The organism is Paenibacillus woosongensis, from assembly GCF_009725165.1.
Taxonomy (GTDB): Bacteria; Bacillota; Bacilli; order Paenibacillales; family Paenibacillaceae; genus Fontibacillus; species Fontibacillus woosongensis.
In genome coordinates, this window is record NZ_WNZW01000013.1 from 57,672 (window position 1) to 115,342 (window position 57,671).

Sequence of the window (57,671 nt, forward strand, 5' to 3'; positions counted from 1 at the left end):
ATCGGTTCAAGACGTCCTGTTCCAGCCGGGACTGATCTACTGCAAGCCACAAAGCGCTAAGACACGCCATACAACCAATGAGGAGCCATAGGAAGCTTTTCAGCGTATTATTCATGTCATTATTAAGGGGATGCGAGCACAGTCGTCTGCGTAAAAATAATTCCTCTCACAACATTCGAATTATCTTTAACTACTTTCGCTTTGAACTTGCCGCTCGGATTTACATATTCATCCAGTATTTCATTCCAAGAATTGTTGATGTTACCGACCTTATCGCTAATGACAGCTCCGAAATCTTCAATCGGAACATGGTTGCCCACACGAAGCATATTGCCGTACCACTGGCCATTCTGATTTTTTCCGGTCTTCACCTGGATTCCGAATTGCTCCCGGTCCTTGAATTTTCTGAGTGCATTCGTTACCTGTGATCCGCTGACGGTCGTATCATCGTAAACCGTAAACGAGGCCTGCGACAGTTCGGTCTGGATATCCGAGAAATTGTTCTGCGCCGTTTTGGTGGCCTCTTGCGCGGATACGAACAAAATAACCACAATTGTAATAAGCGCAATCGTCAGGAAAATGCCGGCAGCAACCTTTAATGCGGATGAAGCGTTATTCATTTCTTTATCCCTCCAAATCGTTATAATTTCTGAATATGTTCGAAATACAAATCCATCTGTTTGAAGCTCATCCATATGAGCGGGATGACCAAATAAGCGAATACGAGGCTATACATAGGCGTAAAGCCAATCATTCGGCCGAGTTCTGCCCGGGTATCCAGCGATTTCTCGTAATCGAAGCGCCTGCGCTCGAATTGAAACGACATCTCATGCTCCAGATCATCAAATGCCTTAGCAATGGTAATTTTCTCTGCGGCAAGCAGCAGCTTGTCCACAAATCGTCTGAACTCTGCGAGAGCAACTTCTGCTTTCATTTCTTGTAGAGCCGTTTCTCCGCCCTGACTGTAGTTGAGCAGGCATTTTTCTAACGGAGCTTTGAAAATGACGGCATATACATAGAGCCATTCCAAAATTTCCTCCACTGAAATCCGCTCCAGTTCTTTAAAAATTCCCACCATCGTCATGAATTGATAGACTTCCTGGAGCATATCCGAAAGCCTCATTTTGCGCTGGAACAACAGCAGCCAAAGCGGTATCGCGAATGACAAACAGCCCGCGGCCAAAGCGGCAGCAACCTCCCACCATTTTAAATACTCCCGGTCAAGCCTGTTGAGCTTATCTACGATCCGGACCGCCATGGCGGTCAACTCGTCTTGGCTTAGCGTTTGCCCATGGGCTGCGACGGCTGCCTCAGCGGATTTCAAAACGGCATCATAACCAGCCTGGGAAGACATATTCATCTCATCCATCGCCGTTTTCTCCAAGGCAGCGAGCCTCTCGGCCCCTTCCTTTTCCTGAGGCGTCATCGCGCCGAAGAATATTGTGCTCTGCGGCGGCTCCCTGAGGATTTGCTGATAAGTGACCACGTGCAGTGCAATGCAGAGAGCAATTGTCGATATGAAACCTACCAGAAAGAGACCGACCCTCCTTAGTTGAAACCATTCGACTCTCATTTGCAGATTGCTGTCCTTGAACAATTGCGTAAGCCGATAGTATGAAAACGAAGATCGAGGCGGAACGAACCACTGGACGGCGCTTCTTACCCAGCGGATTTTGTAAATCCTGGCCTCCCAGCATATTTTACTTCCGGAAGCCCGGTATGCTGTATCTTCTTCATTTTTTAATTTTTGCAGCAAAATATAGGAAATCAGTATGATCAAAAAAATGAGAATCTTGAGCACAATCCCAGCTTTGCTTAAATAAAAATGATCCATGAGCGGGAAGTTCCGCCTGGCCCACATCTCGATCGGTTTTGTAAAAAATATAGGCGCAAGGGCGATAACATGCAGCCCCTTCAGCAAGTAGTCCAGTTTAGTGCGGCGAATAAGTTCGAGTTGAATTTCTTGCGTCAGGCTGGCTACCGCCCGTAAAAACACCGAACCCTCCTTCGGGGTCTTGTCGCCGAATTCCATAACCAAGCTGGATATTCCCGCAAAGGCCTTTAAGAACCTGCTGGGCGCTGTCTCGAAATATTGCTCCAGCGCTTCCTTCTGCTTAGGTGCAGTCAAGGCCTCATGGATGCGATAGGCCTGGGCACCGATCTCCTCACCGAGCCCTTCCGCAGCTTCGTCGATCGCATCGGTAATCATGCCGTGACGATGGTAGGCATGGCGCACTGCTGCAAAAAACTCCAGCATTTGCTCCAGCAGCTTGCGTTCAAGGCGATTTACGAAACCGTCCAGGACCAGTCCCTGTAAAACCGCAGCCGTAATTAATAGCGTCACGAAAAATATGATGTTCGGATTCATCCAGGTCAGTAAGGTAATGCCCGGGCCGAAAGTAAGCAGGAGCGCATAAACAAGCATCATCGTTCTCCTGCGCAGCTCAAATTCGGCATACGTATGCATCAGCGACAATTTCCCGCGTACCTTGCGGACATAATAGCGCAGGGGAGGCACTCTTAGAAATATGGCATAAGATCTCAGCAGAAAAGCGGTGATATGCTTGCGAACATAAGCCGCTATACTCTGACTGCTATCCGTAAGAGATTCGAGACTGGAGATACGCCTAGAAGCCGCCCATAAGCCGATGCATAACAGCACAGAGATAATTAAAATCCACATTAATACTGTTCTAAGCTCCAATCTCTTCCCTCCAGTAACGATCCAGAAAACGCGCAAAAGCCGCACTGTCCTCTGCCGTCATTTCTCCCGCCATTTCCTGTCTCATGCTCAGAGAGATTGGCTCAACAGGGATATATGCTCCGTCCCGGTATTCCAGCACCACCCTTTCACGGTAACCTTGATCCTGGCGGTCGCACTCCGTTATTTTTTCAATATACCGCGTGCCGGACATATCCTTCCGCAAATGGACATCGAAATCAATTACGCTGACGACTTGCCGTTCCGCAATCTGTTCATCACGAAACAATCCTGTCTTAAGCAAAGAATTACGCAGCGATTCGATCAGATCGCGGAACGTTTTGGCATGATGGGTAAACAGGGTGAACAGGCTGGCCACCTGGGCCATCTGAATCATCCAGGACGCTACATCATCGGTGGCCACTTCGCCGAGTATATTCACGGTGCCGTCCGTCTTCTTCTGCAAATCCAGCCCGGCCTGCCCCGACACATACTCCGTCTCCCGGAACGTCAATATATTTCTATTGCTGTACAGCTTGCGCAAGTTCAGTTCAAAGGACATTTCTTGAACCCTTAAAGTATAGATGGGATAAATGTGCTTCACCAAGGCCATTAGGAGCGTCGTTTTGCCGGAACCCTGGGAGCCGGTAATCGACGTAATCCGGCTGCCTTTCATCAGATACTTGAGCAAGCCTATCGGCAATTCAGCACCTTCCCCGACAATAAGCTGCTCCAGCGCTGCGCTGCGCAAGTCGAATTTCCGAACGAAAAAGGCCCACGATTCGGCAAAAGGCGGCCGAACGACGACAACCCGGGAGCCATCCTTCATTTCATTGACCTTATATCCGTTAGCCTCGGTTAGCTGTCCAGGTAAATTGTATTTATATATGTTCTGGCAAACCCGCTTGAGTTCCGCCTCTTCCCCGAAACTAAGGAAGGACAGACGAATACTTTTGCCCATGTAATAAATCCAGACGCTCTCCCATATCCGTGGTTTTGCATGACCGTCTTCATCGCCCGTTTTTTCGCGGCTTTCCCAGCCAAACTGGGGGAGGGATCGCACGGAATCCCAGTCATCATCCATAGCAGCAATGCCGTTCACTCCCCCGCTAAACCCGTCAATCCGCTGCTCCTTAATCTCGTCTACCACCGAAAACCCTTTATACTGCTGATAGACGCGCTGTACGAGAATATCCAGCTTCTCCCGAAAGGCAAGCTCCCGGTATTCGGCATAAAATACCTCGTCGATATCCCCGCTGTTAATATCGTAATAGGCAGCGCCATCATGCCCGTTCGCCCGCTTGGGCTCATCAAGCCGATAGGTCTCGATCAGCATCGCCAAAGCCTCGTCGCCGAAGCGCTGAGCATACAAATACAAGACAATTTCGAAGCGGTCCCGGGCCGTCAGCCGTTCGCGATGGTGGAAAGGGATATACTTGCCGATCGTCTGCTCATTGACGCCGCAGCCCTTGATCAGCAAATCCTTAATATAGGATTTCACGTACCTTTTATCACCGCGGTCGCCCCAGGTGCAGCCCCGAAGCGCTTTTCGAAGCTCAGCACGGCTTTTTAACTTACGCTGCCAGGCGTCCTCGCTCATGCCCCAATCATTCAGTTGAGCCCTGCTCAATTCATGAAGCTGTTTCTTTACATAGGTTACAAGTGTGTCTATTGGAGCGGACTCTTCATGAAATGCCGGTTGGGCGGGGGGCTTCTCGGCGGAGCGGGCTTTGATCCAAACGTAGGCGATACCCAACAGCAGGACGCATAATATACCGAGCAAGTTGGCAAATTGGGTCACTGGTCATGCTCCTTTCACTTTGCTGTCCAGCGCGGTATCGCTGGCCCGCTCCTTCGATGAAAGCGCTAGGCGAACGAGCTCTTTACAGCTAAATAAAAATTGCTCTCGCTCATACCCGCGCCCCTTCAACAATCTGTACCGCCGGAAAAAGGCGATGATATCCTGGCCGTTCCACGCATCGCTAAACTCGGTATGATACGGAATACCGATCATCGGCACCTCGCAGTTATAACGGCGCTTAATATTTTGCAGGCTCCATTTCGAAGCGGCGTCATACTGGTGGATGACAATAGCTTGGGGCTTCTCGCTGTCCGTCCGCTCCATGCTGCCGTTCATTTCAAAAAAAGTATCCAGTTCGACCCGATTTTGGCGAAGTACCGCAACAAGCGTATCTTCACTGCGAGACAGCCAATTGTTCTGTACAAGAGCATGGACGCCGGATAACTGCATAACAATGATGTCATAGTATCGTTCGGCGATACTGAGGATCGCTCCCAGTTCAGCAGTAAGAAGCATCTCACTCGCACCGGCGTCTACCGGATTAAGGCCATTAACCATGTCGAGCCGTCCCGGCAAAAGCGGATAAGTGTAATCCTTCATGTCCGCCTGAAGCAATCGCCCGCTTTCGGCAAGGCGGATCAGCGCCTCCATGCCATGATCCTGAACGGGCATGCCCAGCTCGCCATCCATCTCCTTATCTCGCAATGCAAATCCTTCCTCTATGCCTGTACCGTCAACTCCGCAATTCATGAGCAGCAGATGATATTTCTCGTGCAGGCCCCCTTGCACTCCAAAGGCCGCAGCGACCTCTGCCGAGCCGCCATATCCCATGTCCCAAAAAACGACTTTACTCATGCCTGCCTCCTTTCCGCTTTGCGCAGCGCTTTTTGTACCGTTCTGAATTCCCATCCGGCCAATTGGCTTATCAAATCGGTAATCGCCCTTTTATAAGCACGGGTAATCCGGTTCATGCGCAAGGTTTGGGAATGCTCATTCTCCGTTTGCACGGCAACATTGATTTCATCAAAGGGGATTCGAATATTCGCTTCCATCCAGTCGATAGGCAGCTGCTCCATCAGGGTCATTACATATCGCTCATCAACATAAGTGTCCATCGCCCGCGTAAACACAGGGCGTACTTTCATCCCGCTAAGCTGCGGCCATCTCTCGAATAATCGGCTGAAAAATTCGCAGCTTCCAGCGATTTCATAACGGTCATAGCTTGCAACCCAGACCACTTGCCCTGCCTCGCTCCACAGATGCCTGCCCGCCGGAATCGAGTGATTAACATCATACAGGCAGTAATCATAAGTTTCCCAGCTCTGCGGCTCCTCCATTTCGGATCCGGCCCGCACGAAGTCAAACCCGTTAAACTCGATAATTTCCTTCCCTCCTGAAATTCCGCCGATCACATAACGGTATTTCCCACGATCAGTGGCATCGATCAGAAGCACTCGATGTCCTGAAGAGGCCAACACCTTGCATATGTAAAGCAGCAAATCTCGTTTATCCGCAGCGCCCGCAAATATCCAACGTACCACCACAATCAGCTCCTTATCACGTATTAGGCACCATCTCGAAACTGTCGCCGGAAGACGCTGCCTCTGCGTTTCGATCGGCGTGGCGCCCTGCGAATTCCGCTGCATTCTGGGGCGACAAGACGGACAGCTCAGCCTCCAATATTTTCCTTGTGGAATGAGATAAAGCATGCTCGGCCCGTGAAACAATATTAGGGTCTTTCTTAATTAGCTCCAGGACGGCCTTGTTTGCCGGGTAAGTCGGGATGGCCTTTGCCTGCAGCTGCGGCTCCACGTATGCAAGCGCGTATATTGAAGCCTTGTGCAAATACGCATCAACAATCGCACTGGAAAGGGACAATATTTCCATTTCATTCAGTGTTACCGTCACCAAGCCCCCGTTCAACTGCTCAATTTTCTTCTTGGACAGCAGAATATAGTCTTGTCCAGTCGGAAATTGAATGCGCACGTCTACGACGTCATGCTTCTGAAGCGCGGCCGGAAGCTGGACAAAGCCCATCTCCCTCCAGCGCAGATCATGGGGCGTCGGCTCGTCCGCGTACAATAACCCGGGTGTTAGCAGCGTCTGTGACGTCAAGGCAATCTTAACGCTTTTTCCGGCGATTTCTTCTTTAGACTTCATGAAATTGGCCGGCACGCTGTCTGCGGGAAGCTCCACTCTTCTTAAGTCCTCAGAATGGATAGGATGTCCTGCGGAGATGTCCCGGGCAAGCACCCATCCGGATACCGACCGGCGTTCTTTCTCCTCTTGAAGCTTCTGAATTTTGCTTTCATACTCTTGAACAAGTGAAGTTCTAATGTAATGAACCTGCCTCGCTTGATATATGGCATAACCGGCAAACAGGAGACCAACAATTCCTGCTCCAGCTAATCCGGCAATCATTAACTGCTTTGTCCGCTGCCTCAGTCTGGACATCTAGTTACCGCTTCCTTTCCAACGTTTTCTCCTAAAGCCAAAGCCCGTCACTTCTACCCGAGAACTCTTCACTGCCTCGGGATAACATATTTTCATCAATTCGCCCACCATCGCCTGACCTGGCTCAAATGGATCGCTCTCCTCAGCGATCTCATACACCCGATCGGTGCCTAAATGCTTGCGAAGCCGGCGCTGCGCCCCCCTCCCGCCCAAGGGAATGAAGCAGACCAATTTGCGCCGAATAGCTTCGCCAACCCGTAGCCCGAAGCTTACCGCCTCCTCCTCCCGCCATTCAGCCCCGGAAACGACGAGGATCGGCAAATCAGCTCGCGAGAATTCCTCAATCAATTCCTTTCGTCCGGTTGAACCAAGATCGCAGATCACGAACTCATATCCTTCAGCAAGCAGTTCGATCCACTCAGCTCGTGACGGATGACGGACATAGTCGACCGCATGAATTCGAAACCGCCGCGGCACAGAAGCATGATCCGCCCTCGATTTCGCCCGTCCTGTAACCGCCTGGGCAAGCTGTGTAAAGGCTGCTGCGCCCGCCTCCATCTCAACGACAGCCACACGCTTGGAGTATCGGGTTAACGCATGTGCGATCATTATTGTCGTGTGTGTAACCCCAATTCCCGGACTCGCGCCCAATACTGCAATCACGCTGCAGCGTTGTGGGCGCCCCGCCTGCTCGTATTCTCTCCTCCCCGCAATCAGTGATAACGCCCGGCTAGTCTCTATCGCCGATGGGTACCTGTCCTGGGGTTCGGCCTGCAGCAGGCGCTGCAAAACAGGAAGCAATCGCGCATAACCATTTCTGCGAATTACGCTTGCCGCCTCCTCGGACCAAACACTGTGTGCTCCCCCCGTTCCGAGGTAAAGGAGAACCGCTCCTAAGGAATATAGATCCGTCCGGCAATCGCTTTGCCTGCCCCCATACTGCTCTGGGGCCGCAAAGCCTGCCGAACCGATTAACACCGTATCCTCCGCCTGATCCTCCTTGTATCTCCGGGCAATTCCAAAATCGATAAACCTAATTTCCCCATGCTGGTCCACAAGCAGATTGGCAGGCTTCAAATCCCGGTGGATGATCGGCGGCTCATGACTGTGCAAATATTGGAGACCTTCGCAAATTTGCTGACCGATGGATATTAATGAAGGCAGGGTCAAATCACTTCCTTGCCTTTCCGCGTAGCGGTCTAGATGCTCTCCTTCTACATAGTCCATAATCATGTACAAGTGCCCCGTTTCGGACGGTCTAGAGATGTCAATGATTCTTGGTAATCTAGGATGATCCAATGCAATTAGCAGCGCTGCCTCCTCTTCCAAAGAAATATTGAAATGCGCCGCTGCGGCAACTACCTTCATCGCCCATGCTTTGCCAGGCAGCTTCAGATCAGATACCAAATAGACCCGGCTCATGCCGCCTGCTCCAATCATGCGTTCAATTCTATATCTGTCTGCAATGATTTCGCCGTCGGCCAGCACCTCGATCAATGGCAAGTGAAAACCTCCTTCCACGCACAAAAAAAGAGAAAGCATCCATGCTGATGCCCGGTCTCGCCGAGCATAATCATGGGATACTTTCCCTTCATTGGCATTTTGTATAATTTTGGAATCAGTATACGTGATCGAACGGCGTTTTGTAAAGTCCCTTTTTGCCGCTCTTTTAATTAATGTTATTAATATTTAATCATATATAGTGTTATTTCGTCCCGATTATGGAACAACTGTTTCGCCCTTTGTACCTGCAGGCGACACTCCTGAAACATACCGATCACCTCTTGAATAAGAGCCATTGGCTTCTTGCTCAGCAGCTTGACCGTAACGATGGCCGTTCCGCCGGGCGCCAATGTATACAGTAAATCGCTAACCAGCTTCGCCGTCAGCTTTGGGCTCCAGCTCATATCGCAGACCAGCAAATCGAACTGATGCTCCCGAAGCTTCACTTCGCCGGCATTTTTTCTAAGTATGGTTAAATTCGGAGCATTCAGAAGCGATGGGTGCATTTTGGCTGGATCCACCGCCGTCACGCAAAGTCCCCGCTCTAGCAGAAATGAAGTCCAGCCCCCGGGAGCGGCTCCGATATCCAGCGCCTCGCGAAATGCTGTAAAATCAACGCCGAAGACCAGCTCCGCCTCAAGCAGCTTGAATTTCGCCCGCGATATCTGCCCTTCCTCCCGCTGAAAGCGCACAGCACCGCCGTTCCAGTCTGAAATATTATCAGCCGGTCGCGATATTCCGGCATAGAGTGACTCTTTCCCTACGAATACCGAGAGGATATATTCCGCATCGCGAACGACGAAGTCTGCGTTCAAACCGCTTAATTTGCCTTGGATCAGATCTTTTAGCTCTGCTGCGGGACCGCTCCAAAGCGAATTCTCAGTTTTCCTAGGCTGTACAGCAATTTTTGCCGCATTTCTGAGCCGCTGGTCGGAAAGCGCCTTTGCCGCCAGCTTCTCTATTCCCTCCGCAAACTCATCTTGTCCGAGTCCGCTCCATTCCCAATCGATTTGGAATAAATGTCTCAGAAACACAGGCGGCCTTTCTGAAGTCGCAGCAATCACTCGGTCTGCCGGTTCCTGCAGCGTTACGCGAAGCACTTCTCCTGGTATCAGTACGGTACTTTTCACCGCACCGAATAATCGGCGAAGCTCCTCTTGTGCATACGGCGCAAAGCCGTGATTGGCTGTACAGATCCACTGGCTCTCCGCGCTTGTCGCCTCACCTGATCCGCTCAATGAAATATCTTGATTACTCAACGTAAAACCCCCAGAAGTAATGGCCGCCATCCAGCACGGCCTTAAAGTGAACTCATCTATTTGCGGGCGCTTCTTCTAGCCATGCTCTCGATTTCATCCAGGCGTTCAAATGGAATCGGCCCATTATGCAAAATAACGCCCTCCGGCTTGTTCTGGTACAAAATTTCGTACATGCTTTTTTTTCCGGCCATACTTGATGTATGCAAGAATATTTCTCTAGGATACAATCCTTCCCGCGCGATGGCCGCTGCTACCTCGGCCCCCGTCTTCTCGCCCGGCCCCATATCGTAATCCAGCGACAGGATGTCGACTTCGGAAATCCGCAGAAGCTCTATGCACTCATCGACGGTCCTAACCAACGTAAATCCTGAGGGACAACGCCGCAAATCATCCATATACACATGAATCAATGTTCTTCGTCCTTTCCCGCGGAATTTCAGCACCAGGCTTTCACCCACCGCCTAACCCGTTCCATATCTTCTCTATAGGTCCCATCTTCGCCTTTCTCACTCTCGAAAATCCATGGTATTCCCCGCACCTGATCGAGTTGCAAAAGCTTGCGGAAGCCCCCTTCGCCAATGTAACCCGACCCAACCCGGGCATGCCGGTCTTTTCGTGAGTGTGCTGGATATTTGGAATCATTGAGATGGATTACGGTTAATCCGCTCCAATAATCCAATTCGGCCGCTTTGCGGGCAAAGATATCGTCAGCTTCCCCGACCCACATTCCCGAAGCGAAGGCATGGCAGGTATCGAGGCAAAAGCCGATGTGCTCCGGCGATTGGCACAGCTTACGGATCTGAACCAGCTCCTCCAAGGTCATGCCCATGTCCCCATGGTCCCCGGCCTGATTCTCAATAAGCAGCTTAGCATTGCCTTCCCAGCCGGACAGCACCTTATTTATACATTGTATAATATTTTGATAACCTTGTAAGGGGTTTCCAGTCTTAAATGTGCCAAAATGAACAATTATTCCCATAGATCCGCATGCTTCTGCAATTTCAAGATCATTCCGCAGCGAGTGAACGGTTCTTGCAAACTGCTCAGGCGCTGCATGCAAATCGACCGCCAAATTGCTCGGATAGGGAGTATGGGCCACGGACAGTATTTCGTATTGTTCGCACAGCTTGCGGCAGCGCTCGGCATCCTGGCGGTCAAAATCTTTCACCGACAAGCTTCTCGGATTTTTTGGAAAATACTGAAACGCGCCTGCACCGGACGAAATCGCGAGTTGTGCGGCTCCCGCATATCCGCTGCGGATGCTGAGATGCCCGCCGACGATTGGCTTCTTAGCGGTCATGCTGACAGCCCGGGCTGTAGAAAACCTTTTTGCCGGCAATTTCGGCTTTGACGATTTCGTCCCCGCAGCGGTAGCATTTTTCCCCTTCCCGGTCATACACCTGGCATAAATCATTGAAACCGCCTGTAAGCTTGTCATCTTTTGTTAACGGAAGCTCCATATAGCCCCCGGCTTCGGTAGCGTGGATCAGAACGTCGCGAACCGCCTGATATAGCGCAGACAAATCGTCCTCGCTCATATTTTGCAGCTTGGCGGATGGCCGCAACCCGGCCGCGTAGGCGATCTCATCGGCATAGCAGTTGCCGATCCCGGCAACGATTTCCTGATTTACGAGCGCGGTCTTCAGGCTGCCCCGTCGCTTGCTGAAAATCGCTTTGAACTTCCCTTCGTTCATTTTCCGGTCGAGCAGTTCCGGGCCCAAACCCGACAGCAGCTCCTCCGCTTCCTTTGCGGTATGCAAATGCAAATAACCTAGTCTAAGGCCGATAAAATACAGCACCATGCCACCTTCGAACGAAATCTCGACTTGCGTGCTGCGGCTAGGCTGGTCCTCCGAACTGCCCAAGTACAAAAGTCCGCCAAGCATCAAATGAAGCAAGAGACGGCGGCCGTTGTCCAAATGAAACAGCAAATGTTTGCCGCGCCGCTCAATAAATATAACTTGTCTGCCCAGCAAAGCATTCGTAAAGGCTTCAGGCTCCAGATTTACCGACTTCTCCCGGTGAATTGCGATTCTTGTTATAGGCAAATCCAAAATATGCTTGGATAGCTGAATTCGATAATTATCCATTTCCGGCAGTTCCGGCATTGTCATCTTTCCCTTCTCTATCTCATTAAACCTATCTTGTTGATTCCAGCGAACTGACGACCAGAGACTGAACATCGGCCAAGCTGTCGCAAATTTGGTCCGGCCTCACTCCGGTTTTTGCTTGAAGCTCAGACAAATTGCCGCGGGTCGTCACCCCGGTCAACGCCAGTATGGTGCCGCAGCCCGCATGGGCTCCAGCTGAGATGTCCGTATACATATTATCGCCAATTACCGCGGTCTCATCAGGACGTACGCCCAAACGGTCCATGGCATGCTTCATCATAATTTCCGACGGTTTCCCAATGGTGACCGGCTGTGCGCCAGAAGCCGCTACGATTGCTGCGGAGATGGTCCCTGCACCCGGCATTAGGCCATCCTGACCCGGCAGCAGCAGATCCGGGTTCGTCAGCACATATTTCGCCCCGCCTGCAATCCACCTAGAGGCTTGAGCCAGCTTCTCATAGGTAAAAGAGCGATCAATGCCCTGCACCACATATTCAGGCTGCTCCGAATCAATGGTCAACCCAGCCAACTTCAACGCTTCGATCAATCCATGCTCCCCAATCGGCGCTACCCTAGCCCCAGGCTGCAGGCCTGCAATATACTCAGCAGCAGCAACAGCCGACGTGCATACATCCTCCGTCTCGGCGGGTATGCCCATTTGGCGTAAATGCTCTGCTACGTCAGCGGGCGTACGCGAGGAGTTATTGGTTACGAATAAATAAGGAATTTCATTATACTTCATTGCATTAATTAGTTGGTCAGCTCCGGGAATCATGCGATTTCCATGATACATCGTGCCGTCCAGATCAATCAGATATGCTCTCCAGTTCGTCAACGCTCCCACTCCTTCTTCCGCACTTGATCAACGTATTTCTCTACGCGAAGCGCGTCGGCAAGCGTAGGCGCCAGCCCTGCAAATTCATCATCTCCGGCAAGTCTCATCATGAAATGATACAGCGCGGCAAAATGGGAATCGACGAATACGCCCATCGTGGCCTTAGCGTCAGGGAGAAGTTTTAGGCCTGCAGGCTCAGGCATGTGGGTGAGCGCACCTCGAAGCAGGTGAACCTGCGGGATAACATCCTTTTCCAAATCCATAACGATGCTTCCTTCGGTACCGACAATCTGAACCGCAAAGGCATCGCTTCCCCATGCTATGCGCGATACCTCCACCATACCACGGACACCCGTAACCGTCTCAAAATTTATCGCCGCCCAATCATCGACTTGAATAGCCACTTTGCGTTCGTCCCCGGACTGAGCGGGGCGTTCGCTTACGAAAGTCTCAGTTGTGCCGCCGATCTGCGCCAAATCGCCAAACCAGTGGCAAATGAGATCAAGCGCATGCACTCCAATATCAGTAATGGCCCCGCCGCCGGACAGTTCGCTGCTGACCCGCCAGCTGAAAGGGCGTTCCTGATCCAGATAGCCGGAGCGAAGATAAGATATTTTACATTGCAGCACCTGGCCGATGCTCTGCTGCCGCAGCAGCTCGGAAGTCCGCTGAACGGCCGGGTGATAGCGGAACATCAGCGCAACCTGTGCCGTTAAATGCTTGGGATATTGGTCCGCCGCTTGCACGGATTCATAATAATTATCGGCAATCGGCTTCTCGCAGTAAAGTGCTTTGCCCGCAGCGCCAGCCACCCGAATACTCTCGGGATGCAGGGCATTTGGAGTACATACGCTGACTGCAGCCACCGATTCCCGGCTAACCGCTTCCTCGATGTCATCCGTTATGTGCGCAAAACCCATGGCTAAGGCTTGCTCTGTATGTAAATCCGGTCTCCGTGTCACTAATGTGTCCAGCACCGGCACAAATGGAGTTTTCTTAAGAACTGGCAGTGTCCGCAGCGCAACGATATGCGTCTTCGCGATTGTACCAAAGCCATGCAGAACAAAAGGAATTTTCTTCAATCCGCACCCTCCCGTAATGTTTGCTTCTATTTATTCTACATAGAAAAACAAAGCGGAAGCAAATTTCCCGCCTATTTTGTATGCTCATTCCGTAAATTAGAACCGCATCAAGTCGAAAGGGATCGAAGCGGGGGCCTGCCCTCGCCGTGTCCTTAGCAAACTTTGAAGCGGCCTGTCATTTCCTGCGCTTTCCCGGAAAATATTTATGAGCCTGATGTCCGTTCTATCCCATACAATACGTGCTCTCTAGCGATTACGGCTTCCGGGAATATTTCCTGCGCCTCGCGTTCAAGCTGCATGATTTGATCCTCGTATTTATAACGCGAGCTCAGGTGCGTCAGGAACAAGCGCTTGGCGCCCGCTTCACGGGCCGCTTCCGCGGCCTGGCGGGCCGTGCTGTGAAAATAAGTATGCGCCGTATCCTTCATCTCATGAAGAAACGTCGACTCGTGAACCAGGACATCCGCATCTCGTGCTAGAGGCAGTATGGCTCCGCATGGACGGGTGTCTCCTAGAATTGTGATGATTCTTCCTTTCTTCGGTTTGCCCTGTACTTCGGAGGCGTGGAGGATCCGCCCGTCTGGAGCTTCAACGCTCTCGCCGCGCTTTAATTTGCCATAAAGCGGTCCTGGACGGATGCCGTAGCTCTCCATTGTGGCAGTGTCGAGCTTGCCGGGCAAATCCTTCTCCATAATGCGATAACCGTAGCTGGCTACCCGGTGCTCCAGCAATGAGGCTTCTACCCTGAACGAATCATCCTCGAACAGAACTCCTCCGTCATGCTCGACAATATCGAGGCTGTAGCTGATGTGCGACTCGCTCAGCTCCAGGCTGGTATGAATATATTGCCTTAGCCCTCGCGGTCCGTAAATCGTCAAAGGATCCTCACCGCCCTGATAAGCGCGGCTGGAGATCAGCCCCGGCAGACCAAATAAATGGTCCCCATGCAGATGTGTGATGAAGATCTTCTCCAGTTTGCTGAGTTTGAGAGGAGAACGAAGAATTTGATGCTGCGTTCCTTCTCCGCAATCAAACAGCCAGAAGGACCGGCGCTCTTCAAGCATGCGAAGGGCGACCGATGTCACGTTACGCTCCAAAGATGGAACGCCTGCATTAGTTCCCAAAAAGTAAAGCTCCATTCTTCTCTCTCCTTTGAGCTGTAGGTGTAGTTGCCAATTCTATGGTCAAAACCCTCCGGGGTACGGAGGGTTTTGCGAAGTATTACTAGGCTTTGTCGACGTTGAAATACTGGGCCTGCGGATGTGCAAATACCATGGCAGATACCGATGCTTCCGGCTCCATCATGAAACCTTCCGTCAGCTCTACTCCGATATCCTCCGGCTTCATCAGCTGGAATAAAGGACCTTGATATTCGAGGTCAGGGCAAGCCGGATAACCGAACGATACCCGGATACCCTGGTAACGTGCACCGAGACGCTGCTTCATCGTCATATCCTGCGGATCAGGGAAGCCCCACGTGTCGCGCATCATATGATGAACCCGTTCAGCAAGCCCTTCGGCTACCTCCAGAGCAACGGACTGCAGCGCATGAGAGCGGAGGTAATCCCCCTGCTCCTTCAGCTTCTCGGAACGGTCGCGAATGCCTTGCCCGGCGCTAACGACGAGGAAGCCCACATAATCCATGATGCCGCTGTCGACGGATTTCAGAAAATCAGACAGACAGAGGTACGGCTCAACGCGCTGACGCGGGAAGTCAAATCTCTGCAGCACCTTCGTATGATCCTGCGGATCATAGATGATGATTTCGTTTCCGGACGATTGCGCTGGGAAGAATTGATACATCGCCTGAGCCTGGATGATCCCGTCGGTGACTGCTTCGTACAGAATTTGATCGACGGTTTCCTTCAGCTGAACCGCTTTGGAATCTTCTTTAGCTAGCAGCTGCTCGACGGAGCCGCGTAATCCCAAATGATGTCCCAGCAGCATTTGCATATTGATATAAGGAATGATATGGCTTATCGGATAATTGCGCAGGATATGGCGTTCCAGATCCGGCGGTGTGAAAACCGGGACATCGGTCGAGATGTTGGATCTTTGAACACGCGTCAGCTGCGGCAGTTCCTTGACCGCAACGGCAACGCTGCCCTCAGCTTCCTTCTCGGCCTCCATTTCCAGGCGCATTTCTTCTCTTTTGACCGGATCCATAAGTTTGTTGGCTAAGTCGAGGCCATCCATCGCGTCCTTGGCGTAAATGACCATGCCGTCATACTCCGGGCGAATCCGCGTCTTCGTGAATTTCCGGGTCAATGCGGCACCACCAACTAGAATCGGCACCTCGATCCCTGCGTTGCGCAGGTCCTGAGCAGTTAATACCATTTGCTGAGCGGACTTCACAAGCAATCCGGAAAGGCCGATCGCATCCGGCTTCTCTTCACGATAAGCTTCAATAATACGCTCCGGTGGTACTTTTATACCCAAATTAATGATTTGGTAACCATTGTTGGACAAAATGATCTCAACCAGATTCTTACCGATATCATGAACGTCTCCCTTTACGGTAGCAAGCAGGATTTTACCCTTCACCGAGGATTCGTTCTTCTCCATAAACGGTTCCAGGAAAGCGACCGAGGCCTTCATCACCTCAGCGCTTTGCAGCACCTCCGCAACGATCAGCTCGTTGTTGTTGAACAGACGGCCAACCTCTTCCATCCCCGCCATCAGCGGTCCGTTGATAACCTCCAGCGGGCTGTATTTCTTCAGAGCTTCCTCCAGATCAGGGATCAACCCTTCCTTGCTGCCTTCCACGACGTAATTGGCAAGCCGCTCTTCCAGCGTCAAATTGTCGGCTTTGGCTTTTTTCTCAACCTTCTTGTCCCGGAATGCAGCCACAAAGGCTGCTAGCGTCTCGTCGCTCGTGTTGAAAATGAGCTCCTCCGCCAGTTTCCGGTCTTCCTCGGAAATCGAAGCATAACGCTCCAGCTTCTCCGTATTGACGATCGCATAATCGAGACCGGCTTTCGTACAGTGGTACAGGTAAACGGAGTTGAGCACCTCGCGGCCGGCGTCTGGCAATCCAAAGGAAATGTTGCTCAGACCAAGAATCGTTTTCGCTCTCGGAAATTTCTCCTTGATCATTCGAATGCCTTCAATCGTCTCCACAGCAGAGCCGATGTATTGAGGATCTCCCGAGCCTACCGGGAACATATTCGGGTCAAAAATAATATCCTCCGGCTGCATTCCGTATTTATTCACAAGCAAATCGTAGGCGCGCGAAGCAACCTCCATCTTCGCTTCACGGGATACGGCCTGTCCACGCTCGTCAATGAGAATACAGACGACAGCCGCGCCATAACGGTGAATAAGCGGAACAATCTGCTGGAATTTCGTCTCGCCGTCTTCAAGGTTAATAGAGTTAATTATCGCTTTACCTTGGGAATATTTAAGCGCCAGTTCAATAATATGATCATAGGTAGAATCGATCATGATCGGTGCTTTGATTTTCTTCGTGACCATCGGATAAAAATTCTTAACAGCATAGGCCTCATCGATATCCGTATCCTGCAGGTTAATATCGATAACCATTGCGCCGCCCTTCACCTGAGAACGGGCAATTTCCGAAGCCTCATCGAACTTCTCTTCCTTGATCAGTCGCTTGAACTTCCGGGATCCGGAAATATTCGTCCGTTCGCCGATCATAATCGGCCGGTTGTCTTCCTCAAGATATACAGCCTCTACTCCGGACACGGCTGCGGGATGCTTGCCGTTCATTTCCCTTGGAGCATACTGGCTCATCGTCTTCACAAGCGCAGCGATATGATCCGGCGTCGTTCCACAGCAGCCTCCGGCAATATTCAGCCAACCCTGCTCCGCGAAGGCGCCCATCTTCATCGCCAGCGATTCCGGCGATTCATGGTATTTACCGTTCTCATCCGGCAGCCCTGCGTTCGGATAGCAGCTCACCCCAACACTCGACATATCGGATAAAGTTCGGATGTGATCCCGCATGAATTCCGGCCCTGTAGCGCAGTTAAGACCAAAGGAAATCGGCTTCAAATGCTCCAGCGAAACGTAGAACGCCTCAATGTTCTGTCCGGCCAGCGTCGTGCCCATCGGCTCGATCGTACCTGAAATCATAAGCGGCAGCTTCTTGCCCGCAGCTTCGTAGGCGCGGGAAATACCGATGCTGCCCGCCTTGACGTTCAGCGTATCCTGCGACGTCTCCAGCAGCAGGGCATCCACTCCCGCCTCAACCAGCGCGAGCGCCTGCTCTTCATAGCTGGCGATCAATTCGTCAAAGGTAACTCCACCAGTAACCGATAACGTCTTCGTCGTCGGACCGAGCGCTCCCACCACGTATCTCGGATGTTCAGGCGTGCTGTATTTCTCAGCAGCGGCGATCGCCAGACGCGCAGCCGCCAGATTGATTTCGCGGGCTTTGTCTTGTATATCATATTCGGCTAGTACGACGGACGTCGCACCGAACGTATTCGTCGATATTAAATCTGCTCCGGCTTCCAAGTACTTCTCGTGAATCCCCTGGATCACGTCAGGACGGGTGAGCACGAGCATTTCATTACAGCCGTCCAGCTCTTCGCCTCCGAAATCGGCCGGCGATAAATCCTCCTGCTGAATCATCGTACCCATGGCACCGTCGAGGATCAATATTCGTTCTTTCATTCTGGACTCCATGCTAGGCTTACTCATGATCTAAATCCCCCCCACAAAACATTAACATTTAGTTTAACAGAACAAAGCGCTAAAGAAAAGGTGCTAACCAATTTACTTGAGTCTGCAAACCCTTTTACGGACTAAGTTCAAGCAGCTCGGACCCAACTGAATTTAAGTGTCGACAACCCGGGGACGTATCGGATATAATTCAATCATATCCATAAGAAAGCGGGGTAATCCTATGGCGGAAATCAGAATAAGAAACACGAACGAAATTATTTCCGGAGACAATAATGTTCGGGAATTCCTAAATCAATATGAAGTAATTTATGAGCACTGGGATGTGAGCAAGCTGCCTGACGGGCTCCAAAACAATTTCAACTTGTCTGACGAACAAAAAAGCGAAATTCTGAACACCTTTGATGCAGAAATTCAAGACCTGGTCGCACGCCGCGGTTACCGGACATGGGATGTCATCACACTCAGCGAAGCGACACCGAACATTGAGGAACTGCTCGCCAAATTCGAGCAGGTTCACACGCACACAGAAGATGAAATTCGCGTCATTGTTGCCGGCGCAGGAACATTTATCATTAAAGGCGATGAAGATACAGGTTATTTCGACGTGAACCTCGTGCCTGGAGATCTTATCTCCGTACCGGAGAATACAGCCCATTTCTTCACCTTAACAGACGAACGCAAGGTCGTGGCTGTCCGCCTCTTCGTCGAAGAGAATGGCTGGATCGCTCACCCTTATGATGATCCTACATTCAAAAAGGCATAAGCCCAATTCTCATGAGTGCAAAAAAAGCTGCTTTCGATACCCTATGGGACACCGGAAGCAGCTTTTGCTTATTATTTAAAAATGACTAATTCGCAGCAATAATATCATGAAGCTCGGATAAGTGCTTAATCTCATAAGTCGGAACGATTTGTTCGTCACGCGTATGGCCTACACGGTTAATCCATACTGCAGTCATGCCTACGCCAAGCGAACCAATAATGTCTGTAGTCAGCTTGTCCCCGACCATGATGGCCTCGTTCGCTTCAACTCCTAGCCGCTCCAGGGCATGCCGGAATATGGTAGAATCCGGTTTTCCCTTGCCGAATGCACCGGAAATAATAATTTCGTCAAAAAATGGCGCAAGCTCCGGAACCCCATCCAGCTTCTCCTGCTGCAGTGCCGGACAGCCATTGGTCAATAGAAGCAGCTTGACTTTGCCTTTCAGCTCCTTCAAGACCTGGAACGTCTCCTCGTACACATGCGGACGGGAACGTCTTTCCTTGCCGAACTGCTCGGCAAGCTCCGCAGCTAGCTCCTCGTTGTCTACGCCTAAAGCAAGCAAGCCGCGGCGCCAGGATTCCTTACGATACACAGGAGCCAGCTGCTCCAGCTTGCGGAATTCAGGCTGCTCTCCCGCCGAGAAATGAGCCCATAGCCCCTCAAACGGATTGATCCCAATCATTTTGGTAAACGGAAAAGTCTCATACGATTCATACAGGGCTCTAGCCTCTTTGCGTACGGCCTCCTCCAGCTTCGCCGGATCGGTGCCAGCCGCTCTTTGAGCCTGCAAACAGGTTTCCGAAAAAGCCTCACTTACGCTGCGCTCGTCCCATAGCAAGGTATCATCTAAATCGAAACAAACTGCTTTGATTGTCATTCGCTCTCTTATCCTCTCTTCTCCCGATAAATTGTTTATTCTTTAACGAAATCCACTTTATGCGTTTTCGCAAAAGTCTCTAGCCGTTCTGCCATTGCTGGCGTATTGAACATATTTCGTTTACGGTAGAACACCCAGTTCTGTCCGCCCGCTTTCGGCGTAATAGTAATTTTATGTGGAGTCGCTGTGATTTTGCTAATTTGTCCCGCTTCCAGCATCCGATCCCGATTAAACTTGGCCGTGAACAAATAATTTTTGTTGATCCGCAAATAAGGCTTGTTGAGGAACAATGCTATGGCCAAAATGACGTAAAGGACGATCGTTAGCCAGAACATCGTTGTGCTTACCTCAGCACTGCCGCCTGCCAGCGCAACGCCAGCATACAAGCCAGCCAGCAAAATGAGCAGTAACGGAAGGATGATTTTTCTGCCTTTAAAAATATCCCCGTCTCCCCGCGCGCCCATCCTGCTGCCTGTGCCGGATCGCACGGCCTTATTGCCCTGCGGGTTCTTCCCTTTCTTGTTTAATTTCATCTGATTGCGTTCTACTTTTCTGTCAAATGAAGCCATCCATTTTCCTCCTAGATGATTTAAATATTTCTACTAAATTTGTTCAGGAACCGGGTTGGATATTCATCAGGCAACGCGCTTGCTTCATCCAGGCGATGACGCAGCTCCAGCGGCAGCCTCCAGCCAACCGAGCCCATATTTTCCTCGAATTGTGCGAAAGTGCTTGCGCCGAAAATAGGAGACGTGATACAAGGCTGCTCCAGCAGCCAATTCAGGGAGACCTGCGCTGGGGTTTTGCCCGTTTCTTCCGCCACAGCCAATACGGCATCTAGAATCGCGAAGTTCTTATCCTCTGCGCGGTACTGCCAGCTGCTTTCCCCTGTTTTGGCGGTTCCCAGGCGGCCTTCGCTCGGCGTTTCGCCCTGGCGGTATTTACCGGTCAAGAATCCGCCGCCAAGCGGTGCCCACGGAATGATGCCGACCTTCTCTTCGGCGCATAAGGAGACCAGCTCACGGTCCGCTTCTCTGTTCACCAGGCTGTACTGCTGCTGTAAAGAAATATAGCGGGAGTACCCTCTGAAATCGCTAATGCCCAGGCTTTTCATTAATTGCCATGATAAATAATTCGAACAGCCTATGTAACGAACTTTGCCGGAGGTCACCAGATCATCCAGAGCTCTCAGCGTCTCCTCAACTGGCGTATCCGCATCCCAGACATGAATTTGATAGAGATCGATGTAATCCGTGCCCAGTCTTCTCAGACTGGCATCCACCCCGTCCATGATCCGTTTGCGCGACGCACCGAACCCGTTGACGTCCGGCGATGTGCGCATCCGTACCTTGGTGGCGAGGATGACCTCTGAACGGCGATCTTTAATGTACTTGCCGACGATTTCCTCGGAGCGCCCTTCCGTATACACATCGGCCGTATCGATGAAATTGCCGCCCTGATCAAGAAAGGTGGCGATCATCCGAGCCGATTCCGCTTCATCGGTCTGGCCGCCGAAGGTCATGCTTCCCAAACATAACCGTGATACAGCCAAACCGCTTTTGCCAAGATATGCGTATTCCATACATTTGAACCTCCCTACTCATATGTAAAAGCCGGACCTATAGGCCGGCCTTATTTATCCACCACTTCGATTGATTCCAGCTGCTGACGGAAATTTCTTCTTATGTTCTGAAGGTACGTCTCCCGGAGCTGAGCGCGTTCCAGCATTTCATCTTCGGTTAGTCCTTCAGCCTTATTCTTGCGCGCCAATTCATTAATACGCCGTACCATTGCATCTATATCCATAGTTTCCTCCTGCACATAAATTCATGAATTCCCTTTAACATTGACATGACTGATAAAGGTTGTCAAGATACCGGACTTTGAAGAACTCAGCTATTGAATCAGAGCTGCAAACGAGATGTTCTCCACGATAATCGGCGCCCCGGCCAATATAGTATCTCCTTCAAGAATAAGTGTTAAATCCGCCGTAGTCAAACGGTACAAGCTGCGCTCCTGCATGACTCCATTAATGTATAAATTTGAATATCCGTTCATCCCCATCCCTTGGAACTCTGAAGCCAAGCTGCCGTTATCATCTGTAAACCAGGCGGCCGGAATGCGGACAGTACCTGTCAATTCCTCGGGAGGAAAATAAAAATAACGAAAGTCGCTTGGCAGGATCGTTATTCCAGGAACTTCGCCTGGAGTACCTTGTAGGCCTTGCGGACCTTCAGAACCTTGTGACCCTGGTGGGCCTTGAGGGCCTTGTGGGCCTTGGAGGCCTGATATGCCTCGGTCGCCTTGAGCGCCCGGAAATCCCGCTGGCCCAATGGCGCCCGGTGAACCTCGCAGTCCCGACTCTCCCTGCGGACCAGGCACTCCCGTGGCCCCCTCTTTACCCGGAAGACCTGGCGCGCCATTCCCACTCATCGGCCCACTCGGCGAGCAGGATGCCCCCCGTTCTACTTGCGGCTCCTGCCCGATGATCCATTGGATGATCCTTCTTCCACTCTGCCTTGGACATAATCGCTGATTTCTCCGTATGGAACGCTTACGGCATTTTTTCTTCTTTCTTACTAAAATTTTTCTTCTTTTATTGCAGCCTTGTCTAATCAACTCTTTCATTCCAGTATTTCTATTGTCGCTTTACCATTCCTTTTATGCTTGGCCGCAGTTGTAGACATGATGAACACCTTCCGCGTTTGAGTAATTGTATATCATATGTCTCTGTAAATATAGAGGAATAGACTTCTATCCACGCCGCATAACGTTTAATGCCATATTTTTATGCAGACGTTAATCGCCGTTTCCCCCCTCTGCAAGCTTTCATTCTATATATTGGATCGATAGCAGGCAGCTTCTGCATTCGATAACCAACTTCACTCCTACAATAAAGGAGGTGAACATATGCCTGTCATTAAACCGGTATTTACAGCCACCGCCTCCGCGCCGGTTGCCTCCGGGGGAGTAATTACAACGACCATTAATCCCGTTACAACCCGCTACTTCGCTGCTATCACTACCGACATGATTGGAGCCACTGAAACAACGATTCTCGCAGCCAGTTTTACGGACGACGAGGACGCTCCTATTACGGATCTGCCGACAATTACAGCTGCTAACGACTATTTCAACGTCTATATCAACGGAGTTCTGCAGCAAAACTCCTTATCTACGCTTACGACGGCAAGCTTGGTGCTTGCCACTACAGATCTCCTCATCGGAACGCCCGTAACGCTGGAGGTGGCCAGCTTTGCTGGAGCCGCGTCTGATTTAACGACCCCGCCAACCATCTCTGCGCCCGACATTACAATTAATACGTAACTAACACAAAGAAGGAACCGCAAATGAGACTTGCGGCTCCTTCTTTGGCTTAAAGCATATTTAAAACATGAATCGATATTTATGAATAGCTGAACCTAAACTCATTTCGTTGGCAGGACGAGGATATCCCCTGGCTGAATATTGCTTCCGGCCAAGCCATTTGCCCGCTGAATCGCCGTAACATATACCCTCGTATCCATGTTGCCTGGCTTATGAGCTGCGGCAATCTTCCACAGGGAGTCGCCCCGCTTGACCACAACGGACTCTGATTCTGCAACATCATGGTCAGGTGATGAGGCTACCGCCGACGCCATTCCAGCCCAGGCAATAACTACGAACAGAATAAACACCAACAACTTAAACAAAGTCATTCTAGCAAATATATTCGAAATGGAGTTAGCAAATGCTTCATTCAATCTGGCTGCACCCTTCCGCAGCGCCCCTTCATTGCGCGAATCAGCCTTACGATCATAAATGCTCTGATATGTACTGTATCTCAACATAATATTATCACTCCAAACAGATGTTCTTATGAATTGAATCCATAATAACACGAACATTTGTTTGATTCAATAGTTTTTTAGAACAATTGTTCCCCTTTTTTTTCGACACTGATCTTTAAGTATATTTAGATATATTTCCTCATAGTATTTGCCGTATTCCAATTCTGCCATACATTATTTAGAACTTATGTTTGTACGAACGGAAGTTCTATGTTATAATTTTTCCAAACGTTACTAAATGGGGTTGATGGATTATGTCGAAGGTTTCTAGCCGTCAGCAAGCTATTCTTGAATTTATTCGCTCTGAAGTAAGATTGAAAGGTTATCCGCCCTCCGTGCGCGAAATCGGCGAAGCTGTAGGACTAGCTTCCAGTTCCACAGTACACGGTCATTTGGATCGGCTAGAGAAGAAAGGCTTTATCCGGCGTGATCCAACGAAGCCAAGAGCGATCGAGTTGCTGGGGCAGGACGATGCGGAAGGCATCGGTCAGTTTGCCCATTCCGTGGCCCGTGTGCCTGTCATCGGCAAAGTCACTGCCGGTGTTCCTATAACGGCTACCGAGAATATCGAGGATTATTTCCCGCTTCCGCAGCATTATGCCGGAGAAGGCGAAATCTTTATGTTGTCTGTCGTTGGCAACAGTATGATCGAGGCAGGAATCCATAGCGGAGACTATGTTATCGTACGGAAACAGCAAACAGCCAATAATGGAGAAATCGTCGTCGCAATGACGGAGGATGACGAGGCGACGGTCAAGACATTCTACAAGGAGAAGGATCATATTCGCCTTCAGCCTGAGAATTCGACGATGGAGCCGCTTCGTTTGACCCATGTGACTATATTGGGCAAAGTCATCGGCCTGTTCCGTGATCTGCACTAGCAATCAAAGAAAGAGCTACCGCGAGGGTATGCTCTTTCTTTTTAATGATGTTGCTATCCATGCATTATATCGGATATAGCTCCTGCTCATCCCCGATGTCCTTCCTGCAATTTTTACATAAACCGGCAACATGGCCGAAGTCATTCGAATAAAACACCAGCTTCTTCGCTTGGTTGCACCGGGAGCATTTCTGGTTGCGCGTAGTGGTCATATCCGAGCTTTTACTGGAGATACGCTTCTTAGGCAAGTAAATGACATTGCTCTGAAGCTCCGCAGCCCGCTTCTTCTTAACCATTGCAGCCGCTATGCCAAGGACAGCCAAAATGAGGATTAACAGCATTAACCCCATCATCACTATTTCCCTTATTCCCATGAAGTCTCTCCCCTTCGTTCAACGATTTATCCATACGTAACCCTGCTTGTTCTGCCTGATGCTGCTGTTATCCCGATCATAGCTGAGATGAATAGCTGCTGTAAACAGCAGTAAGCCCCGGAGCATAAGCCCCAGGACCGCTGATTGACCGCGATGCGTCAACGCAGAATACCCCATGCCCACTTCCTTTAGGGAAGCATGGCTGCACCCTCCCTTAACGCATCAATGCGCTTTTTCATCCGCAAAGCTGCCGCCTGTTACATCAGACACTGTTTCAACTGCAATGAAGGCCTTGGGATCAATTTCACGAACGACCGTCTTCAGCATGGACAACTCAAGCCGGCTGACTACACAGTAAATCACTTGAGTTTCCTCTTTACTGATTCCGCCTCTCGCGTACAGATAAGTTGTGCTTCTCCCGAGGCTATTCATAATAGCTTCCGCTACTTCTTCATATTGCCTCGTGATGACCGTTACCGATTTGGATTCATCAAGACCCTGCACGATAATATCCATGACCTTGGAGGCGATATAATAAGTGAAAATCGAATACATCGCCGAATCCCAACCGAGCAGGAAGCCGGCCACGATAAAAATAACGATATTGATAATAAGAATGATCTGCCCTACGGAAACATTGACTTTTTTCGAGATCAAGATAGCTACGATTTCCGCACCATCCGTCGTTCCCCCCAGCCTTAATACCAGACCGACGCCCAGACCGAGTAACAGCGCACCAAATAGAACGGCCAGCAATTTGTCATTCGTAAAAGCCTCCACATGATGTAAATAACCCGTCGTTAAAGAAAGTACCGCGATACCGTACAGCGAAGCAAATGCGAATTTCTTCCCGACCTGTCTATAGCCGATAAATAGAAAAGGCAGATTGATCACGAACAGGAAAATACCTAACGGAATATTCGTAATGTTCGTCAGCATAAGCGAAATCCCGGTAATTCCGCCATCAATAATTGCATTCGGTACAAGGAATAGCTCAAGCGCAACTCCGGCGATGATCGCCCCTATGGTAATAAAAAAGATCTTTGAAATAAGTTCAACTGGCTTGCTTAAATTCTCCTTTCTCCTGTTTGTCTTTCCGATGCTTGGCTTGGTTTCTGCCATCTTTTCAACCCTTTCAGTAAAATTTACATATAAATAATTTAATGAAAAGTAATATGAAAATCAAATGGATGATAAAAGACCCCAGATTTCTCCTTAACAGGAGAGACCTAAGGTCTTGATCTACAATATATTCAATTAGCTTAAATCTACTTATTTAACACCCTTGCGGCGGTTGGAAATGTCCAGCCAGACGGCGAAGACGAGGATGGAACCCTTGACCACATACTGCCAGAACGATTCAAGTCCCATCAGCGACATGCCGTTGTCCAGCGAGGTCATAACCAGGGCGCCGATCAGCGCGCCGATGACAGTCCCCGCGCCGCCCATCAGCGAGGTGCCGCCGATAACGCAAGCGGCAATCGCGTCCATCTCGGCCATCGTTCCCGCGGTGATCGTCGCTGAGGCTAGGCGGGACGTTAAGACGATAGCGGCGATCGAGCTGAGCAAACCGCTGAGCAGGAAAATCATCATCGTCTTCCGGTGGATATTAATCCCCGATAGGCGGGCCGCCTCCTTGTTTCCGCCAATCGCGTAAATATGGCGTCCAAACGTCGTCTTCGTAGACAAGAAATAGAAGATAACGGCCAGCGCGATGACAAAGATAATCGGGAACGGAATGCCCTTGTAGTTGTTCATGATCAGGACAAAGGAGACAATTATCAAAGAGACTACGGCTACTTTAATAATATCCACGCCAAGCGGGGCTACCTCAAAGCCATACTTCTGGCGGGAGCGGCGCTTTTTAAAGGCACTCCACACGAACAATCCAATAGCGATCGCTGCGATAACAATCCCGAATCCTCTGGCAAAATATGCATTGCCCAGCATCGCCAGCACCGGATCGGATACCGGAATCGTCATCGATTCCGTAACACCCATCAGAACGCCGCGGAACACCATCATCCCGCCGAGCGTTACGATAAAAGCAGGAATCATTTTATAGGCGACGAGCCAGCCTTGCACCAGCCCGAGCACAGCCCCGGCTGCCAATGTGCCGACGATGACGATGATAGGCGGAAGCCCCATCCAGTTGCTCAAAATGGCGGCAATCCCCCCTGTCAGGCCGACAATTGACCCGACCGACAGGTCGATATGACCCGCGACAATGACCAGCACCATGCCGATAGCTAGAATCGATGTGACTGACATTTGTGTAAACAGGTTAGAAAGATTGCGTGCGGTCAAAAAAGTAGGATCCAATATTCCGAACAGGACCCAAATTAGTACGAGCGCTCCAACCATCGTATAAGCGCGTACGTCCATTTTGCCGAATAGGCTGCCCCAGAGCGACGTTTTCGCTGCGGGAGCTTCCTGCTTTTGAAGTTCATTTTGTAGCATAGTTATTTCCCTCCCGTTGCGGCTTGCATAATATTTTCTTGCGTCGCTTCACGCCAATCGAACTCGCGTACGAATTCCCCTTCGCTCATAACCAGAATCCGGTCGCTCATGCCCAGAACCTCCGGAAGCTCCGAGGAAATCATAATAATGGCTACGCCTTGCTCAACAAGCTGATTCATTAAATGATATATTTCGTACTTCGCTCCAACGTCAATCCCCCGGGTCGGCTCATCCATGATGAGGATTTTCGGATCGGACATCAGCCATTTGCCGATGACGACCTTCTGTTGATTCCCTCCAGAGAGCGTACCTACGGCCGTTTCGAGCGAAGCTGTTTTCGTCTTTAAATCCTGCACATACCGAAGGCCCCATCTAATTTCTTCATTCTCGTTAATGACTCCAAGCTTTGACACTTTGCTCATCGTTGCCATCGTCGTATTCGTCTTCACGTCCATATTCATTACGAGTCCCTGACGCTTGCGGTCCTCGCTAACCAAAGCAAAACCCGCCTCGATTGCATCGGTCACCGACCGGATGCGCACCGGCTTGCCTTCGATCAGTACTTCTCCTGTAGCGCGCCCTTCATAGGCGCCAAATAAGCTGCTTACCAGTTCGGTACGCCCGGCCCCCATCAATCCGGCGATTCCTAAAATTTCTCCCTTGCGTAAAGTGAAATTTACATCCTCAATCACTTTTTGGTCCCGTTTCTCGGGATGCCATACATTATAGTTCTTAACCTCAAGCACAATCTCCCCAGGCGTATGCTCCACCCTTGGATAACGCTCCGTCAGCTCGCGGCCGACCATAAGCGACACAACCTGGTCATCGTTCGTTTCATGGCGGTCCAGCGTCGTTACTGTCTGCCCGTCGCGCAGCACCGTGATCGAATCCGCCAACTCGAACACCTCCGGCATTTTGTGCGAGATATAAATGCAGGAAACCCCTTCGCTGCGGAGCTGATTCAGAATATTCATCAAAATGGCGACTTCGCTTTCTGTCAATGCAGCCGTCGGTTCATCCAGGATCAGAATTTGCGCATGCTTGGACAGCGCTTTGGCGATTTCTACGAGCTGCTGCTGGCCGATGCCCAGGCTGCCGATTTTCGTGTTCGGCGAAATGTTCAGCCCTACTCTTTTCAACCAGAGGGCAGCATTATGATACAGCTCATCCCAGCGGATAACCCCGTGCCTTTGCGGCTCCGCCCCGAGAAAAATATTCTCGCCCACCGTCATATCCTTCACGAGCGCCAGCTCCTGGTGAATAATCGTAATGCCCGCCTTCTCCGCATCTACAATGTTGTGAAACTCCTTCTTCTCCCCGCCGATGAGCAGATCCCCGCTATAGGTTCCCGCCGGATACAGACCGCTCAGCACCTTCATCAGTGTTGACTTGCCCGCCCCGTTCTCGCCGCACAAGGCATGAATTTCGCCTTTCCGCAGCTTGAAGTTCACCTGATCCAGCGCCTTGACGCCCGGAAACTCTTTGCTGATGTTCACCATCTCTAACACGTACATAGGCTCTATCTCCTTCTAACGCCGAGTTATCGTAAAGGGAGGGGACAGCTGAAGCCTTTTGCAATTTCAGCTCGAACTTCAACTGCCCGCTTATCCCTTGCCGGATTCACTTAGCTAAAGCTTACTGCTGCGGCCATTGATCTTTAGGAACGTTCTTGTAGACATCCTCCAGCTTGTGGAAGCCGTCCTCGATGAGAATAGAGAGCTCATCCTTGCTAACCGGAATCGGATCGAGCAATACAGACGGCACATCGAATTTGCCGTTGTAAACGGACGTGTCCGTGGCAATGTCTTCACCTTTTGCAGCTGCCACGGCCATTTCGGCCGCTTTTGTGGCGATCGATTTAATCGGCTTATACACGGTCATCTGCTGCGTGCCTTCCGCAATCCGCTGCACTGCGGCCAAATCCGCATCCTGTCCGGATACCGGAATTTTGCCAGCCATGCCTTGAGCGGTCAGGGCCTGTATAGCTCCGCCTGCCGTACCGTCATTCGCTGCTACAACGCCCTGTACGTCGTTCTTCACGGCGGTCAGCGCATTTTCCATGTTCTTCAAGGCTTCTTCCGGCTTCCAGTCTTTGGAGAACTGGTCATATACGATTTTGATGTCGCCTTTCTCTTCCAGCGGCTTCAAAATGTTCATAGCCCCCGTCTTGAACATATGCGCGTTGTTATCCGTATCAGCTCCGCCGATGTAGACGATGTTCCCTTTCGGCGCTTGGTCGATGACCGCCTGGGCCTGAAGCTCCCCGACCCGGACGTTGTCAAAAGAAATATAATAGTCCACTTCCGCATTGTTGATCAGGCGGTCGTACGCGATAACCTTGATGCCTTCTTTATGCGCCTTCTCCACGATCGGCGCGGTCGCTTCCGCATTGTGCGCGATAACGACAAGGACGTCTACGCCCTGCGAAATCAGCTGCTCTGCCTGGCTAAGCTGCGTAGCATCATCGCCGTTAGCAGCCAGCACCTTCACATCCCCGCCGAGCTCCTTCACCTTGGCCGAGAAAATATCCCGGTCCTTCTGCCAGCGTTCCTCCTTCAGCGTATCCATCGACAGCCCAATGACGATCTTGCCGTCGTCTTTGCCTGCGGCTGCATTTCCTGTTCCTGTGTTGTTCTTCGTATTCGCGCTGCCGTCCGACACCACGCCGCAGCCTGCCAATGAAGATGCCAGCAACAATGCAGCTAAGCTTAACCGTAACAAATGACCGTATTTTCTCACTCTTTCTTCGCCCCTTTTCATCGTATAAATATTTGATTGCGCTTACATTTAAATCTTAGCACCGGATATGAAGCTGCGGGCGGGCAATTACCTGCATTTGTTTGCTCTCCACCTTCAATGGATTGCGGCCTAATGTAATCATTTTCATGGATAGCGCTTTCATAGCACAATTTTGTTCTATACAACAAAAAAGTCCTTGTCGGTTAACAAGGACTTGGCTTCTCCAGCTGCTGACGATACTCAGTAGGTGTCATTCCCGTCGTCTTCTTAAAGACACGGCTGAAATAGTTCGGATCATTATAACCTACCTCAAAACAAATCTCCTTCAAGCTGAGGCGCTGTTCTCCGATCAGTCTTTTGGCCTCTTCCATACGCAGCCGTGTTACATAATCAATGAAGTTCTCACCGGTATGCTGCTTGAATAATTTGCTGAAATAATACGGGCTTAGATTGACGTATTCAGCACTCTGCTCCATCGAAATGTCTTCTTTGTACTTCTGGCCGATATAGAGCAGCGCCCGCTGCAGCACATGGGAACGGCCGCGTTCCTTTTCCTCCTTTAGGCCATCGATGAACGTATCCAGCCACAGCTGCGCGCCCTGCCTTAATGTTTCCCGGTCCTCTATGGCGCTTAACGAACTGATTAATTCTGCCCCATCCCCAGCATGCGTGCCCCGGCTTAAATATAGAAGCAATCCAATCACCTCTCCCCGCAGACGCGGCAAATGGGCAGGCTCGCTCTCCACCAGCCGTTCCCAGAACAGGGCAAACCGGTTCGCCGCCTCCAGTTTATCCTGCCGCAGCAGCGCATCCAGCAGCTTCTTCTCTTCGTCAAGCGTAATAACCCTCTGTCCCGAGCTTTGCGCAATATCATCATAATGCCGGACACTGACGAGATCATGATCATCCGCGCATACGCGGACGGCTTCCCGGTACGACCGGCTCATCCCGTCCCAGCCTTCACGGAATGAACCAATGCCGACGGACACGGTGAGATGGAATCGTTCCTCGATGAGGTTCTTTACCCGTTCGCCCCACTCGAGTGATTTCACGCGCTGGGAATACCCCGGCTGACCAGGAGGCAAAGGGATGAATAACGCCATCTGATGCCCGACCACAGGACTGACAAGGCAGGAGAGATTGGGCTTGGCGAACTGCTTGACGGCTTCGTAGACTTCTTTTTTGACGAGCTGGAACCCTTCCCAATCTTTGGCGGCATGCCGGGCAAAAGACAACACCATCGCATACCCCTTCTGCCACTGCAAATTCAATAAATGGGCCAGCTGCTCCACCTCGATCTCCTGCACGCATTCCAGCATCAGCATGAGTGACAGCTCATTCTCCGCCAGCGGCAGCAGCTGAGACAGCTTCTCCTGCATTTCCAGCCGCTCATCCCTCTCCCGCCGCGCTTCTTCCGTCTCCGCGATCAGCGTCTTCAGCACCTCGAGCACCTCCTCCCGCTTGGCCGGTTTGAGCAGGTAGTCCCGTACCCCCAATGCCAGGCTCTCCTTGGCATAGGTGAAGTAATCATGAGCCGTAATCATCACGATCCTTGTCGCCGGATACTTCCCCAGTATTTCCCGCACCGCCTCGAGCCCTTGAATCCCAGGCATTTTGATATCCATAAAGATAAAATCTGGCCGCGCCTCCTCCGCGAGTTGAATGGCCCGTCTGCCGTTCTCCGCATGGAGAAACGTGAAGGTATCCGGCAGCATATGCCGGATCATCAGCTCCAGCCCCTCGCGTTCGAGAGCTTCATCATCCGCAATAAGCAAGGTGTACATGGCTATCCCCCCATATAGAAATCCAATCATTTAAGCCGCCGTACGAAACGGCAGGGCAAAGAGCACGGCAGTACCCGCCCCCTCTGCGCTGTCAATCTCAATCCGCTCCTGCCCGTCGAAGAATAAATGCAATCTTTTGAACACATTATGCGTACCCAGTCCGGTAGATTGTCCTTTTCTGCCGCCATAACGCGGCGCTTCCTCGCGAATCGACTGGAGCAGCATTTGCGCCGTCTCTTCGCTCATTCCGATGCCGTTGTCGCGAATTTCGATTTCCACGCTGTCTTCCGTATAACTAATGCCGAGTTTCAGCATCGCGCCCGCCTCCATCTGCTCGATACCGTGCACGAATGCGTTTTCAAGAATCGGCTGCAGCGTCAGACATGGGATCATGCAGTCCAGCGCCCGTTCGTCAATGTCCATTACAAATTCGATCCGGTCGCGGAACCTCGCCTTCTGGATATTGATATATTCGGTCACATGCTCCACCTCTTCACGGAGCGGAACCGCCTGATCCAGCTTCTGTAAATTGTATCGCAGCAGACGCGAGACGGAAACAGCAAGATCGCTCGTCCGAGTGGCCCCTTCGATGTAGGCGAGCTTGGAAATCGAGTTCAGTGTATTGAACAGAAAATGCGGATTAATTTGGCTTTGCAGCGTTTTCAGCTCCAGTTCCTTGACCAGGCGGTCTTTCTCCAAACTGTCCATATTTTCCGCCATCAGCCGCTGTATGTTATCGATCATACCGTTAAAGGCGCGGCAGAGAATGCTGATTTCATCATGGCTGTCGCTTTCCGGCGCCTTCGTATCCATCCGTCCCTTCGAAATCTGCTTCGCGGTAGCCACAAGGCGGCGGATCGGCTCCGTAATGCTCTTCGACAGCCAAAGGGCGAGCAGAATACTGAGCGCCCCCATGGTGATTACGAGCAAAATGCCCAGCGTATTCAACCGCTCCGACGTAAACATCATCTCCTGATAGATCGGCTTGTACTGCTCCAGTTCAAGGTCGACAAGCGCCTGGGCTTCCTCGCGAATGAAGCGCTCTGTTCTCTCCGCTTCTATATACTGCCCCGCCATTGTGCCCGAATCCTGATCATCGATTCCAGCGATCATCCCTTCCGCCTGCTCGATAAACGTATCGATAATATTACGGTAATTGACCAGCGGCAGATCGCTGGGACCGATGGTAGCCAGGCTGTCCAGCTCTGCTCGCAGCATTTTTACGTTGTTGAGATGCTTGATAACCTCCGGCATGCTTTCCGCATCCATTTGCATAATGTAGCGGTTCATCGACCGCATATTTTCCCCGACCTCATACGAAACTTCTTTATATAACAGAATTCGGTTCATCATGAGATGATAGCTTTCCTGCACCGTCTTGCCGCTCTCGAATAGGAAATAAGAAACAGAGCTCAGCAGAAGCACCAGCAGCGGAATAACAGTAAACAGCTTCTTGCGGATCGTCATAAGCTCTCTCCCTCCTGCACGTTGCTGCGATCCAGCACCTTAACCTCGGTATAATATGCGGGAAGCAGCTGCTTTCCCTGGAAATGGTCATATAGCAGCTTTACCGCCATCCCGCCCATCAAGTAGGGCTGCTGAGCCACCGTCGCTTGAATCCCTCCGCTGCGAATCGCAGCCAGCGTCTCCTTCTGATTGTCAAAGCCGATAATCGTCAGATCATCGCGCTTCAAGCTCTTGGCCGCTTGCAGCATCCCTAACGCATCCGTGGCGCTGGTGCCAACCATGATGCCGATTTCCGGATGCTCCCGCAGCATCTCTGACGCCTGTTGAATCGCCTCCATATGCGAAATGTTAGAGCTGCGCACAGCGACAATCTCCAGCCCGCCGTACTGCTCCACAACCTGCTTCAGTCCATCCAAGCGCTGCAGCTGGCTCTCGGCAAGTTCGCTGCCGATAATGACGCCGATTTTGCCGGATCCGCCGGTTCTTTCAACGACCAAGCGTCCCAAGCTCTCCCCTGCGGCCAAATTGTCCGTACCTACGTAGGCCAGCCGGTTGCTATCCGGCGCATCCGTATCAATCGTAACGACTGGAATGCCTCGCGCCACCGCCTTATCAATTAGCGGTGTAAACTTCTCCTCGTTCAGACCCTGCACAATAATCGCATCCACGCGGGCGGCAATCGCTTTTTCCAGCAAATTCAGCTGCTCGTCCATGTTGTTGCGAACCGCTCCGACAAATTCGATATCGATCCCATACTCCTCCGCCGCTTGCTGCGCCCCCTTCTCTACCATTTCCCAATAAGGATGATAACGTTCCTGCTCGATGAGCACGATATGATATCGCTGCGTCCCATTCCCCTCATGCCCCTGTAATTCCCTCACAATGCTGCTCATTTTCCCGGAATGATGCGCGAAGCCGATAAACAGATATGTAAGTAAGCCAATCAAGACCGTCGCGGCGGCCAGCCATTTTTTGTCCATCCCCATCACCTCAATGACTATCCTACCTGCAAGTGTAAGCGCTGGCAATGGGGTGTTTTCCGTCACTTTGTATCTGGACCGTGTCCACCTCCCCTATCCTTCACCTTTAGCACATTTATCGATAAGTAGCCACTAGATAGATTCATTCTCCTTACAAACTACATATTTTGTTACATCACGAAAGGAGCTGATCCTATGAAAATCTCAGAAGCCCTGTGTAAACGCTTAGCCAATATCCCTGGCGGAACAGGCATGTCTAATGGCAAAAGCTGCTCGATCATGATTGAAAGAAAATTAAACGCAAAAATCCTGGGAAGAAGATATGAAACCGAATACGAAGTGACGATTCAATCACTACAAAACGGAACGACTCTTAACACTGGGGAAATTACACTACTACAGTCCGAGGTTCAGCGCTTTATTAATGCGGTTCGAAAACGAAATATCAAAGTAACTGCAATTCATAACCATTGGTTATTTGAAAAGCCTAGACTGATTTATCTGCATATTGAATCTGTTGAAAATCCCATCGTGTTTGCCAGAAAATTAAGAGCCGCTTTAAACGTTCTTAAAAAATAGGTTCGACTAGTCCAGTCAGAAAAACCCCCTAGCTCCCACAGCGCCAGGGGATTCTTTATTCATACAGCCAGTGCGCAGGCTGCGCCTGCAAGCTGGGTCCGGATTGCGGACGCTCCGACAAATTCAATATTGAAATCGATATACCGATACGATTGGATATTGCTTCGTTCCACTCCCCTCATGTCCCTGTAACTCTTTCTCAATGATGCTTTTGAAGTTGAGCTATGCTTCTTCATTGTTTTTGGCATCCTGCTTTTTAATTTGATCACCAAGCTTCCCAAGCAGGGTAATCAGGACGTACAGGAATAACGCTAGTAAAACCTCCGTCTGAATATTGCCGATTTCCACGCCGTCTATCCATTGATCAATCATATAGAGCATCACACCAAAAATAATAATCAGCAGAATTTCCTGCACTACACGCGCTGCCCATACGGGCCGATCCCCGAACAAATGCCTCCGCAGGCTGTCCAGCATCGTTCCGATGATGCCCAGGAAACCAATCCCCAGCAACAATAATCCTATAAAGGCAAACGCCGATCCAATCGAAGAAATGCGGAGCTGAATAAAATGGAAGCTTTGCAGCGTATAGACTGCGAATACTAGAATAGAGATCAAAACAAGGAGAATTCCCGCCAACACGAGCCATAATAACGTGCGTTCTCCCATGCTGTTTTTGCTCAAGACTTCAGACACCTCCATCATCGTTAATCTATGGTCTTCCGGTAGTTCTGCTGGAAATATTGGTATTCAAGCTGGAGGAGCATCTAGTCTTTCTTTTTATAGTAACCCAGAGCCCAAATCAAAATCCACTCGAAGATATGATAGAAGACGGATACAGATAAGGCAGCCCATATGCTCTCTATAAATACCCCTTTGAACAAACCCGCAAGCCAATAAATAATAATACTATCTGCAATAATTGTTATCGCATTTTTTGTATAAACAGATATTTGTCTATTCAAAATATATCTCATTACCGCAACTATAAGTGGATTAATCAAAGTCTCGAATATAAGAAAGCCAACGAGGATGTAAATAGAAAACACAAGCAAATCAGGATATTGCTCATAGTCCATTATGCTGCTTATTTCCGATAAGGAGTAAAAGTATAGACTGTACAAGAAAGCAAAGCCAATGATTGGTGCTAGAATAAGTAAGGCCAGTAACGGTACAAGCCATAGCTTTACTTGCCAAGGCGCAGGCTCTTCATGGTCTCGGCGATCCAAATATTTAATGATCTCGTTCAGGATACAGCATAGCGCTAAGAATAAAATTGCAACAAACAGAAGATTAGTGATTTTAATTTACCCCCCCTTATAATAAGATGCATTTGTTATAAATATACAATATATACTTACGTATCCAATCGCAAAAATTAAGGGGCATTGTCCGCAAAAGTTAAATGTATTTAATACAACTAGTTAAGCTATTTTATAAAAAATACATTAGCTAAATGCAAAACATGCAGCTAGTTTTCCTGAATGGAGCTCATTCGTCGAGATAGCTTAAATCTAAATGTAAGTTTTGCAGTTAGTTCCCTCGCACACGACCAAAACCGATGAACTAACTGCATAAAATACATCTAATTACCCTCGCCCAACCATATAAGCCCCTTACTAACATTGCTATGGCTTATGTAGCAGTTATCATATTTAAATTTTTCAAGACAACCCCTCTAATTTATAGTTATTTTAAGGATTATTATACTTCTAATACCATTATGTAAATATAACAACATATAAATATGGGAAAATGCCCCGGTACCCCCTGAATCAAAAAATCCCCCAGCGCCGGATAGCGCTAGGGGAATCCTCATTTAATTAATACAACGTCATATAGTGGTCGCGTTCCCACTCGTGAACTTGAGTGCGGTACATATCCCACTCGATCTCTTTCAATTCATACAGATGAGTGCGGGCATGCTCGCCAAGCGCATCGCAAATGACTTCGCTCTTGATCATTTCGTTCAGCGCTTCTTTCAGATCGGACGGCAGGCTTGGAATGCCTTCCTCAATCAGCTCTTCCTCAGACATCACATAGATGTTGCGGTCAACTGGCGCAACAAGCGGCAGTTCGTTCTTGATGCCGTCGAGGCCGGCTCGCAGCATAACAGCCAGTGCCAGGTATGGGTTGGCAGCAGGGTCCGGGTTACGAACTTCAACGCGTGTGCTCAATCCGCGAGACGCCGGGATACGGATCATCGGGCTGCGGTTGCTGGAAGACCAAGCCACATAGCAAGGCGCTTCGTAGCCTGGAACGAGACGCTTATAGGAGTTAACAGTTGGGTTCGTTACCGCAGCGAATGCGCGGGCATGCTGCAAAATACCGGCCATGTAATGACGAGCGTCTTTACTAAGGCCTAGGCTGTCGCTTTCATCATAGAACGCGTTGACGTTCCCTCTAAATAAGGATTGGTGACAGTGCATACCGGAGCCGCTTACGCCGTACAGCGGTTTAGGCATGAATGTCGCATGCAAGCCGTGTTGACGGGCAATTGTCTTCACAACGAGCTTGAATGTTTGAATTTGGTCAGCCGCCTTGATGGCGTCTGCATATTTGAAGTCAATTTCATGTTGACCTGGAGCAACTTCATGGTGGGATGCTTCAATTTCGAAGCCCATTTCTTCGAGGGTGAGGACGATTTCACGACGGCAGTTCTCCCCAAGATCCGTTGGAGCAAGGTCGAAATAACCGCCTTGGTCATTCAGCTCCATCGTCGGGTTGCCTTTTTCATCGGTTTTGAAGAGGAAAAATTCAGGCTCAGGACCTACGTTCATAGCGGTATATCCCATCGCTTCCGCTTCCTTCAGCGCACGCTTCAGAATGTTGCGCGGGTCTCCGGAGAATGGTGTGCCATCCGTCATGTATACATCACAGATTAGCCGTGCCACACGATCCTCGGCCACCCATGGGAAAATAACCCACGTGTCCAGATCCGGGTACAGGTACATATCGGACTCCTCGATACGAACATATCCTTCAATGGAAGATCCGTCGAACATCATTTTGTTATCAAGCGCTTTTTCCAATTGACTGACAGGAATTTCTACGTTCTTGATCGTTCCGAGCAAATCAGTAAATTGCAAACGGATAAATCGCACGTTCTCTTCTTTGGCAATGCGTAAAATGTCTTCTTTGGAATAACTCAAGATCTCTCTCTCCTATCGATTTTCTAGATTTTGAAAAAGCGGGATAACTCTCCTTGGATCAGAGAAACCTGACCCCGTCTGTTCCCAGTTACCAGCTCCTGCTTCAGCCGGCGATAAAGCTCTGAATCCGTCAGTTCCTTCCGTTTCTCTTCGGTATCCTCCGTCATGACCGTCGTCTCCGGAGATTCCTTGACTACGGGTGCCATGACCTGTTTAATTCCCGCTATATTGGCGCCCCGTTCAATCAATTTCTTAATTTCCAGCAATCGTTCCACATCGTTGTACGAGAAAAGACGCTGGTTCCCCGAGGTACGGGCCGGCATGATCAACTGATGCTGCTCATAGTAACGAATCTGCCGTGCCGTCAAATCAGTAAGCTGCATGACGATACCGATCGGAAACAAAGCCATGTTTCTGCGAATTTCCTCACTCACCGCTCTCAACCTTCCGCATATATTTCACGAAAATATTCTATGTCAGATAACCTGACATGTCAACAAGCATGTAAGGTATTTTATAGATTTTCACTAGATTTCTCTAGATGATCCATTCATAGCTTTCAGTCGAGCTGGGCACTTTCAAAAAAAACGACCGCAAATTGCGGTCAATTTTTCCTTAACAAGTACATTGTCTTATAACAAATCCCGATCCTTCATCGTTTGCAGCGCCGTCAATAGACCGAACTTCACGTGCGAATAAGTGAGTCCTCCCTGCATATAGGCGATATAAGGCTCCCGCACAGGCGCATCAGCCGATAATTCCAGGCTGCCCCCCTGTATAAAGGTGCCTGCGGCCATAATGACCGGATGCTCGTAGCCCGGCATGTCCCAGGCTTCAGGCACGACGTATCCGTCCACGGCGGCGGCGCGCTGAATTCCTTGCACAAATGCAATCAAATGCTCAGGCCCGCTGAAGGAGATGGCTTGAATCAAATCAGTCCGGGTATCGTTCCAGCTGGGACGGCTCTCAAAACCAGCACGCTCGAACACGGCAGCGGCGAGAATGCTGCCCTTGATCGCCTGTCCCACCGTCGTAGGAGCAAGGAACAGTCCCTGGTAGATGCCTCTCGTCGTCCCCAGCATGGCTCCGACCTCCGCGCCGATGCCCGGCGCCGTCAAACGATAGGCAGCGAGCTCCACCAAATTCGTGCGGCCGCAAATATAACCTCCCGTCTCCGCCAAGCCGCCGCCTGGATTTTTGATTAAAGACCCCGCCATCAGGTCGACCCCGACCTGCGTTGGTTCCAGCTCTTCGGCAAATTCGCCGTAGCAGTTATCGACGAAGACGATACAGTCCGGCTTGATTTCCTTCACCTGGCGAACCATTTCACCAATCTGGGCTACCGTAAAGGAATTGCGCCAGTCATAGCCGCGGGACCGCTGAATTCCGATCACTTTCGTCCGTTCGGTCACCTTCGCGCGCACGCTCTCCCAATCTATCTCTCCGTTCTCTAGCAATGCCACCTCGTCATAGCCAATGCCAAAGTCCTGCAGCGACCCTGTTCCATCCCCTGGATGACCGATCACTTTATGCAGGGTATCATACGGCGTGCCCGAGATGTAGAGCAGTTCATCGCCAGGTCTAAGCACACCAAAAAGCGCCGTAGCGATCGTATGCGTGCCCGACGCAAAATGCGGACGCACCAGTGCCGCCTCGGCGCCGAAAACATCGGCATACACAAGATCAAGCACTTCACGCCCGCGATCATTATAACCATAGCCTGTGGAGCCGGCGAAATGATAATCACTAACCTGATGCCGCTGGAACGCTTCGATCACCTTCCATTGGTTCCGGTCAACGATGCGATCGATCACCTTAAACTGGCTAGCAACCTGCTGCTCTGCTTCTTCCAGCCATGCTACGATTTCTTCTGCAAAAACTGCCATAATGTCAAAACTCTCCTCTGCCCATGCTATCTATTTTATTTTCCGGCCACAGCCGATAATGTTATGTGCCATGCTCCATTCGGTAAGGCACCAGCGCCGAGCCGTATTTCTCATAATCCTTCTGGTTAAGGATGACACGGTAGACAATGACGTCTTCCTCAATGCTTCTGTCGATCACATTCCCTACGCGATATAGTAAGGAAGCAAGATCTCCGCGCTGCGCAGGAATGCGGAACGTAAAAGTCCCTCCGTACAAATGCTGCTGTACCGCTTCCCGGATACGCAGCAGATCGCCTTCATCGAAGGCGCTCACTTTGAGGTATCCCTTTCCGGACGGAAGCATTTCCAGCCGTTCCGGCGAACACATATCCTTCTTGTTGAACAACACGAGCTGCGGCGTGCTTCCCGCGCCGAGCTGCTCCAGAATCCGCTGCACGATTTCCATCTGATCCTCCCGCATCGGCGATGAGGCGTCGACGACATGTAAAATGAGGTCCGCTTCGTTCGCTTCCTCTAGTGTGGCCCGGAAGGCGGCAACCAGATCATGCGGCAAATTCTGAATAAAGCCAACCGTATCGGTGATAATGACCTCTTTGCCGCTCGGCAGCTCTAGTGAACGGGTAGTCGGATCAAGCGTGGCGAACAGCTGATTCTCAATATATACGTCCGCCGCAGTCAACGCTTTGAGCAGCGTCGATTTGCCGGCGTTCGTGTAACCCACCAATGCCAAATGAACAACGCCCGTCTCCTTGCGCCGTTCCCGGTGCAGCTTGCGGTGGCGGGTCACTTCCTCCAACTGCCGCTTCAGCTCTCCAATACGCCGCCGGATGTGCCGGCGGTCCGTCTCCAGCTTGCTCTCGCCCGGACCGCGAGTGCCGATTCCGCCGCCCAGCCTGGACAAATTTTTGCCATGGCCGGACAGGCGCGGCAGCAAATAGGTGAGCTGAGCCAGCTCCACCTGAATGATCCCTTCCCGCGTCTTTGCGCGCTGGGCAAAAATATCCAAAATCAGCTGCGTCCGGTCAATAATCTTTACATCGAGAATATCCTCGAGATTCCGTACCTGAGCCCCCGACAGCTCCTGGTCGAAGATGACGGTATTCACATTATAATCATGGATTGCCTCGTGCAGCTCATCAACTTTCCCTTTGCCGATAAACCATTTCGGGTCGGGCTTATCCCGGTTTTGGACGAGGGTATCTGCCACCTCGACCCCTGCGGTCAGAGCCAGCTGTACCAGCTCATCCATGGAATAGGCGGGGTCGACCCCGCCGTTCTTCACTTCCTGCGTAGTCAGGCTGACCAGAATCGCCCGGTCAGGTAATTCCGTATTCGTCTCGTACAGCGAATTCGTCATTCATCTTTGCTCCTTATAGGCGCCGTTCTTCCTTCAGATCCAGCTTCAAATCCTCCTGCCGCAGCGTCATTAATTCCAGTTTGCCGGGCGATCCGCCGCTGTACTGCGTTAACAGGCGGACCGCCTGGCTGCGAATCGAACGTTCAATGACGTTGCGGACGTATCTGGCATTGCTAAAGGCATGCTCGCCCTCACACTTTTCCCGCAGCAGATGCTGCTTTAATTTGAGTATCGCCTGCGGCATCAGAATATAGTCCCTTTCCTTTGCCATGCCTTCCGAAATTTGAATCAATTGATCGACGGTATAATCCGGAAAATCGATCACAATCGGGAAACGCGAGGGCATCCCCGGATTGCATTGCAAAAAAAAGTCCATTTCATCCGAGTAACCGGCCAGGATAAGGATAAACTGGTTTTTCTGATCCTCCATCGATTTAACCAGCGTGTCGATCGCTTCCTTGCCGAAGTCCTTCTCGCCTCCGCGCGCAAGGCTGTACGCTTCATCGATAAACAGTATGCCGCCCAGCGCTTTCTTGACGAGGTCTCTTGTCTTCTGTGCTGTGTGACCGATATACTCTCCTACAAGGTCCGCACGCTCTACCTCGATCAAATGGCCTTTGCTCAGGACACCAAGCCGCTGAAACATCTTCGCAACGATTCTGGCAACCGTTGTTTTGCCTGTGCCCGGATTTCCCTTGAACACCATATGATAGACTTGCGGGTTCGACAGCAACCCTGCTTCTGAGCGCATATCCGTAATTTGCAGCAGTGCATATATTTCATACATTAAGTCCTTAATGTGATTAAGTCCTATGAGTTGGTCTAATTCCTTTTGTATTTCTGCGAACGCACCTTGCTGAGGGATCGCTTTGGCCGTTGACTGGTGCTCAGCCTCCGCTAGGCTCTGCGTAACGACGGGGGGTTCGGGGTTTCGGAGAATTACATTGATCTGTCTGGAAGGCCTCTCTTCGGAAGATCCGCTTCTGGCCATAACATGCCCTGGCATCGTAGAATCACCTCTTCGTATAAGGGGTAGGATCACTCTTTTCCTCCAGTGTATTCTCTCTTCCGACCCATTATTAGAAGACTATAAATCCAGACCTACCGCAAGAGCGGCCTGATCCAGCTTCCACTTCGTGTACGCAAGCACTTCGCGAAGCGTATTCGGAATCGGCTTCAGCACATTCGACTTCGTCAGGGACAGCTTTGGATGCTGATAATTCAAGGCATTGGCGATTTCAAGGGAGCGATTCCCGTGAAATGTATGCGTCATGATGAGCGCGGAGACAAGCCCATGCTCCTTCATTATTTCTTGACTGAATTTCAAATTCTCATACGTGCTGGTTGCCTCATTCTCTAGCAGCATAGCTTCCCGAGGCACGCCATGTGCGGCCAAATAATTCGCCATGCCTTCGGCCTCGGTATACTTGTAGCCCTCCTGATCCAAGCCTCCCGTAAGGAGAAACATCTTGAACTTGCCGGCCTCGTACTGCTTAAGGCTATGGCGAAGCCGCTCTTCAAGTCCCGGGCTTGGCCGATCTCCCCACATGGCAGCCCCAAGGACAATGCCGACATCCGCCGGGGGCGTATCCATGGTCGCAAGAGCGGGACTGCGTTCGACACTGCCGATTTGTGCCAGCACGTATAGGAACCAGCAAACGCATAACACGGCGAACACGATTCCCCACCGAAGCAGCCGAATATACAGCGGGCGCCGTTTGCGCCTGTCCTGTATGCCTAAATATGAACGACTTCTTGTCTTTCTCCCAAAACGAATCATCTTAACCTCCAGAACGGAACGGCTCGGAATCCATAAAGCCGCTGCGGAAATGCTCAAGGGACATTTCAAAATAAGGGAACTGATGCCGGTTGATTGCATCCAGCACTTCCCGAGCCGTCTCCATCGCCATATCATAATCCTTCACCGTAATATGGCCCTTGGTCAGCGCTTCATCCAGCTCGTCCTCGTCCATCAGGAATACTTCCCCATTCTTCAGCACAACGATGTCCAAATACAGGTCATCAAACCAGGGGACGCCTTGATCGGTAATGCCTTGATTTTTGCAAACGTCAATGTACCACTCGACAATTTCGCCCTTGTCATCGAACATCGCCGTGACGACATAGCGGCATCCTTTCGGATAATATTGGAGCCAGGTGTAGCCTTTATCCGCAATGCGAAAGGTATGGCCCCCGTAAGTCTTCCACAAGGGATCTCGCAGCGCAAAAATTGTGTACAACGTCACATAGCCGGTAAACCTGTCGCTTTCCACATACTTGGATTTAAATTGACGCTGGGTAATGCGTCGCCAGTTCGCTCGGTCTCCAAATTTTCGCTTCATGGTATAAACCCTTTCAACACAATGTAATCTCAGCTTACCATATTTGAAACAGAGTCACAAAACTGAAATTATACAATTAAGCAATATTAAACGTTTCGTTCCGCCAAGCAGCAAAAACACCGGCAGTCTTGTTACTAAGACTGCCGGTGTTATCTATATTGCCTCTAATATGGCCTCTAGCCTTGCCTTAACCTTCTGTGTTCAACCCTGCAGCAGGATCAGCGAACGGATCAACTAAGCCGCCGTCCTCCGGCGGAGGCGTAATCGCGCCATCGCTGCCGGATTCGGCACCGCCGGAGCCGTCGGTTCCTCCGGAATTACCGCTTCCGTCCCCGGTTCCGCCTTGACCAGGTATCGCACCTGAGCCGCCGTTAGAACCATTGCCATTGCCATTGCCATGACCATGGCCGTTTCCGTTTCCGTTGCCCTGGCCATTTCCATTACCTTGGCCGTTTCCGTTGCCCTGGCCTGGTATCTCTTGGCCGTCTCCACCCTGGCCTCCCTCGGGAGCGCCGCCGTTCTGGCCATCATCCGGCGGAAATGGAATCTGCTCTTCCTGCCCTGGGTCGATATCGTCCATCGGTTCCCCTCCGGAAATATCGATTGTTACCTTATTAGACGGGCCGCTCTCAGCGTCATTTACCGGATCGTACGCAGTAACGTAATACTCATAGCTCGTTCCCGGCACGACGCTCAAATCCTCGATCGATGCCGTAGCTGCATCCAAATAATAGGTGAATTCGGATTCCGAGGCTTCCTTGCGGTAAATACGGTAGACAGCACCTTCCTGTTCAACACCGTTCCAATTCAAGGATACCGTCTGCGTATCCTCGCTATAGGAAGCCGTTAGGCCGCTCGGCGTATCAAGCTGATCCTCAGGCGGCTTCGTCTCCTGCAAGTTCTTCGGCACAGGGAAGTCTTTGACTGGAACGCCTTCCAGCGCTTCCTTCATCACGGCCGCGAACAGCGCTGCGGTCTGCCCGCTGCTTCCATTCAGCAAGTGGTCCTTATCCGGATTGTCGTAACCCATCCAGACCGCTCCCGTCCATTCCGGCGTATAACCGACGAACCAGACGTCGCGGTTCTTGCTGCTTTTCAGGTTTTTGATGCCATGCTGCGTCGTTCCCGTTTTACCGGCAACCGGCCGGTTAAGGCGGGCTTTCTTCCCCGTTCCCTCGTTAACGACATCCTGCAGCAGCTCCGTCATCTGATACGCGGTCTGCTCCTTAAGCACCTGTTTCTGCTTCGGCGCGTCCGCTTTGTGAACCTCTTTGCCGCTATGATCGACAATAGACTTGATCGAGTACGGCTCGTTATATTTCCCCTGGTTCGCGAAAACGCTGAAGGCCGCGGCCATTTCCAGGGTATTCGTTCCATGCGTCAACCCGCCAAGCGCAACCGCCAGGTTGCGGTCATCCTTATCCATGGTGATGCCCATTTCCGTCGCATATTTCACGCCGGTAGAGACGCCCACCTCATTGAGCAGCCATACCGCAGGAATATTGATCGATTTCGTTAATGCGGTTCTAAAGCTTATCGTCTTGGAATATGACCCGCCTAGGTTGTTAGGGCAATAGTTGCCGAAACACTGCTTCTCATTGCTGACCATCGAATCGGGAGTAAACTTCCCGGTATCCAGCGCCGGCGCAAAAGAAACGATCGGCTTAAACGTTGAGCCCGGCTGCCTCCGGCTATCGAGACGGCTGAAGCCCTTCCGCTGGTAATCGCGTCCGCCAAGCAGCGCAACCAGACTTCCGTTCTCATGGTTCATAATGACCATTGAGGCCTGAACCTGCTGGTCATCCTTGCTTTTCTCGAAGAAATCGTCGTTCTCAAACGCCTTCTCCAGCGCCTTCTGCGCCTTCATATCCATCGTGGTGTAGATTTTATAACCGCCGCGGTTAAGCTGGTCTTCGGTCATACCCCACTTGTCCTCGGCTTCATCCAGGACATAATCCTTGAAGGCCTCGAAGCTTTGGCCTTTTGTCGGAGGCACATAGTCGTACACGACCGCTTTAGCTTCCTCCATCTCTGCTTGGGTAATGTATCCCTGCTCATACATCAGCTGGAGAACAACCGCCCGGCGCTGCATCGACAGCTCCGGATTACGTAGCGGATTGTATTTGGACGGCCCTTTCGGCATCGCCGCCAAGGTGGCCATCTCCCACAATTTCAGGTCGTTCAGGTCGCTCTTGCCGAAATAGCGGATCGATGCAGCCTTAATGCCGTACACCGTACCGCCGAAGTTAATCCGGTTCAGGTACAAGGTAATGATCTCATCCTTGGTGTTGTTGCGCTCCAGCGCCATCGCGATCGATACTTCCGTCGCTTTCCGGAAGAATGTTTTGTCGAAGTCCAGGAAAATATTTTTTGCAAGCTGCTGGGTAATCGTACTGCCGCCCTCAACCAGCTTACGAGCGACGATATCCTTAACGGCGGCCCGGCCGATCGCCCACAGGTCGACACCGTTATGCTCGTAGAATCGTTTGTCCTCCGTCGCAATGAATGCGTCCTTTAGCATTTTCGGTATTTGCTCGGACGTGACGGGCTCGCTTTTTTCCAGCGACAATTCACCCATCAAGTTGCCGTTGCGGTCGTAGACCTTCGACGTCTCGTATACCGTCAGCTTCTCTCTGTTCTCGGCTAGTATTTTCTCGCCGTTAATCGTAATGTACAGGTAACCCGCAATGGCGCAAAATATAGCTAACGCGATCGTAAAAAACGAAGTCCACAATATCTTTTTAGCCGTCAGCTTCTTCTTTTTCTTGGCTTTCGGCTTCGCCGCTTTCGAATCCGGCCTGGTGCTTCTTTCCAATCTGGAAGGTCTCTTCGTAGACATGGTTATCTCTGACTCCCTTCTTGCCAGTGTCACATTGTACGGGAAAGAAAAGAACAACCTTGTATCAGGTTGCTCCGCTCCATTTCCTATACCATTAAACGTAACAGTTTTAAAAAAGTTTCAACGGGCTTAAGCTTCGCTTTGATTTTCCTGCATTAGCGAAACGTTGCGCTGCGGCTGAAACGTCGAAATCGCATGCTTGTACACCATCTGCTGGCGTCCGTCGCTATCGATAACGATGGTGAAATTATCAAATGCTCTAATCGTCCCTCTAATCTGAAACCCGTTGGTCAAGAAGACGGTAACAGGGATGCTCTCTTTACGCAATTGGTTCAAGAACGTATCTTGGATATTAATGGACTTGTTCATTAGCCGTACCCCCAATAGAAATCATTAGTGTTTTGAATTATATTCAAGATCAGTGGGAAACTTTCCTGCTATTATAGCATGAGCGGCATTTAAATTCCCGGAAAAATTTTGGCCGTCGCCCACGTCGATCCACGAAATGTCCTTCATCCGCCGAAACCAAGAGAGCTGACGCTTGGCGAACCGCCGGGTATCCCTCTTTAATTTCTCTATCGCTTCATGAAGGGGCACACCATCCTGAAGATGTTCAGCCATCTCCTTATAGCCGAGTCCCTGCATGGATACCATATCCCGGTTATATCCTTTATCCAGCAGTCCCTTTACCTCATCTACCAGTCCGTTAGCGATCATTTCGTCGATTCGCTGTTCAATACGGTTATAAAGCATTTGACGGTCCATTGTCAAACCGATTAAGCACAATTCATATGGCGACTGCTTACTCTGGCCCTCCAATTGTGACGATAATGTCTCCCCCGTCAGATGATAAATCTCGAGCGCCCGTACGACCCGGCGCACGTCATTCGGGTGCAGCCTGGCCGCAGAATCAGGGTCAATGAGGGCTAACTTCCGGTGCAGCGCCTCAACGCCCTCTTCCTCGGCCATGCGTTTATGCGATTCTCGGAATGCCTCATCCATTCCCGCTTCCGTAAATTGATATTCATAGCAGACCGATTCGACATATAAGCCTGTGCCTCCGACAATAAACGGCAGCTTGTTCCGGTCATGGATTTCCGTAATCAGTTGCTTGCTCCATTCCTGGAACTGGGCGACCGAAAACGGCTCATCCGGCTCCAAAATGTCGATGAGATGATGGGGGATTCCCTGTGTCTCCTCCGGGGTGATTTTTGCCGTACCGATATCCATACCCCGGTAGACCTGCATCGAATCGCCGGAAATAATTTCGCAGGAGAAAGCCTTGGCAATCTCGATGCTTAGTTTCGTCTTGCCTACGGCTGTCGGTCCGACAAGGACGAGCAGCCTGGGTTTATGTTGCCTGTTCAAAGGGTAATCACTCCGTACGTTATTTTGGACCGGACGCGCCCCGAGACGCGAAAGCCTAGTCTTTCAAATTCGCCGCTGCCGATTTTCTCTTTCAAAATGACCGTCCTTCGGGCGACGCGGCAGGCTTCGAATATAGCCGCCTCCTCCAGGCAGCTGTTATTGGCGAACGCGCGCAGCGGCGAAATGGAGGAGGACTCCAGTACCGGATCGCGGAACATCGGGTCGAAATAGACGACGTCCGCGCTCTTATCCGGCATTTGTTCAAGGAGCCCCAGATGATGGCCATGCCTTGGCTCAATGCGCCGCAAAGCTTCGTCAAAAGGCTGCAGCCCGGACTCATAATAAGCCAATCCTTCGCTAAGCAGCGCCCACAGCGGCAGTGAATCTTCCATCGCAATCACCTTGCCTTCAGGCCCCGCGCCAAGCGAGAACATAATAGAATCCGAACCGAGCCCAGCCGTGCAATCGATAATCGTGTCGCCCGGCCGGACGCCCGCTGCTTCCAGCATCGTGTCTTTCTCGCCTTTTAACAGCCGCTTCGCCCGCACGAACGACATGCTTGGATGAAAGGCCATCGGCCGCTCGCCCGGGCGATGCAGCCGCGCTCCTCCTTCGAGTACGACGAGGATATCCTCGCCGGGATACAGTTCGGTCAGCCGCTTCATCGATGCCCGGTTCCTTGGGGCAAAACGGCAGCCGGCCTTGCCTGCAAGGGTGGCTGCACGCTCCACGGCGGCCGGCGCATTGTGCTCTCGGGTCGTAATTATCAATTTTTTTCCTCCGATCACATGACTCGTTTGAACAGCTTCTCCAAATCGTAGGTCGAGAAGCTGACCACAATCGGCCTTCCATGCGGACAGGTATACGGCTGCTTGCAGGCCGCCAGCCTCTGAATAAGTGTTGTCGCTTCCTCTGGCGTAAGCTTCTGGTTCGCCTTGATCGATGCCTTGCAGGAGACAAGAATCGAAGACTTCTCCCGCAGCTTCGCCAGGTCGATCTGCCGTTCCTGCAGCACCCATTCGGCCATTTCTTCGATGATGGCCGCCTCCTCCCCCGAAGGGAACCAGTAGGGATGGGAGACAACGCGGAACGTGCCGCCGCCAAAATGCTCAAGAATGACCCCAGCGCTCTCGAACCAGTTCAGCCGTTCCTTGAGCTTCTCGCTTTCCGCCGACGTAAATTCCAGCGTGATCGGAATGAGCAGCTCCTGAGAAGCGTCCGCCGGGTGACCGAATTTCTCATAGAAATATTCATAATTGACGCGCTCATGAGCGGCGTGCTGATCAATGAGATACAGCCCGTCCTCGTTCTGCGCGATCAGGTACGTTCCGTGGTGCTGCCCGATCAGGGTCAGCTCCGGGAAGGCCGGAAGCTCCGGCGCCGCCTCTGGCGAGCCGTACAGCGCTTCCGGCATGCGGCCGCCCGTCTGCGGGGCGGTATAACCGCTGCCGCCGATATATGCGGCAGCTCCCCCGCGCTGCGGCTGCGGCGCTGGCCGCGCAGCCGCGTCATTCCCCGGCCCGCCACCACGGCCGGGAGAGGCGCCTGCCCCGCCGCCGTAGGGCGGGGCGGCTTCGCGCAGCGCGGCGGAGCCTGCGGCCGTCTCTTGACGGCCGAGGCTGTACGCGCTGCCAGGGCGCTCAGCGCCGCTGGCGGGGCGTTGGTGGCGGGCTTCGCCACCAACGCTGTCCGTGCGGCGCTCCGCGCCCGCCGCAGGCGCAGGCTCCGCTGCTGCGGGGCCTGGCGCTGGGGCGTGCCCCGCGGCTGCGGAGCCGTGCGGGGGCAGCCCGGCGCTTGCGGCGTCTGTGCGCGCCGCCGGGAAGTGGAACTGCTCTTGAATAACCGAGCGGTTCGCGCCCTTGCCGATGGTCTGCTTCACGACCTGCGGGATCAGCACCTGGCCTTGCAGCAGCCGGCGGATGCTCTCCTCAACGAACGCGTTCAGCTCAGCTTCCTTGCTGAACCTAACCTCGAGCTTGGACGGATGCACGTTCACATCGACCAGGGAAGGGTGCATCTCCAATTGGAGTACGACCAGCGGATAGCGATTGATCGGCAGCAGTGTATGATAAGCCCGCAGAATGGCCTGATACAATCCCTGGTTGCGAATATACCTGCCGTTCACGATCGTGGATATGCCGCTGCGGTTTGATCGGGTCAGATCGGGCCGCCCGACGAAGCCGCTTATTTTGTAATCCAGATTGTCCGCTGCGATCGGAACCATGGCCCGCGAAGCATTGATCCCGTAAATTGACGCGATCACCTGCAGAAGGTCGCCATTGCCTTGAGTTTGCAGCAGTGTATTGCCGTTATGGCGAAGCGTGATGGCGATCTCAGGGTGTGCCAGCGCCTGGCGGTACATGACATCGGAAATATGCCCGAGCTCCGTCTGAATCGTCTTCATGTACTTTAATCTGGCCGGCGTATTATAGAACAGCTCCTTAATCGTAATATCCGTGCCTTGCGGTGCTGCCGTTTCCTCGTTCTGCTTCAGGGAGCCGCCTTCGATCACGATGACCCGGCCAAGGCCGCTGTCATTGCTGCTCGTCACTAGCTGCACTTTGGCGACGGCTGCGATACTCGGCAGCGCCTCGCCGCGGAACCCGAGGCTGCGGATTTGGAACAAATCGCGCCCGGAAAGCAGCTTGCTCGTCGCATGGCGATAGAACGCCTTCTCGCAATCCTCCGCTTCGATCCCTGAGCCGTTATCCGTGACCCGGATCAACTGCAGCCCGCCTTCTTCGACCTGAACGTCAATCTTGCGGGCTCCCGCGTCAACTGCGTTTTCGACCAGCTCCTTGACGACAGAAGACGGGCGCTCCACGACTTCCCCAGCGGCAATCTGGTTGGCGATATGCTCGTCCAGTACAACAATATGGGCCATCAACACTCACCTCTTCCTGCACTTTCCTGGAATTATTATGAATATAAGCCGAACTAGCGATCCTTTTCGAATTTCGTGGATGCTCTCCCTTGCTAGTAAGGGTCTAGTTCGCTAAATATTAGCTGATGTACATTAATACTCCGTAAGCCATGATACGTGCACTAAGTTACCGTAACTAGGATACAAATCCCAAATGTCAGATTTTAAATGGAACTCATGCATCTAATTAGGCTCTAAACGATTGTTTTAGGAAAATAGATGGATTTTATACACCTAAAATCATACATCCAGCCCGTCATTGGCAATTTCCCTGCTTCTAACGACATGAAATCCATTTAAATCTATGTTCCCTTTTTTACCGCAGAAACTAACCGCTATAAATCCATTTATTATAAGTTACACGATAAAAATGAATGGGAGGCAAGGGTCTAAGTTGTCCTACGACCGCTATTGTCCTAGATTCCCTGGATGAAATAGGTTCAAGGGATGTTTTCCTTGCCTTCGTCCCATTCTTGATTTCACCTTACATAGATTATAAATTTTTAGCCTTCATCTTCAAATCATTGACTAGCTGCATCGCCTGAAGCGGGGTCATATTCAGCAGATCCGCATTCTTCACCATATTAAGTATGCTGCGCACCTTCGCGTCTTCCTCAGAAGATCTTGCTTTTGCGATCGGCAATTCGTCTCCAAAAATAGAGAGCTGCACGACTTCCGCATTTCCCGGAGTCTCGTCTGGCGCTAAGGAGGATGCCTCCTTCGGGCCCTCGAGCTCTTCAGCGGCCGTTGACTGATGCGGTTCCTGCGGCCTCTCGACTCCGCCAGCGACCGTTGACTTACCTGGTTCCTGCGGCGACGCTGCGCTCCAAGCCTGGTTTGCGGTTTCCGCCACAGCTTCCTTCACAGTTTCCGTCCCTGTTTGATGCAGAACTCCGCCGCCAGCCAGTGTCTCGGCACCAGCCTCGCTTTCCTCTAGCACACGCAGCCCTGCTGCCGCATCATGTGAGCCAGCCTGTGCAAGTCCGCCTATAAGATTAGCCGATTGTACAGCGATTCCTGAGGCTCGTCCATCCGCAGCTTCTGCTGACTGCTGGACGGCCTGCCCGCTTCGGCGCTCTGTGCTGCCGGAAGCGACCTCGGCTGCCGCCTGCTCGAAGCCCTGCAGCAGTCCATACGCACGGTCGATTATTCCGCCCGGCAGTCCGGCCAATCTGGCGCAGTAAATACCGTAGCTTGAATCCGCCGCGCCCGGAATGAGCTTCCGCAGAAAGTGCACCTTGTCTCCGCTCTCCTGTACAGCCATCGAATAATTGCTAAGGCCGGACAGGCTGGATTCCAGATGGGCCAGCTCATGGAAATGCGTGGATACGAGCGCCTTGCAGCCTATATGATCATGGACGTATTCGATAACCGCCTGTGCGATGGCCATACCTTCGCTTGTCGACGTTCCGCGTCCGAGCTCATCGATGATGATCAAACTGCGCGAGGTGGCTTTCTCCGTCATGACCTGAATGTCGGCCATTTCGACCATGAAGGTGCTTTGTCCGCCAATCAAATCGTCGGCCGCGCCGATACGCGTAAAAATCCGGTCTATCATCGGAATTTCCGCCGACGCGGCAGGCACGAAGCTGCCGATTTGCGCCATGATCGATATAAGCGCCACCTGGCGCATGTAGGTGCTTTTTCCGGCCATATTCGGCCCCGTAATGAGCAGAATGCTCGCTTCTTCCTGCTGCAGCTTCGTGCTGTTGGCTATGAATGCGGCATCGCTCATGACCGATTCCACGACCGGATGCCGTCCCTGCTCGATGACCATATCATAGCCGTCCGTCAGCACAGGCTTCACAAATCCGCTATCCGCAGCCACCGCGGCAAGGGAGCGGTACACATCGATCACGGCCAACTGCTCGGCCAGACGCTGCAGACGGGTGATCTCCCCGCTGATCCGCTCGCGCAGCTCGGTGAACAAAGCGTATTCCAGGTCGACCATTTTCTCCTCAGCCTCGAGAATCAGCGTCTCCTTCTCCTTCAGCTCCGGCGTCACGAACCGTTCCGCATTCGCCAGCGTCTGCTTCCGCTCGTACCTTCCTTCCGGCAGCAGGGATAAATTTGCTTTTGTCACTTCAATATAGTAGCCAAACACTTTGTTGTAGCCGATCTTCAGTGATTTGATGCCGGTAGCCTGGCGTTCGGCGGCTTCCAGCTCGGCAATCCAGCGTTTGCCGTTCGTGCCCGCTTCCCGCAGCTCGTCGAGGCGCTCGTGGTAGCCTTTTTTGATGATGCCTCCGTCACGGACGGATACGGGCGGCTCGTCCGCAATCGCAGCCTCGATCTGCTCCGCCAGATCCACGCACTCATCCATCTCTGCTGCAACCCGGGCAAGCGCCGTTGAAGCCGAAGCCTGGCACAGCGCCTTGATTGCCGGCACCTGGCGCAAGGACTGCTTCAGGGCGATAAGATCGCGCCCGTTGGCACTGCCAAAGGCGATCCGGCCTACGAGCCGTTCCAGATCATAGATTTGCTTTAAAGCTTCCTTCAAATCCTCCCTCAGTATAAAAGACCCGTACAGGTGATCGACCGCCTCCAGCCGCTCCTCGATCAGGCTGCGGTGCAGCAGCGGCTTATCGATCCAGCGCCGCAGCATTCTCGCCCCCATCGACGTCTCTGTCCGGTCCAGCAGCCACAGCAGCGAACCGCGCTTGGAGCGTTCACGCACGGTTTCGACCAGCTCCAGATTGCGGCGGGTAAACGGATCAAGAATCATGAAGTTCTCCGGCTCATATGCCGAGATCTTTGTCAGCTGCCCGAGGGAGCGCTTCTGCGTCTCGCTTAAATAGCCGACCAGCAGCGCCACACAGTCGCGGCGTTCCGGCTCTAGCCGTACCCAAGCCGCCTCTCCGAACTGCTTGCGGCCGAGCTCGTCCTTCGCTTTATCCCACGGTGTATATACGATCGGCTTGCCGATAGGACTGCTGGACTCGCGCAGCCAATCCAGCAGCGCGCTGTCCCCGATAATTTCGGACGGATCATACAGCCCAACCTCGTCCCGCAGCCATTCTTTGCTGGCCGGAGCAGAGCTGGCGTACAGTTCTCCGGTAGACAGGTCGCAGGAGGCTATAGCCATCATGCCCTGCCGCTCCGTTATGCATAAAATATAGTTATTCGCCTTCTCGCCGACCGTTTTCCCTTCCATGACCGTACCCGGCGTAACGACCCGCACGATTTCCCGGCGTACCACGCCTTTGGCTTCTGCAGGGTCCTCGGTTTGTTCACAGATCGCAACCTTGTACCCTTTCTCAATCAGCCGGTGAATGTAATTCTCGGCAGAATGGTAAGGAACGCCGCACATCGGAATTTTCTCGTCGGTTCCTCCTGCTCTGGCCGTTAACGTAATTTCCAGTTCTTTTGCAGCCAGTATCGCATCGTCAAAAAACATTTCATAAAAATCGCCCAGCCGGAAAAAAAGAAACGCATCCTGCGCCTGGGCTTTTACACTTAAATATTGTTGAATCATCGGCGTATAGGTTGCCATGATCATCCTCCATGCCCATTTCGTAGACTTCTATTATATCAAAAGCGCCCTCCGCTTACGAATGGTTTTCCAATTTCCAAGACCTGCGAATATCCACCGTCTCGTCCCAGGTTCGCCCAGAGCATGCCGCCTCCATGAACGGCGTGATATAACCCTCATATCGGGGGTAATCCGCCAGCTTTTTGAGATCGTCATGCAGCTGTGGCAGCACCTCCCGCAGGCGCTCCTGATTCCCTTGGTAAAAAGCGGCATGCAGCCCTTCGTCGTGCAGCGGCCTGCGGGGCAGCTGGCCCGCATTCCCGGCGATCAGCGCGGCAATCGCGACGACGCCCTTCGTTACCACAGGTGAGATCAGGAAGCTGGGCAACGTCCGATATTCGAACCCTCCATGCGGCTGCAAACGAAAATCCCCTAAATAACCGTAAAGCGGACGCCGCCCGAAGCTCCGGCGATCCTCCATGGCAGCGACAGGCAGCGCCAGATAGTTATCCAGCACCTGCAGCAGCTGGAAGGTCAGAGGAATGCCGCTGAAGTGGATGTGCCCGCCTAAAGGAAACCCCCGCTGCGGCATTCCCCCGGCTTGCCACAACAGCTTTTTATCCTCGATGGAGCGATAAGCGACCCGGAAGGCGTGCAGCAATTGCACGAGTACCTCGCGGGGTTCGCCGGCAGGCTGGGGCCGCAGCTCCACAAGCGGAAAGCGGCGCTCCCCCCGGTACCTCAACGAGTCGCATCCCGCCTCGCCAGAGAACCCTAAATACCGGGAAGCCGGAACCACTTTGCCGGTCGCCCGGTTAAAGAGCAGAAATTCTGGATCCATCCCCAGGAGTAACGCCGGGCCGCTTTCTTTTGCAGCGCCTTGATGCTTCCGCAGCTCCTCCGCTGTTTCCCACATCGCATTGGCAGCAAGCATAACCCGTTCCTCCGTGCGGTAATCTGGACTTGCTGTCACCTGCTCGACCGTAAATCTCCCATCCTCGCCAGCCTGGAGCGTCACTTCTCCCATTTCCAGCTGCAAAGCATAAAGCGCCCGGATAGCGGTTTTCTCCAGGCGGCGTTCCAATAGTGTGCGGCGTCCTTCCTCTCCTTGCGGCAGCGGACGGCGGGTTCCCCCGACGCCTAGCTCAGCCATGTAAGTCGCTTTTAAGTGAAAGACCTGAACGACGAAGCGGCGTAGCAGTCTGCGATTGCTGCGTGTGAGCTGAGGTTCCACTCCGTCAGAAGCGAGGACAGCGTTCAACCCGCTTATGCTTAAGCGCTTCTGCCGTTTCGCGATCGGGCTTGCGAGAAATTCGCCCAAGTGACCGTTGATCGTATGAAAGCTATTGTTCCCGTCTTGCACCTGTGGATTTTTTTCAGAGAACCTGATTTCTATCCATTCCAGTGAACCTGACAGTGGGCGCCTCGATACGCTTACTGGCCTTATGCCGCTGTCCACCTTATCCGTTTCGGACTGTGACAGCGCCTTTATTTCATCAAGCAGCTTCTGCGCAGATGCTCCGCGGATGATCTGAATCCGCGTTCCGATCGGGCGAAGTCCTTCCATTTTCTCGTCCCCTCCTCTGCCGGCGTTGATTGGTATATATTTTTTGTTTTTTATACAAAAAGAGGGCAGCCGCCCTCGACGACGCCGCCCCTGCCGCATATATTAGATTATCTTCACCTAGCGCGTGTCCTCCCGAAGCTACAGCTCGTCGTCGAGGAGATCCGGATCCAGATCTTCGTAATCCCCCGGATCGGAACCAAAATCGAACTCCTTGTCTTCGTAACCGCCGCCCGGCACAACGAGGACATTGATCTTCGTTTCAGCAATAAGCTCGACGGCGAACTCCCGCTCTACACGGATGGATACACGGCCATCCCCAGATACGCCGGCTTCAACGGTGCTCGGTTCCTGCGTTGCCTCCGCGGATACTTCCACCGTTGAAGAGCGGTGCCTGGAGTCAACATAACTCAGTGGCACATGCTCTACATAGGAAATCGTCTCTTTGGCTACCTCGGTCTGGGAATTTTTGCTGAAGGAATACCAGATGTTCACATCGTAACTACCAATAACTTCGATTCCGTCGCCTGCGGAGACCGCCTCATACTGGTGGTTTATAATCCACGCGCCAAGTATGCTGGTCGGTTTATGAGGCGGAGTCACGGTATGGGTTACGGTAGAGAACTTACGACCTTTGCCGCAGATCGCTTTCGTTATAATCTCTCTACTTTGATATTTCGATGACATGTTCGAACCTCCTCCATACATCATTCACTACAATTGTATGCAGGACATAGGCGAATGTTGATTGGACGAAGTAAAATAATAAGAAAAACGTCAATCGAAGCACCTTCTAGGGAGACAGACCGCTTTTAAAGGTAGTTTTTCTTGCGATATAAGGATGATGAACCCAGGATGCTTAGACTTCTTATATCTAAAGAAAAACGTCAATCGAAGCACCTTCTAGGGAGACAGACCGCTCGCTTACCATAGGAACATAAGCCCCAGCGCAGACTCTTATAACTTGGATATCGTGGGAACTTTATCTTTTTTAGCAATTTCCAGATACATCGCCAGCTCGCGGCAGATTTGCAGTACAGCGGAGCGAATTTCGAATTCCTCTCTTGTGGAGGGCAGCTCCATTTTTTTGAATTCCTGTTCCCACTCTGCAAGCATAGCCTCCGTTCGGCCCGTATACTCCTCTTTGGTCACATCCAGGCTCAATCGCTCGAACAGCAGGGCGGCGATATCCGTTTGCGGCATCCGCTGAAACACCTGTGCAATGAGCTCTAGCATCGATTCGATCCGCTCCAGCTGCTGCTTGCGCATGTAGAAGTACACACTCCACGATTCATCGGGCGAAACAAGCTGGTTCTCCAGCGCGCGCTTGGCTCTGGCGAGCCCGTCCTTGATTAGAGCGGCGGCCTCAATCAATTCTTTGCCGTCCCACACATGCTGCGGATGATGAAGTGTCAGGGCAATGTGGCTAAATATTTCCGCGAACAGCTCGTCGATTTTATGGCGAATTTCACTTAATTTATGCTGTTCATTCGGCATGTAGATGAGATTCACAGCCATCGCCGAACCCAGTCCGATCAATAGCAGCTCGACTTGCGTCAGCATCACATGCAAACTCAGCTCCTCCCCGCCAAAAACGCGAAATACGACAACGGAGCTCGTTACGATTCCTTCCTTGAAA

55 protein-coding genes (2 of these 55 cut by a window edge) are annotated in these 57,671 nt (G+C 51.6%); 4 read left to right on the forward strand and 51 right to left on the reverse strand.

Features of this window, described 5'->3' with window-relative positions; genetic code table 11:
* From GNP95_RS21630 to metH, 16 genes are all read right to left on the reverse strand, one after another.
* On the reverse strand, positions 1–70 hold the start of the coding sequence (locus tag GNP95_RS21630) for a hypothetical protein (RefSeq protein WP_155612911.1). It extends 305 nt beyond the left edge of the window; the window shows 70 of its 375 coding nt (coding positions 1–70); it begins with the start codon at positions 68–70; its stop codon lies off the left edge, out of view.
* A gap of 52 nt (positions 71–122) precedes the next feature.
* Positions 123–620, reverse strand: coding sequence for an ABC transporter permease (locus GNP95_RS21635; RefSeq protein ID WP_155612912.1), 498 nt, complete (start codon positions 618–620; stop codon positions 123–125).
* Positions 621–640: 20 nt separating this feature from the next.
* On the reverse strand, positions 641–2,704 hold the full coding sequence (locus GNP95_RS21640; protein ID WP_155612913.1) for a hypothetical protein: 2,064 nt from the start codon (positions 2,702–2,704) through the stop codon (positions 641–643).
* Positions 2,694–4,502 (reverse strand): pilus assembly protein CpaF, encoded by a 1,809-nt coding sequence (locus tag GNP95_RS21645; protein ID WP_330163559.1) that lies wholly within the window; start codon positions 4,500–4,502, stop codon positions 2,694–2,696. The genes GNP95_RS21640 and GNP95_RS21645 overlap by 11 nt, the downstream gene beginning before the upstream one ends.
* A 3-nt stretch (positions 4,503–4,505) precedes the next feature.
* Entirely contained in the window at positions 4,506–5,357 is an 852-nt protein-coding gene (locus GNP95_RS21650) for a hypothetical protein (RefSeq protein WP_155612914.1), read from the reverse strand.
* A complete protein-coding gene (locus GNP95_RS21655; RefSeq protein ID WP_155612915.1) occupies positions 5,354–6,043 on the reverse strand; it encodes a hypothetical protein in 690 nt (229 codons plus the stop codon). The genes GNP95_RS21650 and GNP95_RS21655 overlap by 4 nt, the downstream gene beginning before the upstream one ends.
* Positions 6,044–6,059: 16 nt before the next feature.
* Positions 6,060–6,956 carry an SAF domain-containing protein gene (locus GNP95_RS21660; protein ID WP_155612916.1) on the reverse strand — a complete coding sequence of 299 codons (897 nt, stop codon included), beginning with the start codon at positions 6,954–6,956 and terminating at the stop codon, positions 6,060–6,062.
* Complete coding sequence (locus GNP95_RS21665) at positions 6,957–8,459, reverse strand: serine/threonine protein kinase (RefSeq protein WP_196427279.1); 1,503 nt, start codon at positions 8,457–8,459, stop codon at positions 6,957–6,959.
* 179 nt (positions 8,460–8,638) lie between these two features.
* Positions 8,639–9,718 (reverse strand): SAM-dependent methyltransferase, encoded by a 1,080-nt coding sequence (locus GNP95_RS21670; RefSeq protein WP_230873943.1) that lies wholly within the window; start codon positions 9,716–9,718, stop codon positions 8,639–8,641.
* A gap of 56 nt (positions 9,719–9,774) precedes the next feature.
* Positions 9,775–10,125, reverse strand: a complete 351-nt coding sequence (locus tag GNP95_RS21675) for a cyclic-phosphate processing receiver domain-containing protein (RefSeq protein WP_330163563.1) — start codon at positions 10,123–10,125, stop codon at positions 9,775–9,777.
* A 29-nt stretch (positions 10,126–10,154) separates the two neighbouring features.
* A complete protein-coding gene (locus tag GNP95_RS21680) occupies positions 10,155–11,018 on the reverse strand; it encodes a deoxyribonuclease IV (RefSeq protein ID WP_155612920.1) in 864 nt (287 codons plus the stop codon).
* Complete coding sequence (locus tag GNP95_RS21685) at positions 11,008–11,826, reverse strand: Fpg/Nei family DNA glycosylase (protein ID WP_155612965.1); 819 nt, start codon at positions 11,824–11,826, stop codon at positions 11,008–11,010. Before GNP95_RS21685 ends, GNP95_RS21680 begins: the two co-directional genes overlap by 11 nt.
* Before the next feature lie 31 nt (positions 11,827–11,857).
* Positions 11,858–12,664 (reverse strand): TIGR01457 family HAD-type hydrolase, encoded by an 807-nt coding sequence (locus tag GNP95_RS21690; protein ID WP_155612921.1) that lies wholly within the window; start codon positions 12,662–12,664, stop codon positions 11,858–11,860.
* Positions 12,661–13,746, reverse strand: coding sequence for a Gfo/Idh/MocA family protein (locus tag GNP95_RS21695; RefSeq protein ID WP_155612922.1), 1,086 nt, complete (start codon positions 13,744–13,746; stop codon positions 12,661–12,663). The genes GNP95_RS21690 and GNP95_RS21695 overlap by 4 nt, the downstream gene beginning before the upstream one ends.
* Before the next feature lie 203 nt (positions 13,747–13,949).
* Positions 13,950–14,885 carry a ribonuclease Z gene (rnz, locus tag GNP95_RS21700; protein WP_155612923.1) on the reverse strand — a complete coding sequence of 312 codons (936 nt, stop codon included), beginning with the start codon at positions 14,883–14,885 and terminating at the stop codon, positions 13,950–13,952.
* A gap of 85 nt (positions 14,886–14,970) precedes the next feature.
* On the reverse strand, positions 14,971–18,411 hold the full coding sequence (gene metH / locus GNP95_RS21705) for a methionine synthase (RefSeq protein ID WP_155612924.1): 3,441 nt from the start codon (positions 18,409–18,411) through the stop codon (positions 14,971–14,973).
* A 205-nt stretch (positions 18,412–18,616) separates the two neighbouring features.
* Between metH and GNP95_RS21710 the strand changes: the two genes are divergently transcribed.
* Positions 18,617–19,159, forward strand: coding sequence for a cupin domain-containing protein (locus GNP95_RS21710; RefSeq protein ID WP_155612925.1), 543 nt, complete (start codon positions 18,617–18,619; stop codon positions 19,157–19,159).
* A gap of 85 nt (positions 19,160–19,244) precedes the next feature.
* Here GNP95_RS21710 and GNP95_RS21715 read toward each other — a convergent pair whose 3' ends face one another.
* The 6 genes from GNP95_RS21715 to GNP95_RS26460 form a co-directional block, all read right to left on the reverse strand.
* The gene (locus GNP95_RS21715; protein WP_155612926.1) at positions 19,245–20,036 is read right to left on the reverse strand and encodes an HAD family hydrolase; all 792 of its coding nucleotides are present in this window, start codon (positions 20,034–20,036) and stop codon (positions 19,245–19,247) included.
* 35 nt (positions 20,037–20,071) lie between these two features.
* On the reverse strand, positions 20,072–20,605 hold the full coding sequence (locus GNP95_RS21720; protein ID WP_155612927.1) for a hypothetical protein: 534 nt from the start codon (positions 20,603–20,605) through the stop codon (positions 20,072–20,074).
* Between the two features lie 20 nt (positions 20,606–20,625).
* On the reverse strand, positions 20,626–21,618 hold the full coding sequence (locus GNP95_RS21725; RefSeq protein WP_155612928.1) for an aldo/keto reductase: 993 nt from the start codon (positions 21,616–21,618) through the stop codon (positions 20,626–20,628).
* Between the two features lie 50 nt (positions 21,619–21,668).
* A complete protein-coding gene (locus GNP95_RS21730) occupies positions 21,669–21,842 on the reverse strand; it encodes a DUF896 domain-containing protein (protein WP_074048641.1) in 174 nt (57 codons plus the stop codon).
* Positions 21,843–21,932: 90 nt separating this feature from the next.
* Positions 21,933–22,469, reverse strand: coding sequence for a DUF4183 domain-containing protein (locus tag GNP95_RS21735; protein WP_196427280.1), 537 nt, complete (start codon positions 22,467–22,469; stop codon positions 21,933–21,935).
* Complete coding sequence (locus tag GNP95_RS26460) at positions 22,435–22,563, reverse strand: hypothetical protein (RefSeq protein WP_269059011.1); 129 nt, start codon at positions 22,561–22,563, stop codon at positions 22,435–22,437. Before GNP95_RS26460 ends, GNP95_RS21735 begins: the two co-directional genes overlap by 35 nt.
* Positions 22,564–22,946: 383 nt before the next feature.
* Here GNP95_RS26460 and GNP95_RS21740 point away from each other — a divergent pair, with 383 nt between their 5' ends.
* Positions 22,947–23,363, forward strand: a complete 417-nt coding sequence (locus tag GNP95_RS21740) for a DUF4183 domain-containing protein (RefSeq protein ID WP_155612930.1) — start codon at positions 22,947–22,949, stop codon at positions 23,361–23,363.
* 101 nt (positions 23,364–23,464) lie between these two features.
* On the opposite strand, the gene GNP95_RS21745 is transcribed toward GNP95_RS21740, so the two are convergent.
* On the reverse strand, positions 23,465–23,866 hold the full coding sequence (locus tag GNP95_RS21745; RefSeq protein ID WP_196427281.1) for a LysM peptidoglycan-binding domain-containing protein: 402 nt from the start codon (positions 23,864–23,866) through the stop codon (positions 23,465–23,467).
* A gap of 254 nt (positions 23,867–24,120) precedes the next feature.
* On the opposite strand from GNP95_RS21745, the gene lexA reads away from it, so the two are divergent.
* Positions 24,121–24,747, forward strand: coding sequence for a transcriptional repressor LexA (lexA, locus tag GNP95_RS21750; protein ID WP_155612932.1), 627 nt, complete (start codon positions 24,121–24,123; stop codon positions 24,745–24,747).
* A 64-nt stretch (positions 24,748–24,811) separates the two neighbouring features.
* Here lexA and GNP95_RS21755 read toward each other — a convergent pair whose 3' ends face one another.
* The 9 genes from GNP95_RS21755 to GNP95_RS21795 form a co-directional block, all read right to left on the reverse strand.
* Positions 24,812–25,120, reverse strand: coding sequence for a hypothetical protein (locus GNP95_RS21755; protein ID WP_155612933.1), 309 nt, complete (start codon positions 25,118–25,120; stop codon positions 24,812–24,814).
* 18 nt (positions 25,121–25,138) lie between these two features.
* Complete coding sequence (locus GNP95_RS21760; RefSeq protein ID WP_155612934.1) at positions 25,139–25,297, reverse strand: hypothetical protein; 159 nt, start codon at positions 25,295–25,297, stop codon at positions 25,139–25,141.
* Between the two features lie 45 nt (positions 25,298–25,342).
* A complete protein-coding gene (locus tag GNP95_RS21765) occupies positions 25,343–26,242 on the reverse strand; it encodes a YitT family protein (RefSeq protein ID WP_155612935.1) in 900 nt (299 codons plus the stop codon).
* 150 nt (positions 26,243–26,392) lie between these two features.
* Positions 26,393–27,580: a sugar ABC transporter permease gene (locus GNP95_RS21770; RefSeq protein WP_155612936.1), complete on the reverse strand. Its 1,188-nt coding sequence runs from the start codon at positions 27,578–27,580 to the stop codon at positions 26,393–26,395.
* A gap of 2 nt (positions 27,581–27,582) precedes the next feature.
* Entirely contained in the window at positions 27,583–29,094 is a 1,512-nt protein-coding gene (locus tag GNP95_RS21775) for a xylose ABC transporter ATP-binding protein (RefSeq protein WP_155612937.1), read from the reverse strand.
* Positions 29,095–29,215: 121 nt separating this feature from the next.
* The gene (gene xylF / locus GNP95_RS21780) at positions 29,216–30,340 is read right to left on the reverse strand and encodes a D-xylose ABC transporter substrate-binding protein (RefSeq protein ID WP_413773771.1); all 1,125 of its coding nucleotides are present in this window, start codon (positions 30,338–30,340) and stop codon (positions 29,216–29,218) included.
* A gap of 182 nt (positions 30,341–30,522) precedes the next feature.
* Positions 30,523–32,103, reverse strand: a complete 1,581-nt coding sequence (locus GNP95_RS21785) for a helix-turn-helix domain-containing protein (protein WP_155612939.1) — start codon at positions 32,101–32,103, stop codon at positions 30,523–30,525.
* 30 nt (positions 32,104–32,133) lie between these two features.
* Complete coding sequence (locus tag GNP95_RS21790; protein WP_155612940.1) at positions 32,134–33,570, reverse strand: sensor histidine kinase; 1,437 nt, start codon at positions 33,568–33,570, stop codon at positions 32,134–32,136.
* Complete coding sequence (locus tag GNP95_RS21795) at positions 33,567–34,550, reverse strand: sugar-binding protein (protein WP_155612941.1); 984 nt, start codon at positions 34,548–34,550, stop codon at positions 33,567–33,569. The genes GNP95_RS21790 and GNP95_RS21795 overlap by 4 nt, the downstream gene beginning before the upstream one ends.
* Positions 34,551–34,745: 195 nt before the next feature.
* On the opposite strand from GNP95_RS21795, the gene GNP95_RS21800 reads away from it, so the two are divergent.
* A complete protein-coding gene (locus tag GNP95_RS21800; RefSeq protein ID WP_155612942.1) occupies positions 34,746–35,129 on the forward strand; it encodes a DUF1259 domain-containing protein in 384 nt (127 codons plus the stop codon).
* Between the two features lie 59 nt (positions 35,130–35,188).
* Here GNP95_RS21800 and GNP95_RS26300 read toward each other — a convergent pair whose 3' ends face one another.
* The 19 genes from GNP95_RS26300 to GNP95_RS21890 all read right to left on the reverse strand — a co-directional run.
* The gene (locus GNP95_RS26300) at positions 35,189–35,332 is read right to left on the reverse strand and encodes a hypothetical protein (protein ID WP_230873944.1); all 144 of its coding nucleotides are present in this window, start codon (positions 35,330–35,332) and stop codon (positions 35,189–35,191) included.
* A 19-nt stretch (positions 35,333–35,351) separates the two neighbouring features.
* On the reverse strand, positions 35,352–35,813 hold the full coding sequence (locus tag GNP95_RS21805; protein WP_155612943.1) for a hypothetical protein: 462 nt from the start codon (positions 35,811–35,813) through the stop codon (positions 35,352–35,354).
* Positions 35,814–35,896: 83 nt separating this feature from the next.
* Positions 35,897–36,358: a hypothetical protein gene (locus GNP95_RS21810; protein ID WP_155612944.1), complete on the reverse strand. Its 462-nt coding sequence runs from the start codon at positions 36,356–36,358 to the stop codon at positions 35,897–35,899.
* 594 nt (positions 36,359–36,952) lie between these two features.
* Positions 36,953–38,281, reverse strand: coding sequence for a type I glutamate--ammonia ligase (gene glnA, locus GNP95_RS21815; protein ID WP_155612945.1), 1,329 nt, complete (start codon positions 38,279–38,281; stop codon positions 36,953–36,955).
* Positions 38,282–38,304: 23 nt separating this feature from the next.
* Positions 38,305–38,715: a MerR family transcriptional regulator gene (locus tag GNP95_RS21820; protein ID WP_244996532.1), complete on the reverse strand. Its 411-nt coding sequence runs from the start codon at positions 38,713–38,715 to the stop codon at positions 38,305–38,307.
* A gap of 198 nt (positions 38,716–38,913) precedes the next feature.
* Complete coding sequence (locus tag GNP95_RS21825) at positions 38,914–40,167, reverse strand: methionine gamma-lyase family protein (RefSeq protein ID WP_155612946.1); 1,254 nt, start codon at positions 40,165–40,167, stop codon at positions 38,914–38,916.
* 61 nt (positions 40,168–40,228) lie between these two features.
* The gene (gene hflX / locus GNP95_RS21830) at positions 40,229–41,524 is read right to left on the reverse strand and encodes a GTPase HflX (protein ID WP_155612947.1); all 1,296 of its coding nucleotides are present in this window, start codon (positions 41,522–41,524) and stop codon (positions 40,229–40,231) included.
* Between the two features lie 13 nt (positions 41,525–41,537).
* The gene (locus tag GNP95_RS21835) at positions 41,538–42,530 is read right to left on the reverse strand and encodes an AAA family ATPase (RefSeq protein WP_155612948.1); all 993 of its coding nucleotides are present in this window, start codon (positions 42,528–42,530) and stop codon (positions 41,538–41,540) included.
* 81 nt (positions 42,531–42,611) lie between these two features.
* Complete coding sequence (locus tag GNP95_RS21840) at positions 42,612–43,304, reverse strand: YdcF family protein (RefSeq protein WP_155612949.1); 693 nt, start codon at positions 43,302–43,304, stop codon at positions 42,612–42,614.
* Between the two features lies 1 nt (position 43,305).
* Positions 43,306–43,866: a ribonuclease FAU-1 family protein gene (locus tag GNP95_RS21845; protein ID WP_155612950.1), complete on the reverse strand. Its 561-nt coding sequence runs from the start codon at positions 43,864–43,866 to the stop codon at positions 43,306–43,308.
* A 187-nt stretch (positions 43,867–44,053) separates the two neighbouring features.
* Entirely contained in the window at positions 44,054–46,705 is a 2,652-nt protein-coding gene (locus GNP95_RS21850; RefSeq protein WP_155612951.1) for a transglycosylase domain-containing protein, read from the reverse strand.
* Between the two features lie 129 nt (positions 46,706–46,834).
* Positions 46,835–47,074 (reverse strand): RNA chaperone Hfq, encoded by a 240-nt coding sequence (hfq, locus tag GNP95_RS21855; RefSeq protein WP_155612952.1) that lies wholly within the window; start codon positions 47,072–47,074, stop codon positions 46,835–46,837.
* Positions 47,075–47,098: 24 nt separating this feature from the next.
* Positions 47,099–48,073 (reverse strand): tRNA (adenosine(37)-N6)-dimethylallyltransferase MiaA, encoded by a 975-nt coding sequence (gene miaA / locus GNP95_RS21860; RefSeq protein ID WP_155612953.1) that lies wholly within the window; start codon positions 48,071–48,073, stop codon positions 47,099–47,101.
* Complete coding sequence (locus GNP95_RS21865) at positions 48,070–48,843, reverse strand: class I SAM-dependent methyltransferase (protein ID WP_155612954.1); 774 nt, start codon at positions 48,841–48,843, stop codon at positions 48,070–48,072. The genes miaA and GNP95_RS21865 overlap by 4 nt, the downstream gene beginning before the upstream one ends.
* A gap of 14 nt (positions 48,844–48,857) precedes the next feature.
* The gene (mutL, locus tag GNP95_RS21870) at positions 48,858–50,957 is read right to left on the reverse strand and encodes a DNA mismatch repair endonuclease MutL (protein WP_155612955.1); all 2,100 of its coding nucleotides are present in this window, start codon (positions 50,955–50,957) and stop codon (positions 48,858–48,860) included.
* A gap of 532 nt (positions 50,958–51,489) precedes the next feature.
* Positions 51,490–54,489: a DNA mismatch repair protein MutS gene (gene mutS / locus GNP95_RS21875; RefSeq protein WP_155612956.1), complete on the reverse strand. Its 3,000-nt coding sequence runs from the start codon at positions 54,487–54,489 to the stop codon at positions 51,490–51,492.
* 55 nt (positions 54,490–54,544) lie between these two features.
* On the reverse strand, positions 54,545–56,035 hold the full coding sequence (locus GNP95_RS21880) for a putative amidoligase domain-containing protein (RefSeq protein WP_230873945.1): 1,491 nt from the start codon (positions 56,033–56,035) through the stop codon (positions 54,545–54,547).
* Positions 56,036–56,173: 138 nt separating this feature from the next.
* Positions 56,174–56,719: an outer spore coat protein CotE gene (gene cotE / locus GNP95_RS21885; RefSeq protein ID WP_155612958.1), complete on the reverse strand. Its 546-nt coding sequence runs from the start codon at positions 56,717–56,719 to the stop codon at positions 56,174–56,176.
* Between the two features lie 270 nt (positions 56,720–56,989).
* Positions 56,990–57,671: the 3' portion of an aromatic acid exporter family protein gene (locus GNP95_RS21890; RefSeq protein ID WP_155612959.1), read on the reverse strand. 275 nt of this gene lie beyond the right edge of the window; only the last 682 of its 957 coding nucleotides appear in the window; the start codon falls outside the window, past its right edge; its stop codon occupies positions 56,990–56,992.

Excerpts from the sequence above, each read along its gene's own strand:
- GNP95_RS21685 (WP_155612965.1), bottom strand. The coding sequence starts at position 11,826 with ATGCCGGAACTGCCGGAAATGGATAATTATCGAATTCAGCTATCCAAG.
- mutL (WP_155612955.1), bottom strand. The coding sequence starts at position 50,957 with ATGGCCCATATTGTTGTACTGGACGAGCATATCGCCAACCAGATTGCC.
- GNP95_RS21635 (WP_155612912.1), bottom strand. The coding sequence starts at position 620 with ATGAATAACGCTTCATCCGCATTAAAGGTTGCTGCCGGCATTTTCCTG.
- GNP95_RS21825 (WP_155612946.1), bottom strand. The coding sequence starts at position 40,167 with ATGGCAGTTTTTGCAGAAGAAATCGTAGCATGGCTGGAAGAAGCAGAG.
- GNP95_RS21880 (WP_230873945.1), bottom strand. The coding sequence starts at position 56,035 with ATGGAAGGACTTCGCCCGATCGGAACGCGGATTCAGATCATCCGCGGA.
- metH (WP_155612924.1), bottom strand. The coding sequence starts at position 18,411 with ATGAGTAAGCCTAGCATGGAGTCCAGAATGAAAGAACGAATATTGATC.
- GNP95_RS21720 (WP_155612927.1), bottom strand. The coding sequence starts at position 20,605 with ATGGCTTCATTTGACAGAAAAGTAGAACGCAATCAGATGAAATTAAAC.
- GNP95_RS21775 (WP_155612937.1), bottom strand. The coding sequence starts at position 29,094 with ATGTACGTGTTAGAGATGGTGAACATCAGCAAAGAGTTTCCGGGCGTC.
- GNP95_RS21740 (WP_155612930.1), top strand. The coding sequence starts at position 22,947 with ATGCCTGTCATTAAACCGGTATTTACAGCCACCGCCTCCGCGCCGGTT.
- GNP95_RS21770 (WP_155612936.1), bottom strand. The coding sequence starts at position 27,580 with ATGCTACAAAATGAACTTCAAAAGCAGGAAGCTCCCGCAGCGAAAACG.
- GNP95_RS21840 (WP_155612949.1), bottom strand. The coding sequence starts at position 43,304 with ATGATTCGTTTTGGGAGAAAGACAAGAAGTCGTTCATATTTAGGCATA.
- GNP95_RS21835 (WP_155612948.1), bottom strand. The coding sequence starts at position 42,530 with ATGCCAGGGCATGTTATGGCCAGAAGCGGATCTTCCGAAGAGAGGCCT.
- lexA (WP_155612932.1), top strand. The coding sequence starts at position 24,121 with ATGTCGAAGGTTTCTAGCCGTCAGCAAGCTATTCTTGAATTTATTCGC.
- GNP95_RS21765 (WP_155612935.1), bottom strand. The coding sequence starts at position 26,242 with ATGGCAGAAACCAAGCCAAGCATCGGAAAGACAAACAGGAGAAAGGAG.
- GNP95_RS21745 (WP_196427281.1), bottom strand. The coding sequence starts at position 23,866 with ATGTTGAGATACAGTACATATCAGAGCATTTATGATCGTAAGGCTGAT.
- GNP95_RS21680 (WP_155612920.1), bottom strand. The coding sequence starts at position 11,018 with ATGACCGCTAAGAAGCCAATCGTCGGCGGGCATCTCAGCATCCGCAGC.
- GNP95_RS21725 (WP_155612928.1), bottom strand. The coding sequence starts at position 21,618 with ATGGAATACGCATATCTTGGCAAAAGCGGTTTGGCTGTATCACGGTTA.
- GNP95_RS21850 (WP_155612951.1), bottom strand. The coding sequence starts at position 46,705 with ATGTCTACGAAGAGACCTTCCAGATTGGAAAGAAGCACCAGGCCGGAT.
- GNP95_RS26460 (WP_269059011.1), bottom strand. The coding sequence starts at position 22,563 with ATGTCCAAGGCAGAGTGGAAGAAGGATCATCCAATGGATCATCGGGCA.
- GNP95_RS21650 (WP_155612914.1), bottom strand. The coding sequence starts at position 5,357 with ATGAGTAAAGTCGTTTTTTGGGACATGGGATATGGCGGCTCGGCAGAG.
- GNP95_RS21760 (WP_155612934.1), bottom strand. The coding sequence starts at position 25,297 with ATGGGGTATTCTGCGTTGACGCATCGCGGTCAATCAGCGGTCCTGGGG.
- mutS (WP_155612956.1), bottom strand. The coding sequence starts at position 54,489 with ATGGCAACCTATACGCCGATGATTCAACAATATTTAAGTGTAAAAGCC.
- GNP95_RS21735 (WP_196427280.1), bottom strand. The coding sequence starts at position 22,469 with ATGAGTGGGAATGGCGCGCCAGGTCTTCCGGGTAAAGAGGGGGCCACG.
- GNP95_RS21755 (WP_155612933.1), bottom strand. The coding sequence starts at position 25,120 with ATGGGAATAAGGGAAATAGTGATGATGGGGTTAATGCTGTTAATCCTC.
- GNP95_RS21785 (WP_155612939.1), bottom strand. The coding sequence starts at position 32,103 with ATGTACACCTTGCTTATTGCGGATGATGAAGCTCTCGAACGCGAGGGG.
- GNP95_RS21715 (WP_155612926.1), bottom strand. The coding sequence starts at position 20,036 with ATGACAATCAAAGCAGTTTGTTTCGATTTAGATGATACCTTGCTATGG.
- GNP95_RS21800 (WP_155612942.1), top strand. The coding sequence starts at position 34,746 with ATGAAAATCTCAGAAGCCCTGTGTAAACGCTTAGCCAATATCCCTGGC.
- GNP95_RS21845 (WP_155612950.1), bottom strand. The coding sequence starts at position 43,866 with ATGAAGCGAAAATTTGGAGACCGAGCGAACTGGCGACGCATTACCCAG.
- hflX (WP_155612947.1), bottom strand. The coding sequence starts at position 41,524 with ATGACGAATTCGCTGTACGAGACGAATACGGAATTACCTGACCGGGCG.
- cotE (WP_155612958.1), bottom strand. The coding sequence starts at position 56,719 with ATGTCATCGAAATATCAAAGTAGAGAGATTATAACGAAAGCGATCTGC.
- xylF (WP_413773771.1), bottom strand. The coding sequence starts at position 30,340 with ATGAAAAGGGGCGAAGAAAGAGTGAGAAAATACGGTCATTTGTTACGG.
- GNP95_RS21710 (WP_155612925.1), top strand. The coding sequence starts at position 18,617 with ATGGCGGAAATCAGAATAAGAAACACGAACGAAATTATTTCCGGAGAC.
- GNP95_RS21790 (WP_155612940.1), bottom strand. The coding sequence starts at position 33,570 with ATGACGATCCGCAAGAAGCTGTTTACTGTTATTCCGCTGCTGGTGCTT.
- GNP95_RS21660 (WP_155612916.1), bottom strand. The coding sequence starts at position 6,956 with ATGTCCAGACTGAGGCAGCGGACAAAGCAGTTAATGATTGCCGGATTA.
- hfq (WP_155612952.1), bottom strand. The coding sequence starts at position 47,074 with ATGAACAAGTCCATTAATATCCAAGATACGTTCTTGAACCAATTGCGT.
- rnz (WP_155612923.1), bottom strand. The coding sequence starts at position 14,885 with ATGGAGCTTTACTTTTTGGGAACTAATGCAGGCGTTCCATCTTTGGAG.
- GNP95_RS21730 (WP_074048641.1), bottom strand. The coding sequence starts at position 21,842 with ATGGATATAGATGCAATGGTACGGCGTATTAATGAATTGGCGCGCAAG.
- GNP95_RS21795 (WP_155612941.1), bottom strand. The coding sequence starts at position 34,550 with ATGGACAAAAAATGGCTGGCCGCCGCGACGGTCTTGATTGGCTTACTT.